The organism is Nonomuraea sp. SYSU D8015, from assembly GCF_008065375.1.
GTDB lineage: Bacteria > Actinomycetota > Actinomycetes > Streptosporangiales > Streptosporangiaceae > Nonomuraea.
Window position 1 is genome coordinate 337,565 of record NZ_VJYI01000010.1, and the last position, 55,887, is coordinate 393,451.

General features: G+C 66.4%; 56 protein-coding genes (2 of these 56 only partly in view). 28 read left to right on the forward strand and 28 right to left on the reverse strand.

The window, feature by feature from the left end:
- Window positions 1–80, forward strand: the final stretch of a protein-coding gene (locus ID574_RS35870; protein ID WP_188193422.1) for a GNAT family N-acetyltransferase. Its footprint begins 850 nt before the window's first position; the window shows 80 of its 930 coding nt (coding positions 851–930); the start codon falls outside the window, past its left edge; it ends in the stop codon at window positions 78–80.
- A 55-nt stretch (window positions 81–135) separates the two neighbouring features.
- Here ID574_RS35870 and ID574_RS35875 read toward each other — a convergent pair whose 3' ends face one another.
- The 6 genes from ID574_RS35875 to ID574_RS35900 form a co-directional block, all read right to left on the reverse strand.
- On the reverse strand, window positions 136–1,413 hold the full coding sequence (locus ID574_RS35875) for an AAA family ATPase (RefSeq protein ID WP_188193423.1): 1,278 nt from the start codon (window positions 1,411–1,413) through the stop codon (window positions 136–138).
- 43 nt (window positions 1,414–1,456) lie between these two features.
- Complete coding sequence (locus ID574_RS35880) at window positions 1,457–2,884, reverse strand: hypothetical protein (protein WP_188193424.1); 1,428 nt, start codon at window positions 2,882–2,884, stop codon at window positions 1,457–1,459.
- Window positions 2,885–2,920: 36 nt separating this feature from the next.
- Window positions 2,921–4,057 (reverse strand): hypothetical protein, encoded by a 1,137-nt coding sequence (locus ID574_RS35885; protein WP_188193425.1) that lies wholly within the window; start codon window positions 4,055–4,057, stop codon window positions 2,921–2,923.
- A complete protein-coding gene (locus ID574_RS35890) occupies window positions 4,054–4,830 on the reverse strand; it encodes a hypothetical protein (RefSeq protein WP_188193426.1) in 777 nt (258 codons plus the stop codon). The genes ID574_RS35885 and ID574_RS35890 overlap by 4 nt, the downstream gene beginning before the upstream one ends.
- A gap of 152 nt (window positions 4,831–4,982) precedes the next feature.
- Window positions 4,983–5,951 (reverse strand): PrsW family intramembrane metalloprotease, encoded by a 969-nt coding sequence (locus tag ID574_RS35895; RefSeq protein ID WP_223167413.1) that lies wholly within the window; start codon window positions 5,949–5,951, stop codon window positions 4,983–4,985.
- 111 nt (window positions 5,952–6,062) lie between these two features.
- Window positions 6,063–7,493 (reverse strand): CHASE3 domain-containing protein, encoded by a 1,431-nt coding sequence (locus ID574_RS35900; protein ID WP_223167414.1) that lies wholly within the window; start codon window positions 7,491–7,493, stop codon window positions 6,063–6,065.
- A 45-nt stretch (window positions 7,494–7,538) separates the two neighbouring features.
- Here ID574_RS35900 and ID574_RS35905 point away from each other — a divergent pair, with 45 nt between their 5' ends.
- Window positions 7,539–8,192 (forward strand): response regulator, encoded by a 654-nt coding sequence (locus ID574_RS35905; RefSeq protein WP_188193427.1) that lies wholly within the window; start codon window positions 7,539–7,541, stop codon window positions 8,190–8,192.
- Here the strand turns inward: ID574_RS35905 and ID574_RS35910 are convergent.
- Window positions 8,170–8,526 (reverse strand): response regulator, encoded by a 357-nt coding sequence (locus tag ID574_RS35910; protein WP_223167415.1) that lies wholly within the window; start codon window positions 8,524–8,526, stop codon window positions 8,170–8,172. The two genes, ID574_RS35905 and ID574_RS35910, sit on opposite strands and share 23 nt — an antisense overlap.
- A gap of 299 nt (window positions 8,527–8,825) precedes the next feature.
- Here ID574_RS35910 and ID574_RS35915 point away from each other — a divergent pair, with 299 nt between their 5' ends.
- The 4 genes from ID574_RS35915 to ID574_RS35930 all read left to right on the forward strand — a co-directional run bounded on the left by ID574_RS35915 (window position 8,826) and on the right by ID574_RS35930 (window position 12,031).
- Window positions 8,826–10,340 carry an MFS transporter gene (locus ID574_RS35915; RefSeq protein ID WP_223167416.1) on the forward strand — a complete coding sequence of 505 codons (1,515 nt, stop codon included), beginning with the start codon at window positions 8,826–8,828 and terminating at the stop codon, window positions 10,338–10,340.
- Between the two features lie 30 nt (window positions 10,341–10,370).
- Window positions 10,371–10,859 (forward strand): DUF6069 family protein, encoded by a 489-nt coding sequence (locus tag ID574_RS35920; protein WP_188193428.1) that lies wholly within the window; start codon window positions 10,371–10,373, stop codon window positions 10,857–10,859.
- A 114-nt stretch (window positions 10,860–10,973) separates the two neighbouring features.
- Window positions 10,974–11,414 carry a hypothetical protein gene (locus tag ID574_RS35925; RefSeq protein ID WP_188193429.1) on the forward strand — a complete coding sequence of 147 codons (441 nt, stop codon included), beginning with the start codon at window positions 10,974–10,976 and terminating at the stop codon, window positions 11,412–11,414.
- Window positions 11,411–12,031 carry a TetR family transcriptional regulator gene (locus tag ID574_RS35930; protein WP_188193430.1) on the forward strand — a complete coding sequence of 207 codons (621 nt, stop codon included), beginning with the start codon at window positions 11,411–11,413 and terminating at the stop codon, window positions 12,029–12,031. Before ID574_RS35925 ends, ID574_RS35930 begins: the two co-directional genes overlap by 4 nt.
- On the opposite strand, the gene ID574_RS35935 is transcribed toward ID574_RS35930, so the two are convergent.
- A complete protein-coding gene (locus ID574_RS35935) occupies window positions 11,985–12,554 on the reverse strand; it encodes an ABC transporter permease (RefSeq protein WP_188193431.1) in 570 nt (189 codons plus the stop codon). The two genes, ID574_RS35930 and ID574_RS35935, sit on opposite strands and share 47 nt — an antisense overlap.
- Before the next feature lie 63 nt (window positions 12,555–12,617).
- Window positions 12,618–12,863, reverse strand: coding sequence for a GntR family transcriptional regulator (locus ID574_RS35940; RefSeq protein WP_223167417.1), 246 nt, complete (start codon window positions 12,861–12,863; stop codon window positions 12,618–12,620).
- 84 nt (window positions 12,864–12,947) lie between these two features.
- Between ID574_RS35940 and ID574_RS35945 the strand changes: the two genes are divergently transcribed.
- A complete protein-coding gene (locus ID574_RS35945; protein WP_188193432.1) occupies window positions 12,948–13,247 on the forward strand; it encodes a hypothetical protein in 300 nt (99 codons plus the stop codon).
- A 187-nt stretch (window positions 13,248–13,434) separates the two neighbouring features.
- Here the strand turns inward: ID574_RS35945 and ID574_RS35950 are convergent, their stop codons facing one another.
- From ID574_RS35950 to ID574_RS35970, 5 genes are all read right to left on the reverse strand, one after another.
- The gene (locus tag ID574_RS35950) at window positions 13,435–13,596 is read right to left on the reverse strand and encodes a hypothetical protein (protein ID WP_188193433.1); all 162 of its coding nucleotides are present in this window, start codon (window positions 13,594–13,596) and stop codon (window positions 13,435–13,437) included.
- Entirely contained in the window at window positions 13,593–13,961 is a 369-nt protein-coding gene (locus ID574_RS35955) for a hypothetical protein (protein WP_188193434.1), read from the reverse strand. Before ID574_RS35955 ends, ID574_RS35950 begins: the two co-directional genes overlap by 4 nt.
- A gap of 347 nt (window positions 13,962–14,308) precedes the next feature.
- Window positions 14,309–15,715: a DNA primase family protein gene (locus ID574_RS35960; RefSeq protein ID WP_188193435.1), complete on the reverse strand. Its 1,407-nt coding sequence runs from the start codon at window positions 15,713–15,715 to the stop codon at window positions 14,309–14,311.
- A gap of 77 nt (window positions 15,716–15,792) precedes the next feature.
- The gene (locus ID574_RS35965; RefSeq protein ID WP_188193436.1) at window positions 15,793–16,725 is read right to left on the reverse strand and encodes a bifunctional DNA primase/polymerase; all 933 of its coding nucleotides are present in this window, start codon (window positions 16,723–16,725) and stop codon (window positions 15,793–15,795) included.
- 217 nt (window positions 16,726–16,942) lie between these two features.
- Window positions 16,943–17,158 (reverse strand): hypothetical protein, encoded by a 216-nt coding sequence (locus tag ID574_RS35970; protein WP_188193437.1) that lies wholly within the window; start codon window positions 17,156–17,158, stop codon window positions 16,943–16,945.
- A 1,488-nt stretch (window positions 17,159–18,646) separates the two neighbouring features.
- On the opposite strand from ID574_RS35970, the gene ID574_RS35975 reads away from it, so the two are divergent.
- The 14 genes from ID574_RS35975 (at window position 18,647) to ID574_RS36040 (ending at window position 31,910) form a co-directional block, all read left to right on the forward strand.
- Entirely contained in the window at window positions 18,647–19,087 is a 441-nt protein-coding gene (locus ID574_RS35975) for a hypothetical protein (RefSeq protein ID WP_188193438.1), read from the forward strand.
- Window positions 19,077–20,675 carry a terminase large subunit domain-containing protein gene (locus ID574_RS35980; RefSeq protein WP_188193439.1) on the forward strand — a complete coding sequence of 533 codons (1,599 nt, stop codon included), beginning with the start codon at window positions 19,077–19,079 and terminating at the stop codon, window positions 20,673–20,675. Before ID574_RS35975 ends, ID574_RS35980 begins: the two co-directional genes overlap by 11 nt.
- A 159-nt stretch (window positions 20,676–20,834) precedes the next feature.
- Complete coding sequence (locus ID574_RS35985) at window positions 20,835–22,019, forward strand: phage portal protein (protein WP_188193440.1); 1,185 nt, start codon at window positions 20,835–20,837, stop codon at window positions 22,017–22,019.
- Window positions 22,012–22,593, forward strand: coding sequence for an HK97 family phage prohead protease (locus ID574_RS63015; protein WP_188193441.1), 582 nt, complete (start codon window positions 22,012–22,014; stop codon window positions 22,591–22,593). The genes ID574_RS35985 and ID574_RS63015 overlap by 8 nt, the downstream gene beginning before the upstream one ends.
- Window positions 22,594–22,744: 151 nt before the next feature.
- Window positions 22,745–24,052, forward strand: coding sequence for a phage major capsid protein (locus tag ID574_RS35995; protein ID WP_188193442.1), 1,308 nt, complete (start codon window positions 22,745–22,747; stop codon window positions 24,050–24,052).
- 705 nt (window positions 24,053–24,757) lie between these two features.
- Window positions 24,758–25,174 carry a hypothetical protein gene (locus ID574_RS36000; RefSeq protein ID WP_188193443.1) on the forward strand — a complete coding sequence of 139 codons (417 nt, stop codon included), beginning with the start codon at window positions 24,758–24,760 and terminating at the stop codon, window positions 25,172–25,174.
- Window positions 25,174–25,515: a hypothetical protein gene (locus ID574_RS36005; protein ID WP_188193444.1), complete on the forward strand. Its 342-nt coding sequence runs from the start codon at window positions 25,174–25,176 to the stop codon at window positions 25,513–25,515. Before ID574_RS36000 ends, ID574_RS36005 begins: the two co-directional genes overlap by 1 nt.
- A gap of 10 nt (window positions 25,516–25,525) precedes the next feature.
- Window positions 25,526–25,810 carry a hypothetical protein gene (locus tag ID574_RS36010; RefSeq protein ID WP_188193445.1) on the forward strand — a complete coding sequence of 95 codons (285 nt, stop codon included), beginning with the start codon at window positions 25,526–25,528 and terminating at the stop codon, window positions 25,808–25,810.
- Window positions 25,811–25,963: 153 nt separating this feature from the next.
- The gene (locus tag ID574_RS36015) at window positions 25,964–26,410 is read left to right on the forward strand and encodes a hypothetical protein (protein WP_188193446.1); all 447 of its coding nucleotides are present in this window, start codon (window positions 25,964–25,966) and stop codon (window positions 26,408–26,410) included.
- On the forward strand, window positions 26,403–27,914 hold the full coding sequence (locus ID574_RS36020; protein WP_188193447.1) for a phage tail family protein: 1,512 nt from the start codon (window positions 26,403–26,405) through the stop codon (window positions 27,912–27,914). Before ID574_RS36015 ends, ID574_RS36020 begins: the two co-directional genes overlap by 8 nt.
- On the forward strand, window positions 27,914–29,314 hold the full coding sequence (locus ID574_RS36025; protein WP_188193448.1) for a hypothetical protein: 1,401 nt from the start codon (window positions 27,914–27,916) through the stop codon (window positions 29,312–29,314). Before ID574_RS36020 ends, ID574_RS36025 begins: the two co-directional genes overlap by 1 nt.
- 65 nt (window positions 29,315–29,379) lie before the next feature.
- Window positions 29,380–30,432, forward strand: coding sequence for a DUF5047 domain-containing protein (locus tag ID574_RS36030; RefSeq protein ID WP_223167418.1), 1,053 nt, complete (start codon window positions 29,380–29,382; stop codon window positions 30,430–30,432).
- On the forward strand, window positions 30,432–31,133 hold the full coding sequence (locus ID574_RS36035; RefSeq protein WP_188193450.1) for a hypothetical protein: 702 nt from the start codon (window positions 30,432–30,434) through the stop codon (window positions 31,131–31,133). Before ID574_RS36030 ends, ID574_RS36035 begins: the two co-directional genes overlap by 1 nt.
- Window positions 31,134–31,145: 12 nt before the next feature.
- Window positions 31,146–31,910, forward strand: coding sequence for a hypothetical protein (locus tag ID574_RS36040; RefSeq protein ID WP_188193451.1), 765 nt, complete (start codon window positions 31,146–31,148; stop codon window positions 31,908–31,910).
- 509 nt (window positions 31,911–32,419) lie between these two features.
- Here ID574_RS36040 and ID574_RS36045 read toward each other — a convergent pair.
- Genes ID574_RS36045 through ID574_RS36070 form a run of 6 tightly spaced genes read right to left on the reverse strand, consistent with a single transcriptional unit; the run spans window position 32,420 to window position 37,938 of the window.
- Window positions 32,420–33,919 (reverse strand): recombinase family protein, encoded by a 1,500-nt coding sequence (locus tag ID574_RS36045; protein ID WP_188193452.1) that lies wholly within the window; start codon window positions 33,917–33,919, stop codon window positions 32,420–32,422.
- A gap of 15 nt (window positions 33,920–33,934) precedes the next feature.
- Window positions 33,935–34,222 carry a hypothetical protein gene (locus ID574_RS36050; RefSeq protein ID WP_188193453.1) on the reverse strand — a complete coding sequence of 96 codons (288 nt, stop codon included), beginning with the start codon at window positions 34,220–34,222 and terminating at the stop codon, window positions 33,935–33,937.
- Entirely contained in the window at window positions 34,219–34,938 is a 720-nt protein-coding gene (locus ID574_RS36055) for an ABC transporter ATP-binding protein (RefSeq protein WP_188193454.1), read from the reverse strand. The genes ID574_RS36050 and ID574_RS36055 overlap by 4 nt, the downstream gene beginning before the upstream one ends.
- A 3-nt stretch (window positions 34,939–34,941) precedes the next feature.
- Entirely contained in the window at window positions 34,942–35,919 is a 978-nt protein-coding gene (locus ID574_RS36060; protein WP_188193455.1) for a phosphotransferase family protein, read from the reverse strand.
- The gene (locus ID574_RS36065; protein ID WP_188193456.1) at window positions 35,916–37,106 is read right to left on the reverse strand and encodes an acyl-CoA dehydrogenase family protein; all 1,191 of its coding nucleotides are present in this window, start codon (window positions 37,104–37,106) and stop codon (window positions 35,916–35,918) included. Before ID574_RS36065 ends, ID574_RS36060 begins: the two co-directional genes overlap by 4 nt.
- Window positions 37,107–37,152: 46 nt before the next feature.
- The gene (locus tag ID574_RS36070) at window positions 37,153–37,938 is read right to left on the reverse strand and encodes a CPBP family intramembrane glutamic endopeptidase (protein WP_188193457.1); all 786 of its coding nucleotides are present in this window, start codon (window positions 37,936–37,938) and stop codon (window positions 37,153–37,155) included.
- A 121-nt stretch (window positions 37,939–38,059) separates the two neighbouring features.
- On the opposite strand from ID574_RS36070, the gene ID574_RS36075 reads away from it, so the two are divergent.
- Window positions 38,060–38,416: a DUF6285 domain-containing protein gene (locus ID574_RS36075; protein ID WP_188193458.1), complete on the forward strand. Its 357-nt coding sequence runs from the start codon at window positions 38,060–38,062 to the stop codon at window positions 38,414–38,416.
- A gap of 43 nt (window positions 38,417–38,459) precedes the next feature.
- On the opposite strand, the gene mctP is transcribed toward ID574_RS36075, so the two are convergent.
- From mctP to ID574_RS36095, 4 genes are all read right to left on the reverse strand, one after another.
- Entirely contained in the window at window positions 38,460–40,073 is a 1,614-nt protein-coding gene (mctP, locus tag ID574_RS36080; protein ID WP_188193459.1) for a monocarboxylate uptake permease MctP, read from the reverse strand.
- Window positions 40,070–40,279 carry a DUF3311 domain-containing protein gene (locus ID574_RS36085; protein ID WP_188193460.1) on the reverse strand — a complete coding sequence of 70 codons (210 nt, stop codon included), beginning with the start codon at window positions 40,277–40,279 and terminating at the stop codon, window positions 40,070–40,072. The genes mctP and ID574_RS36085 overlap by 4 nt, the downstream gene beginning before the upstream one ends.
- A gap of 208 nt (window positions 40,280–40,487) precedes the next feature.
- Window positions 40,488–41,117 (reverse strand): carboxymuconolactone decarboxylase family protein, encoded by a 630-nt coding sequence (locus ID574_RS36090; protein WP_188193461.1) that lies wholly within the window; start codon window positions 41,115–41,117, stop codon window positions 40,488–40,490.
- The gene (locus ID574_RS36095; RefSeq protein WP_188193462.1) at window positions 41,117–41,665 is read right to left on the reverse strand and encodes a VOC family protein; all 549 of its coding nucleotides are present in this window, start codon (window positions 41,663–41,665) and stop codon (window positions 41,117–41,119) included. Before ID574_RS36095 ends, ID574_RS36090 begins: the two co-directional genes overlap by 1 nt.
- 78 nt (window positions 41,666–41,743) lie before the next feature.
- On the opposite strand from ID574_RS36095, the gene ID574_RS36100 reads away from it, so the two are divergent.
- The gene (locus tag ID574_RS36100) at window positions 41,744–42,637 is read left to right on the forward strand and encodes an SDR family oxidoreductase (protein WP_188193463.1); all 894 of its coding nucleotides are present in this window, start codon (window positions 41,744–41,746) and stop codon (window positions 42,635–42,637) included.
- Here the strand turns inward: ID574_RS36100 and ID574_RS36105 are convergent.
- The 4 genes from ID574_RS36105 to ID574_RS36120 form a co-directional block, all read right to left on the reverse strand.
- Window positions 42,628–43,575 carry a helix-turn-helix transcriptional regulator gene (locus tag ID574_RS36105; RefSeq protein WP_188193464.1) on the reverse strand — a complete coding sequence of 316 codons (948 nt, stop codon included), beginning with the start codon at window positions 43,573–43,575 and terminating at the stop codon, window positions 42,628–42,630. The genes ID574_RS36100 and ID574_RS36105 overlap by 10 nt on opposite strands.
- Window positions 43,557–45,131: a CocE/NonD family hydrolase gene (locus ID574_RS36110; protein WP_188193465.1), complete on the reverse strand. Its 1,575-nt coding sequence runs from the start codon at window positions 45,129–45,131 to the stop codon at window positions 43,557–43,559. Before ID574_RS36110 ends, ID574_RS36105 begins: the two co-directional genes overlap by 19 nt.
- A 233-nt stretch (window positions 45,132–45,364) precedes the next feature.
- A complete protein-coding gene (locus ID574_RS36115; protein ID WP_188193466.1) occupies window positions 45,365–46,228 on the reverse strand; it encodes a DUF4394 domain-containing protein in 864 nt (287 codons plus the stop codon).
- 103 nt (window positions 46,229–46,331) lie between these two features.
- Window positions 46,332–48,461, reverse strand: a complete 2,130-nt coding sequence (locus ID574_RS36120) for an anthranilate synthase component I (protein WP_188193467.1) — start codon at window positions 48,459–48,461, stop codon at window positions 46,332–46,334.
- Between the two features lie 252 nt (window positions 48,462–48,713).
- Here ID574_RS36120 and ID574_RS36125 point away from each other — a divergent pair, with 252 nt between their 5' ends.
- The 5 genes from ID574_RS36125 to ID574_RS36145 all read left to right on the forward strand — a co-directional run.
- A complete protein-coding gene (locus ID574_RS36125) occupies window positions 48,714–49,721 on the forward strand; it encodes a cytochrome P450 (protein ID WP_188193468.1) in 1,008 nt (335 codons plus the stop codon).
- A gap of 1 nt (window position 49,722) precedes the next feature.
- Window positions 49,723–50,544, forward strand: coding sequence for an oxidoreductase (locus ID574_RS36130; RefSeq protein ID WP_188193469.1), 822 nt, complete (start codon window positions 49,723–49,725; stop codon window positions 50,542–50,544).
- On the forward strand, window positions 50,541–51,140 hold the full coding sequence (locus tag ID574_RS36135; protein ID WP_188193470.1) for a TetR/AcrR family transcriptional regulator: 600 nt from the start codon (window positions 50,541–50,543) through the stop codon (window positions 51,138–51,140). Before ID574_RS36130 ends, ID574_RS36135 begins: the two co-directional genes overlap by 4 nt.
- A 126-nt stretch (window positions 51,141–51,266) precedes the next feature.
- On the forward strand, window positions 51,267–54,773 hold the full coding sequence (locus ID574_RS36140) for a S8 family serine peptidase (protein ID WP_188193471.1): 3,507 nt from the start codon (window positions 51,267–51,269) through the stop codon (window positions 54,771–54,773).
- 339 nt (window positions 54,774–55,112) lie between these two features.
- Window positions 55,113–55,887, forward strand: partial view of an amidohydrolase family protein gene (locus tag ID574_RS36145; protein WP_188193472.1) — the 5' portion only. The gene runs 401 nt beyond the window's last position; the window shows 775 of its 1,176 coding nt (coding positions 1–775); the start codon lies at window positions 55,113–55,115; its stop codon lies off the right edge, out of view.

Consider the following 55,887-nt stretch of genomic DNA (forward strand, 5'->3'; position numbering starts at 1 on the left):
CCACGCCCGCGCTGGGGTTGTACGAGTCGGCGGGAATGCGTCAGGTCCTGGCCATCGACGTCTGGCGCCGCCGCCTCTGACCCACCCCCGGCGGTTCCGGCACCACACGCCGGCGCCGCTGTCGTGCGGCCCGGCCTACACCCGATGGCGGGACAAATGGTCGAGGACCGACTGGTTGGCCTCCCAGCCGTCCGGGAACTTCACCGGCACCCCCAGCTGCACCGGCTCCGCCGACGGATGTGCGTCCAGCAGTTCGGCGATGCCGGCCCGGGCCACCACCACGCACGCGTGCCGGTGCCGTGAGGCGAGCACGCACAGCCGTCCCGCCTCCAGATGGAAGGCGGTCGCGTCCCGCCGTCCCGACAGCGGGTGCAGGACGATCGTCACGTCGTACTCACGCCCCTGAAGCCGGTTCGCCGTGTCCACGGTGATCTCGGCCGGGAGCCCGGCGGCGCGGATGGCGGCCACCTGATCGCGGTGGGCGGCTCCCACCGCGATCCGGTCCGCCGTCACCGGCCGCTCACCCTGTTCCGAGCTCGCCACCGCACCGCGCTGCAGCAGCCGTGAGGCCAGTAGCGCCACCGCCTGCACGGCCTCCCCGTCCGTACGCACGGTGTGCCGGTTCGGCAGCTCCAGCAGCGCCCACCCCGACCGGGCCGCCTCCTCCAGCGCCCGGTCGTGCACGGTCCCCATGCCGCCCGTCACCAGCTCCAGCCGCCGGTCCCCGGGCCCGGTCCCCGACCGGAACCCGGTGAACGGGTAGAACGCCCGCGACACCACGGGCGCGGCCGAGGCCGGCAGCCGCCACGACACCGGCAGCCGGTGCACCGGCAGGTCGGGGTTGTGCCGCAGCAGCACCGACACCGCGCTCTGCAGGGGATCCCACGACAGCCCCGACCACCGGTCGCCGTCCACGATCGAGAACGGGTCGAGCTGCCCCGGATCGCCCACGAACAACGCCCGCTCGAACAACCCCGCGATCCGCAGCAGCTTGTCCGAGCGCATCTGGTACGCCTCGTCCACGATCGCCCACGGCCACACCCGGTCGCCGATCCACGCCCACTTGTCGGCGGTGGCGATGACGATGTCCGGGTCGCCGAGGTCCTGGATCCGGGTGCCGAACCGGACGCCGGGCAGCTCCAGCAGCCGCAGCGGCGGCACGTACCCGCTCGCCGACAGCCGCCCCACGGTCAGCCGCGGGTGTTTGTCCGTGATCCTGGCGACCAGGTCGTCGACCTGCTCGTTCGTCTGGGCGACGATCATCAGCGGCTCGCCGGTGGCCGCGATGTGCGCGGCCGCGCGCACGACGAGGGTGGACTTGCCCGCCCCGGGCGGCGAGTCGACGACCACGCCCCGGTGCCGGGGCAGGTCGGCCAGCACGTTCCCGATGACCTGCTCAGGGCTGTCGGTCACCGGTCTCCTCCGGCGTGGCGGCCGGGCCTTCCGTGGGTCGACGTCACGACCACTCCTCCTGGGCGTCCTCGTCGTCGGGCACGTACTCCTGCGGCGGCCCGCCGTGCGTCCACGGTGTGGCCTCGGCGTCGGGCAGGCTGGGCGAGCCCTGGAAGTCGTCGGTGAGCGAGGTGTAGCAGACCCGCTCGCCGATCTCGGGCACGGCCCCCGGCGCGGCCGTCTTGCCCCGGCCCATGCCCTTGGTGATCTTCACGGTGACCAGCCCTCCGTCCGCGGACACCAGCTCGGCGCCCTGGCCGCGGCGCTGCGGGGTGCCGAGCGACGTGCCGGGCGTGAGACGGACCGGATCGTCGGTTTTGATCACCACGAGCGGGCGGAGCTTGCGGGAGCGGCCCTCGCCCTCGACGTTGTCCGGGACGGTCTCGATCACCTCGCCGGCGAACGCCTCCCCGGTGAGGCGGTACTCCGCCATGATCAGCGGATCGTCGTAGGCGCGCTGCACGTCGTACGCGGCCTGGGCGCGCTCCATGCGGGCCAGCTTGGCGGCCGCGGCCACCGCGCCGTCGCGGCGGGGCTGCGGCGGCCCGCCCTCGGCGATGCTCTGCGCCATGCCGCTGAACGAGCCGCGGTCCTGCTCCCACCGCTGCGCCGTGCTCGCGCCCGCCTCCAGGCCGCCCAGCAGGTCGAACGCCTGCCACGTGAGCCGCCACGTGGGCTCCAGCTGGGTGCGCAGCGCCTCGGTGACGCGCTCGGCCGACCCGCTCTCGATGGCCGGCGCGAGCACCTCCGCGTCGAACCCCGGGTCGGTCGCGGGCCCGGCGGGCGGCCAGATCAGCGGGTCCTCGGCGGCGTCGTCCGGCCCCTCGGTGATCCAGCCGAGCAGCGCGGCCAGGTTGGCGTCCTCGAGCGAGCTCTGCCCGCTGGCCCAGTGCCGCCCGAGCTCCTCGGTCGCGGCCAGCATGAGCGACGAGCCCGGGTAGGCGGCCCGCTCCGCGAAGTACGTCAGCCACCGCCCCAGCAGCGGCACCTCCTCCGGCACCGGATAGGGCCCGTCGGCGCGGCGGAAGCGGGTGGAACGGCCGAGAAGCCTGGTGAAGGCCACGCCCGCGGCGTTCGGGACGAGGAGCTGCGGAGCGTCCAGGACCCGCTCATAGGGGTCGGCGCCGCGCCGCTCGACCGTCTCGGTGTCGGCGAGGAAACTCTCGAGGTACGGCAGGAGCACCCCGGCCAGCTCGGCCGCCCAGGCGAAGCGCAGGTCGCGGTTGCGCGGCTGGGTCACCACGAGCAGGTGCGGCCGGTCGCGTTCGGTGCCGAGCATGGCGGCCAGCGGGGCGGCGGCCTCGCCGGACAGCTTCAGCGGGATGAACACCATCGGCCGCTCCGACAGATGGCAGTGCCGGACGGTCGCGATGGGCTGCGCGATGCCCTCGTCCAGGGCCCGCAGCCGGGCGAGCGAGGTCAGCAGGCTCACGTCGGGCACCCCCGTGGGGTCAGCGGGCTCACGTGTTCACACACCTTCGAGGCATTCCGCGCGGAGGCGTTCGGCGTTGCGGAGCAGCCGGGCGATCTCCTCCTGGCCCTCGGCCGGATCCCGCACGCCGTCGGCCAGGCCCAGCGCCTCGGCCACCGAGGCGACCCCGCCCAGCTCGTCGCGCACCTGCCGGCCGAGCAGGTCGGACGCGCCCTCCTGGCGGGCCTCGTCGCGGCAGAAGAAGCACAGGTCGCAGGTGGACAGGCAGTCGGGCGCGTACCGTGCGGTGGTCCTGCGCAGCGCGTCGGCCAGCTCGGCGACCGGCCTGGTGGGCCGGCCGTCGTCGTCAGGCCGCAGGTCGAAGGTGAGATCGTCGGGCAGCCCCGCCAGCAGCCGGTCGAGCGTGGTCATCCTGGTGAGCTGACGCCGCAGCACGGCCAGTTGCCTGCGCACGTCGACCAGGGTCGCGACCGGGCGGTTGGCGAAGTTCTCCGGGCAGACCAGCACCACGTCGTGGGAGACCCGCAGCGGGTCGTGGCCCAGCTCCTCCAGCAGGGTGCGCAGCGCCAGCACGTAGACCGCGGCCTGCCGGGCCGCCGCGGCCACCGCCGACGGGTCGGCCTGCCCGTCGATCACCGGGAACGACTTGATCTCCACGATGTGGAAGCGGCCGCCGAGCTGGAAGGCCACCACGTCCGGCTCCAGGTAGGCGGTGTGGCCGGCGATCTCGAGGGTGAGCAGCGGGTGGTCGTAGAGCGTGCCGGCGTCCTCGGCGCCGCGCGCCGCCCGGTCGATGAGGGTGCGGGTGTGGGCGTGGCGCAGGTGGGCGCCGACGTTCTCGACGTCGTGGTAGGCCACCTCGGCGACCGGCAGCTCCAGCAGCTCGCGCAGCATCCGCAGCAGCTCCGCGCACCCGTCGGCCTTGACCAGCGCCTCGAACACGTTGCCGCGCGTGATCGCGAACGGCGACTGCCCGAACGGCGCGGGGAACCCCAGGTGCCGGGCCGCGGCGTCCTTGTCGACGCCGGCGCCGTCCATGAGGGCGCGGCGGGCGCAGCCGGGGTTGGCGGCCAGGGCCGCTATGGCGCGGGCGTCGTGCGGCCGCGGCGGCGTCGTGCCCCGCAGCGCGTCGAGCCTGTGCACGTGGTCGCCTTCGCGCTTCAAGCCGCTCACTTGGCGTACTCCTTCTTGATCGTGCTCAGCGTAGCGGCGCCGAACAGCCGGGCTGCGTCATCCAGCTGTGCGGCGGCGCGTCGCGCCAGCTCGGCGCGGTCGCGCGTGTCGCGCTCGGCGTGCACGGCGAGCTCGGCGCGGGCGGCCTCGATCACCCGCCGCGGGTCGGGCGGGCCCAGGGAGCCGCCGGTGGCGCCGGGGATGTTCCTGGCCATCCGGACGAGTAACCGGGCCGCCCGCTCGTCCCGGGAGTCGGGCTCGTGCGAGGCCACCGCGATGGCGCAGGTCAGGAAGTCGACGCGGGGGCTGAGCGGGCCGACCACGCGCCGCTCCAGCGGCCAGGTGCTGAGCGTGAGCAGGCCGCGGGCGGGGGAGAGGCGGTCGGTCAGCGCCGCGCACAGGTAGTACGGGCGTCCGTACGGGGCGGACCGGAACGAGCGCTCCTCGTCCCTGCGCAGGCTGGTGAGCCGGCTGCTGCGGATCGTGCCGCCGTGGAACGCCTCGCTGACGGCCACGATGAGGCGGGGCTGCGCCGTCGCCCCGAGCAGGCGCAGCCCCTGATGGACCTGCTCGCGCACGGTGACCAGCGGGGGCGGCTCAGGCGCGGCCTGCGGCTGCTCGCCGCTCACCAGGGCGTCCCAGGCGCGCTCGGCGGTGCGGAGCTCGGCCCGCATCGTCCGCGCCGTGGCGGCGTCCCGGGCCCGCATGGCCGTGCGCACGCCGGCCCGCAGCTCGTCGATCCGGCGCTCGAGATCGTCCAGCCGGTCACTCATGCCGCGAGGCTACCAGCAGTCCCAGCATTTTCCAGTAATTTCGCGACATCGTCGCAAGGCTGTGATCTACAGCGTAAAGGCGCTCGGTCTCATGAAGCTCGGCGTCGCCGCGTTCGACGAGCGCGTGGGTGACCCGGCGCGGCGGGACGCCGTCACCACATGGTCCTCGGCGGCAGGACCGGCGCCGTCGCCCGGGCGCGCCGGAGGGGGATCCACCGCAGCAGGAGCAGGGTCAGCCCGATCAGCCCGTCCACGGCGAGCAGGCCCCAGCTCAGCATGGTGAACGCGTGCACCTGCGCCTGGGTGACGCCGGGCAGCTCGCCCAGCCGGGCGATCGACGCCCACTGGTCCTGCGTGCCGGTCAGGAGCAGCGTCAGCCACACCGCGATGACCTGCGAGGCGTCCCAGAGGGCGTGCAGAAGGACCACCGCGATGTACCAGCCGAGCAGCTCCGTCCGCGGCCGGGGCCGTCCGTTCGGGCTGCGTGCGGCGGTCGCGAACAGGACGCCGCCCAGCAGCGCGGTCCACAGCCCGTGCCCGACGGGGGCGAGCACCGCGCGCAGAGCCTCGGTCTCGACCAGGTTGAGCAGCGACAGGCCGCGGGAGGTGAACAGCGCGTTGAAGGCGTATCCGGCGCTCTCGAGCGCGGCGAAGCCGAAGCCCACGGCCGCGCCGAGCACCATGCCGTCGCGCGCGGTGTAGAAGGGCAGGCGCCGGGCGACCAGCCACAACGCGGCCAGCTTGACGCCCTCCTCGATCAGGCCGACGGCAGGGTAGGCCCAGCCCGACGCGTGCGTCAGGAACGCCGACTCCAGGAGCGAGGCGCCCAGGACGCCCAGCACGCCGCCGTACACGAACGCGGTGAAGACGCGCTGGGCGGTGATCACGGCGTCGCCGTGCCGGAACGCGAAGGCGACGAACGTGACCGGGACCAGGAAGCTGCCGACCAGGATGATCGTCGGGACCAGATTCGTGTTGCCGGTGACGAACGTGACGACCACGGTCGCCACCCACAGCACCGACCCGCCGAGGAAGATCCGGATCCAGCTCGGGCCGGAACGCGGCCGTCCGATCGAAGGGTGGGGCACGAGGTCGGCAGGGGGGATCGACAATGACTGCACCGCAGGCTCCTTCCGGGAGGCTTCCCGCCCAGGATGTGCGCTGCAGGCCGTCGCTGTCGTCCTGGCCAGCGGCCATTCCGGCTACCTGCTGGCTGGAATCCCGGCGTCCGGTCAGCCGCCGGCGACCGGCAGCTCGGCGCTGAGCGCGGTGCCCTCGCCGGGCGGGCTGACCAGCGTGATCGTGCCGCCGAGCGCCTCGACGCGGTCGGCGAGCCCGAGCAGCCCGGAGCCCTCGCCCGTCGAGGCGCCGCCCACGCCGTCGTCGCCCACGTGCAGCCGCAGCATGCCGTCCGCCAGGTGCGCCCGCACGGTCACGGTCGTGGCGTGGGCGTGCTTGGCCGTGTTCGTGAGCGCTTCGGAGACCACGTAGTAGGCGGCCACCTCCACCGGTTCGGGCAGCCGGCCGGGTACGTCCAGCTCCAGCTCCACCGGTACGGCGCTGCGGCGGGCCAGGGTCTTCAACGCCGGGCCCAGCCCGGCCTCGCTCAGGATCGCCGGATGGATGCCCCGGGAGATCTCGCGCAGTTCGTCGACCGCCTCGCCCAGCCCCTCGGCCAGCCGGTCGAGCGGCTCGGCGAGCTCGGGCCGGTCGGGCGGCAGCCTGGCCTGGGCGGCCCGCACGTCCAGCACGAGCGAGACCAGCCGCTGCTGGATGCCGTCGTGCAGGTCGCGTTCGATGCGGCGGCGGGCCTGGTCGGCGGAGGTGACGACGCGTGAGCGGGAGGCGGCCAGCTCCGCCCGCTGCCGGGCGAGGGTGACCGCCATCGTGTTGAAGCCGTGTTCCAGCACGCCCACCTCGCCGGCGCCGCTCTCGGGCACGCGGGCCTGGAGATCGCCGTCCGCCAGCCTCCGGGTGGCCCCGGCCACCCGCCGTACCGGAACCACCACCGCACGGGTGATGTAGCCGGAGTAGGCGCCGATCAGGGCGACCGACGCGATCAGGCCCGACACTCCCACGGCGCTCGCGCGGTGTGCCGCGGCCTCGGATTGCCGCTGCTCCGTCCGGACCATCGACAACGCGGTGGCGACCAGCGCGTCGAAGTCCGCGCGCATCGCGTCCACGCGGCGCTCGCCCTCGGCGATCTCCGCCGTGCGCGCCCTGGCCGGGTCGCGACGTATGGCCTCCACCAGGGGGACGGAGTAGTCGTCGATGTAGGAGGTGCCGGCCGCGGCGATCGTCCGGGCCCGGGCGCGCTCGGCGGGGACGCCGGCCACGAGCCGCTCCAGCGCGCTCGCCTGGCCGGGAAAGGCCGCGACGGCCTCGCGCCAGGGCCGGAGGAAATCCTCCTGGCCGGTGAGGGCGAAGCCGCGCTGGCCCGTCTCCATGTCGATGATCAGGCGTTCCAGCCGGTTGGCCATGGTCAGGACCTCCGCGGAGCGCTGCTCGCGAAGCCGGACGTCGCGCAGGTCGGCGATCGAGGCCAGCAGCACCGCGAAGGCCCCGCCCACGATCAGCGCGAGCACGGCTCCGGCCGCCACCGTGCGCACGGTCAGACCGCGGCCGACGTCGCCAGCTGGTCGGCGTGACCGGCCAAGGAACATTCCCGGAGTGTACCGACACAGTGATGAGGTCGGGATAATGCCTGCATGTCCGGTACGCAGGTGGTTCTCGCTGACGATGACGTTCTGCTGCGCGAGGGGCTCGCCAGCCTCCTGCAGCGTTCAGGTCTGGAGGTGATCGGCCAGGCCGGCGACGCCGGGCAGTTGCTGGCCCTGGTACGCGAGAAGCGGCCGGAGCTCGCCATCGTGGACATCCGGATGCCGCCGACCAACACCCTGGAGGGGCTGCAGGCGGCCGCGCAGATCCGCGAGGAGCATCCCGAGATCGGCATCCTGGTGCTGTCGGCGCACGCCGACGCCGAGCACGCCATGCAGCTGCTGGCCAGCGGCCGTGGGATCGGTTACCTGCTCAAGAGCCGGGTGACCGACGTGGAGGAGTTCGTCGACACGGCGCGGCGGATCGCCAAGGGCGGCTCGGTCGTGGATCCGGCGCTGGTCCAGGAGCTGGTGTCGGCCCGGCGCCGTGACGATCCCCTCGACGTGCTCAGCGCCAGGGAGCGCGAGGTGCTGTCGCTGATGGCCGAGGGCCGCTCCAACGCGGGCATCGCCCGGCGGCTGTGGGTGACCGAGGGCACGGTGGAGAAGCACGTGCGCAGCATTCTCACCAAGCTCGGGCTGGCCGAGACCGACGACGACCACCGCCGGGTGCTGGCCGTTCTCAGGTTCCTCGAGGCTCGCTGAGCACCTGCCGGATGGCCGGCCCGGACAGCCCCGACTTGGGCAGGAAGCCGATGGCCGGGCTCTCCTCGACCAGCTGGTCCAGGTCGGCCGCGTCCCGGGTGGAGATCATGATGACCGGGACGTCGTCCAGCCGGCCCGCCACGTCGAAGCCGCTCTCCTCGCCCAGCCCGACGTCGACCAGCGCCACGTCCGGCCGCAGTGCCGAGGCCAGGGACTCCGCCTCGGCGCCGGTCGTGGCCACGCCGACGACCCGCACGTCCTGCAGCTCCAGCAGTCGGCGCGCGGCGTCCATGAACCGCCGGCTGTCATCGACGATCAGGCAGCGCAATTCCACGACCCCAGGCTGCCAGCCGCGTCAGGCGCCGGACATTCCCGCTAGCTGGAAGCTCGTCGTCTGTGCCACCGGGAATGAGCCGCGCGCCACCGGTGCGGCGACCTCGCCGCGGCGGTGGCCGGGCCTGGGGACCGGAGCCGGAAGGCAGGCCTGGTCACGTTAGCCGCCATCGCAGGATTACCGCTGGCCGGTAGTGCGATTGGGCGCTGACGCTGACGACTGCCTCTCCTCCTGTTGCTGGGATTGATGACTGCAGGCGACCGGGAAGACGATCGCCGCGATCCGGGAGGAGCCGCAGCATGGGAGCGATGGCCGGCACTTCGTCCGGGGTGATCCGCAGCCTGATTCCGGCGCGACTGGACCGACTGGCGTGGACGCCCTTTCACACGCGGCTCGTCGTGGCGCTCGGCGTCGCATGGGTGCTCGACGGCCTGGAGATCACTATTGCCAGTTCGGTGACCGGAGTGCTGAGCCAGCCGGACACCCTCGACCTGTCGGCGACCGCCGTCGGGGCCATCGCGACCGTGTACCTCGTCGGTGAGGTGGTCGGCGCCCTGGTCTTCGGCCGGCTGTCGGACCGGCTGGGCCGCCGCAATCTGTTCACCGTGACCTTGCTGGTGTACCTGGCCGGCAGCGGTCTGACCGCGTTCACGTTGGGTCACGGCACCGGCTGGATCATCTACCTGTTCGCCACCCGCTTCATCGCGGGCATGGGCATCGGCGGCGAGTACGCCGCGATCAACTCGGCGATCGACGAGATGATCCCGGCGCGCTACCGGGGCCAGGTCGACATCGGCGTCAACGGGACGTACTGGGCCGGCGCCATCCTCGGCACGCTGGGCACGCTGGCTCTGCTGCACGCGGTGTCCCCGGAGATCGGCTGGCGGCTGGCGTTCCTGCTCGGTCCCGTCCTGGCCGTCGTCGTGGTGTACGTGCGGCGCAACCTGCCGGAGAGCCCACGCTGGCTGCTCATGCACGGCCGCGCGGCCGAGGCGGAGCGCGCCATGGCCGCCATCGAGGTGCGGCAAGGCTCCCCCGGCACCCTGGAGCCCGTGGACGACAGCCGCGCGATCGAGGTAAGGCCGGAGCGGGTCGGCTATCGCGCCCTGCTGCGGGTGCTGTTCGTCGATCACTGGCGGCGGTCGGTGCTCGGCGCCACCTTGATGATCACGCAGTCGTTCCTGTACAACGCGATCTTCTTCACGTACGCGCTGGTGCTGACCCATTTCTACGGGGTGCGCGCGACCGACGCGCCGATCTACCTGATCGGGTTCGCGGCGGGGAACCTGCTCGGCCCTCTCACCATCGGCCGGCTGTTCGACAGCGTGGGCCGCAAGCAGATGATCGCCGGCACCTACATCCTGTCCGGCGTGCTCCTCGCGATCACCGCCGTCCTCTTCGACCAAGGCGTCCTGACCGCGGCCACCCAGACCGCGGCCTGGTGCGTGATCTTCTTCTTCGCGTCGGCCGGCGCCAGCTCCGCCTACCTGTCGGTGAGCGAGATCTTCCCGCTCGAGGTGCGCGCCCAGGCGATCGCGGTGTTCTTCGCCATCGCGCAGTGCTTCGGCGCGATCGGCCCCGTGCTGTACGGCCACCTCATCGGCACCGGCGCCGACCCGTCCCGGCTGTTCGCCGGCTACCTCGTCGGCGGCGCGGTCATGGTCGTCGGCGGCGTCGTGGAGATCCTGCTCGGGGTCCGCGCCGAACGCCTGCCGCTGGAGGCGATCGCCCGCCCGCTGTCCGCGGTCCCCAGCACGGCCGTGCCCCGCGCGGCGGGTGCCACGACGACCTTCTCCCCGCGCCGCCGCTCCTAGCCCGGCTGCTGAAGGACCAAGGTGATGACCATGCCTGACTCCACCCACGCCCTCGACGACGCCCCCGCGCCCGTCCGGCCGGACGCGCGGCTGCTGTGGACCGGGGGCGCGGCCACCGCCCTGGTGGCGGCGCTCATCGTGCTCGTCGGCGTGCTGTTCACCCGCGGAGTGCTGGGCATCCCGGTGCTGGCCCCCGAACGCGCCGGGGTCTTCGGCGACTCCACCACCGTCACCTACGCGGTGTGCGCCGCCGCGACGGCCTTCGCGGCCACGGCGCTGCTGCACCTGCTGCTCATCGCGGCACCCAGCCCGTTCACGTTCTTCGCCTGGATCACCGCGCTGGGGACCCTGGCGGCGGCCATCGCCCCCTTCACCCGGGACGCCCTGCCGGCCAGCCAGATCACCGCCGCCACCGTCAACCTCGCCGTGGGGATCGCGCTGATCTCGCTGCTGTCCGGCGTGGCCCGCAGCGCACTGCGGCGCGCGGCGGCTGGCCGAGCGGATTCCCCCTGGCCCTGACCGTCGGCCGCGATCGCCTGCGGCCGATGCCCCGGCAGATCGACGAGGCCCCGCGCGGAAGTATCCCGCGTAGTCCCACGCGTAACAGGCGAGGCAGGCGGGGACGAAGCCGGTGTGACCCGTGAGAGTCGTCTTCTGATGGGGGCCGCCGCCGGCCTGGCCGCACTCCTGCCCGTCTACTACCTGACGGAGGCCGGAGCCAAGGCCCTGCGGGCGGGCGCGGCCGAGGCGGGCCCGGCCCCGGCCGGACTGGGATGCCTGGCGGCGGTGGCGATGATCGTCGCCGTCCTGGCCGCGTGGCCGGCCGCGGCCCTGGCCTGCGGGGTGCCGCTGACGTCGGCGGGCATGCTGTTCGCCCTCGACGCCGAGGCCGCGGTGAACGTGGCGGCCTCCCTCCCGTGGTCCGGCCTGCCGTGGGACGGGCTGCCGCGGGCGGAGCTGGCCGAGCCGCCCGGCACGCTGGCCGGCGTGACCGGCCTCTACACGCTCATCGGGGCCCTGCTGGTGCTCTCGGCGCTGCTGCCCGCCCGTTGGCGATCTATCCTGAGCGGGTGAGCGGACGAGACCCGGGTCGGCGCAGGGCGCTGCTGGACGCCGCGGACCGGGTCATCTCCAGCGAGGGCCCGGACGTGTCGATGGCCGCCATCGCGGCCGCGGCCGGCGTCACCAAGCCGATCCTCTACCGGCACTTCGGCGACAAGAGCGGCCTGTACGAGGCACTGGCCGACCGGCACGTGCGCACGGTGATCGCCCAGCTGCGCCCCAGGTTCGCCGAGGCCGGCGCCGATCTGCGCGGCCGGGCCAGGGCGACCATCGGCGCCTACCTCGACCTGATCGCGGCCAACCTCAACCTCTACCGGTTCCTGTTCCACCGGGCCAGCGCCGAGGACACCAGGATCCGCTCCCGCATGACCTCGCTGGTGCGCAGCCTGGGCGAGGAGCTGGGCGGCGTGCTGGCCGCCGAGCGGGTGGTGGCCGACCCGGTGCGGGCGCAGGTGCTCGGGCACGCGTTCGTCGGCATGGTGCAGACCACCGGCGACTGGTGGCTGGAGCACCCCGAGGTGGACCGGGCGGAGGTGGTGGAGGGCCTGGTCGACGTGATCGCGGCGGCGCTCGACCCCGGGCTCACTCCCCGAAGCGGGAGAGCTTCCCATGCCGCCGGGCGTACCTGAGCGCCCACGCGAACAGCCCCAGGGTCGCCGCCAGATAGGCCACGTTGAGCCCGGCCGCCCATGCGAGCCGGTCCCACGGCACCGCGCCGCCGCCCAGAACCGTGCGCATGCCCTCGAACACGTGCGAGGCCGGCAGGAACCAGGCCACGGTCTGCAGCGGCGCGGGCAGCACGGAGACCGGGTAGAAGATCCCGGCCAGCGGCTGCACCACGAACACCAGCGACCAGGCGACGACCTGGGCGTTCTCTCCGAACCTGAGCACCGCCGCGATGCCGATCAAGCCCAGTGACCAGCCGAGCACGAGCAGCACGCCCATGAACGGCACCAGCCCCACCCCGAGGCTCGTCACCCCGAACCCGTAGAGGCCGAGCGCGAGCCCGGCCATCACGGCGACGGCGAAGGCCACCTTCCCCAGAGAGAACAGCACCAGCCCGGCCAGGTATTCGACACTGGACAGCGGGCTGACCTGCACGTTGAGCAGGTTGCGCGACCAGATGTCCTCCAGGAACGCGATCGACAACACGTTGCCTAAGAGGTACCCCAGGAATCTGGCCTCTGAGCTGGGAAAACACGTCCCAGCGCCTCGTCATTCCTTGGAATCCGGACGACCCCGGACGAACGTCCCCATTCCGGCGTGAGTCTCGGTCAATCCATCCGCTCTGAGCTGGTGCAATACCTTCTGAGACGTCGCCGTGGCAATCCCGAACTCCTCCTGGAGCTGGAGGATTCCAGGAATCTTGGAGCCAGGCGGGTATGTCCCGTTTTCGATCCGTTCGAGAAGAATCTCGTACACCTGCCGCCAGCGAGGAATGTCGGGCTTCCATTCGATCACTCAAAGCACGCTAGGAATCACAAGGCTTGTTGACTATAGAGGCTCTCTAGGCATTCCAAGCTATGCAGGGTTACTATGCGATGCATGACCAAACCCCGGAACATCCTGGTAAACCTGGGTGGGATCAAGGTAGCGATCGCACCCCACGAACTGTTCTGCTACCTGGCGAAGGTCTACGCCGACCCAGGGAGCACCCTTCCCACCGAGGTATTCGGCACGCCGGAACACGAGGAAGCCTGGACATTCGTCCGAGGAGCCATCAGAGGGAAAGAACTCGCATACGGGACCGTCGAAATGTGGGACGTCGGATACCCGCAAAACCCGAAGAAGGTTAAGGACCTCGGTCGGATTGACCGACCGTCCCAAGACCCGGTGCTCTCGTGAGCTACCGGCGGTGATTCCCTCGGGAGCATTCATCCGAATGCGTCAGTAAAGGGAGCCTGAGGGAATCACCACCTCGCCAGACCTAGGAGGCTGCCCAGCGGGGCACCCAAGGAGGTGAGGACAAATGAATCCGAGAGAAGAATGGAAGCCCCTACCGCATAGGCCATAGGTAGGGGCTTCCTCTCTTTTACTCCGACGTAGGCTCAGCAAGGAATTTGTGGTTGAGGATTGCCTCCCGTGCTTCCTTGAGCGTTTCGGCCAACTTGGTAACCTCCTGGCCCAGCGCCGTGATCCTTCTAAGGTCGGCCTGCGACTTTTCCTTGGCCTGCCTCGCCTCTTCAAGGCTCATTGCTTAGTTCCTTCCTTGTACTGATCTCGCGCTACGTTCAAATCCTTCATGAGTTTGTCTGTCCCCCCGAGATCAGGGTGAAGGACCTTTGATAGCGCGCGATATACCTTGTCGTGCAGGCTCGGGGGGAGGTATAGGAATAGGCCGTGAAATGGGTTCGGTGGATTCTGGACGAATACCTTGTATCCCTCGGATTGTAGGAGGTCCACCAATCCGAGGAGATTCGCGACACCACAGATTAGCCAAGCCTTCTCAGAAGGAACCCAGTTCCTCGTATAGGTCTTGATTAGTTCTTTGGCTTCAAACGGAGCGTAGATAAAAGCGGCCTCCTCGTCGCCCACAACAACGACGCGGACAATAGGCATTTCGCGATGACCTCCTTTCCATGAAGATCAACGGGCCGCCCGGCCCAGGGGGGGAGGGAGGGAGGGCTTTAGGGAGGGTTCGGGGGAGGGTTTGAGATGCAACTCTCCCTGCCCTGACCTGGGGATATACCTTCTTAGGGAGGGTAGGGAGGGTTGTTTCCGGAAAGTAGGCCCTTAGGCCCCCTGCCGATATATCTTTTACCCTCGTACAGGGGGTAGGGGGAGATTCTCCGGCGAACCCTCCCTACCCTCCCTATCCCAGGTCAGAGGCCCTTTTGCCCTCCCTGAGACTCTCCCTAAACCCTCCCCATGACCCTCCCTGGGCCTGGGGAGGGTCCAGCGTCGAGCTACCCGAGGTGCAGCCGATCCTTGAGCTTGATGCCGGTATAAACCATGGTGCCGTTGGACTTTATTTTGGTGATGGGAATTCCATTGAGTGAACGCTTCGCCGGCTGATTGGGAGGATTGGCAATCTGCTTGCCGAAAACGGTTGGCTTTGTACCGGTGTCGCTGGTGTGCTCCACGTATGCCTTGTAGAGATCGGTCGCGTTTATGCGGAAGTCGGCACCAGCCTCACAGCATTCCTCAAGAAATGCCTGGTACTTATCCTCTGACTCGGCGTATTCCTCGGTCCGTTCCCTAATACGCTGGCATGGCGGCATCTTCCCGGCGTCGAGGTATTCCTTCGCACCCTCGGCCATCCACCAAAGGATTCGCTCGCCTTCCATGAGGAGCTTGGATTTGAGTTCGGTATCCATGTTGTCCTCGGATACCTGATTATCGAATGGGATCTCTCTGAAGCGTCGCTTAAAGCCGTAACCGCCATACGCCACATCTGGGCGATGGTTGCCCTGGAGAATCATTTGATGAGTCGGTTTGAAAGTGAATTCATCCTTGTGCTTGAAAGCCGCATTGATACTGTCGCCGCCAGTGACTTGCTTGAGTCGAGCCTCATTGAATCGGGAACCTTCCCGAGTTTCAGGGTGAATCGCCAGACGGGCACCAAACAGAGTGGAAAGCTCGAATGTGGTCGAGGTATCAACGTTGGTAAGGAATCCTTCCTTCAGGCAAACGGCATAGTTCATTCCGCTCACGGTCCCGAGGATTCCAAGCATGAGTTCAATGAGAGTTCCCTTGCCGTTGCCACCCTCCCCGTAGAAGAAAGGAAGGATGTGCTCACGTACTTCTCCGATCAGGCAAAGGCCAAAGAGGTTCTTCAGGTACTTGATAAGGTCAGGATCGTTGTTGGCGATGAATTGCATGAACTTCTGGAACTCGGGCATGCCAGCCCATTCATCCTCCTCCGGATTCCGGGGGATTACCCCAACGCTCGTAATCCGGGTGAGGAGATAGTTCCTGTCATGAGGAAGTAGCGTCAGATTCTTTAGGTCGAGCACGCCACTGGGCGTATTGAGAAGGTAGGGGTCAGGGTCGAAATCGGTCGCGGCCTTCTGCATTTCAGGATCAGACTTAGCCAGCGTGACGATTGCCAGAAGCTTCTGAATGTTCAGGTGCATCCGTTGGCGTTTCCTGTCGTGGTCGTTCTCCGAGGGCCACGAACGGACGAACTTACGGGCGAAATGGAGGGCACCCGATGGGCCATCATTCACCCACCGCTTTCCGTCCCAACGTCGCCATGAGTCGATTTCGGGAACGTAGAGAATCTGATCCTTGTATTCGGCTACAAAGCCAACGGCATTGCCGTCGTCGGTGAATCCGTACTGGCTGATTGGTTGGGAGGTGACTCCTGACATGAGGGAAAGAACCTCCTCAGCCCTGGATTCGAGGCGCTGCCCCTGGGCCTCCTCGGTGATTGGATTACTGGCCAAAATCAGACCTCCAGATCAGAGCTGTGCCAGTCATGGATTGTGATCGGGGATTGCTTCCCGATCTCGATTGATCTGCTGATTTTGTATTCGATCCAACGGAGGTCTTTTTCGTCCCTAACCCAGGTCCAGGCGGTTGCCTTCAGCATTTCTCTGGCTAGACGTTCGTCGAGCCCAGAGCCGGTAATCAGGCCACCTATCGCCCTAGCGTGCGTATAGAGAGTTACGTCGTGCTTCCCATAGGGGGCTTCCTTGATTTTCATGCAGATGTGCGTGAGTCGCTGGAAGTTCTCGAATTCCTCGTCAGAGGTGAGTTCTCTTCCCACCCAGTTGCGGCCCACGGGCGTTTCATCGTTGACGTGAATCTTCTGGTAGGTCCTAAGAAGGACATCGCTCCAGATAGTGAATTGGTCGAACTCGGTTTCGTCCGATAGTTGGTCGAGGGCATCCCAATCGATGGGCCGGCTCAGGATGTACGGCTTACGTTGGCCCGTTGTCTTGGACACCCGAATCGTCGGCGGGATATAGACGAACCCACGTCCGGCTTGAATGTCGATGCCATGCCACGGGCTGAACTTCCTGAGCCCAGATTGATTGACGTAGTAATGCTGCCCCCCGCTAGGCGTCGAGACGATTCCTCGAATTGGGGGAGCAGCCCTGGCCACGTCCCGCAGCATTCGGAAACTCTCGTCTCCTCCGTTCCTGGGGTCTACGTCGATTACGTCGAATCGAACTCCGGTCACGGCACAGACGGCATAGCCAGGTCGCCATTCGTCCAGGACGGAAAGGTCTGGCTCGATTTCAGGCCAGCCCTTCGGGAAGTAGAATTCCCGATCGGAACTCCTCGGTGCGGGCCTGGCGACGAACACGGGAACGCCGTTGGCGATGAATTCCCGAGCAAGGGCCAGCTCCCTTTCCCTCATTTCGCTGAAGCTCATTCCCACCTGAGACCTCCGGCGACGTTTACCCAGAAACGGTGTCCGCATCGGCCTTTCGCCAATACGTCCTTGCCTCGGTCGCTGGTCTTAACGGCGAGAACCGTATAGGTCCAGCATTGTGGGCATTGGGGCACGATGAGCCATCGATTCCTTCGGCCCTTATCCATGCGGAGTTCCGAGACGTAAGCCTGCTTGATTTCACCCTTGCCGATGCGAATCATTGGAGTCCTTCCAATTTCTCTCTGACCACCTGTGCCCAATCGACGTTTTCGAGGGCGTAGGCCAGGCAGTAGCGGACAACCTCTGACTTGGCCAGGCCGTAGAAGGTGCTGACATTCGTTATGTGGGTGTTCATTCGCGGAGTGACCCGATAAGCCGTGAGGGTTTCCGTGAATGGACTGCCAGAGCTGGTGAATACCTCGTTCAGATCCATGGGGTTCCCTAATGGGTAGTGGGTTTTCCGCTCGGGGATCGCTTATCAATGTCGGGCGCGCTGGGCCTGGGTTTAGGCTTTGGTTTCTGGATCTGCTGACCCATCGGGAACCACCCCCTCGAAAAGCCTGCGGAGGATGGAGATTTGCCTTGGGGAAAGAGGTGGAGCTTCGCTCAACACCTCATCAACGAGGGCTTGCATTGCGCCCATAGAAAAACGCCTCCTCTTGGAAATGGGCACTCGGGTGGAACGAAATGTGAGTGCCTTAAGAGAAGGCGTTCAAAGGTATTTCTGAATTGTTCTGTCTACGCTATAGATGCGAGTTGATCAAGTTGACTGTTATCGTTTCGTGATGTACCATGAGTGTAGTTACAAGGACATGGAAAGTCAAACTGAGCAGTCCTCCCAGGTAGCGCCACAGATGAAGCTGAGTGGCCCCAGGAGAGGCGTAGAGAGGCCCGAGGAGTCAGGCACCAGGGCAGGACTCAGAGAGGCCCAGGAAAAGCTCAGAGCCCCTGAATTGGGAGAAGGAATGACGACCCCCCGATCCTGGCAAATCTGGGCTGCGTGCCTGATTACCTGCCTCGCGGGATTTGGTGGCGGATTGGTCCTCGGAAATGCACCCCTGCCGAATGCACCCCTGCCGAAATCCGAGACCACGGTCATTCCTTCTCCCTCCGCAACGCAAGACGAATACAGGCCCAGGCGTTCCCCTTCACGTTCCGGCCCGGAATACCGGGAGGCTGAAGCTAGGGAATCCAGGGTGGAGGGGAATCCGAGGAATCTGAGTAGGACTAGGAATCCTCGACCGCAACCCACGGTGACAAAGACCAGGTTGATAGAGGAATCCCCGGACTCCTCGGAATCCCCTCGGCCAAAGGCTCAGCGTGAGCCCATTCCTGAACCCATTCCCGAACCTGAATCACCATCCCCTAATACGCCTGCTCTACCCACACCGAATCCATGCGCGGATCACAACGATAAGAATTGCGGTGGCTGGCCAAGCCCAGGATGAGTGAGGGAAAAGGGGAAGGTGCAATGCCCTACCGACCATGCCCAGTGTGCGGCGTGATTGTTGACGGGCGTTGCCCCATCCATCCCCCAGCACAATCCCGATACAGACCAGAACGCGACCGTTCAAAGTACCGAGGGAATTGGGCGAACATCAGGCTTGCTGTATTGCAACGTGACAAAGGCATCTGCCAATACTGCGGCAATGAAGGATTAACCGTTGATCACGTAGATCCCAATGACCCGAACACATATCTCGTCGCAGCATGCGGCCCCTGCAACTTCAGCAAAGGCAATAAGACCCTCGAACAGTGGATTGCAACAGGTCGAGCACCAGCAGGCGCAATCACAGTCCTTGAGGCGATGAATTCCAGTTTTTCCCAGGCGAATTGATCAGAGGGGGATCCGAGTCCCTCCCAAATTTTTTCGTCTATGGTCTTTCCCCGAATGGCCCCATGGAAGGGAGGTGGCTTTCGCATGTCGGGAATCAAGCAGGATGGTGACAGAATCGGCTACGGGAATGTACCCGCCGTTCTGGGCAGTTCTGACGCCGGATTGGATATTTCCGAGGTTCCTGAGCCACCTCCTGGGCTTTCCGAGACTCTTCAGCAGGATTGGGTGGGGGCCTGGACGTCACCTATTGCTCGTGTGATTGACCCGGTATCGGATCTGCCCGCGATGCGTAGGCTTTTCGAGTTGCGCGCACTGGCAGAGGTATATGCGCGCAGCGGGAATGCTGATCCCAAGCTGGCCAACGTTCGGATTCGGCTGAACTCTGAAATCCGAATGCAGGAAAACGCGCTGGGCCTGTCGCCGCGTGCACGTCTCGCGCTTGGTCTGGCGCTGCTTGCCGGACAAAAGCAGTCCGCTGGGCTAGACGGATTCCTCGATGATTCGGGGTACGACGATGAGGATTAACTACGGCTCCTTTATTGCGTCCAACGATCCTCTGGCCGTTGTCGAGATGCCTTGGATTAAGGACGTCCCTCTTTCATTCCTGAATGCGCTGACACGAGCTAATGGACCCATTCCCGATAAGAGACGTACCCTCGGCCCTCAGGTGTGTTCCTGGATCGAAAAGACCTGTGTCTTTGGTGAAGGTGACCGGTACGGAAAGCCGGTGGCAATCGAGCCCTGGCAACGTGCCCTGCTTTGGAAGCTCTATGAGATTCGCGATGATGGCTCACGCCGGTTTCGCTTCGCTCTAATCTCGCTGGGCAAGGGTTCTGGTAAAAGCCCTATCGGTGGCTGGGTCGGCAATGTGGACCTCGCTGGGCCAAGCGTATTCGGTGGCTGGAAGAAAGACGGCACCCCAAAGGCGGTTCGTAGGAATAGCCCTGAGGTCATCATTATGGCCAGCTCCTACGAACAGGCTGACCTGATTCTCGATGAAATGAGGGTCACCTTCAGCGTTGGGCCTTTGGCTCAATACGCCGTTGCCATGAAAGGCGTTGTCGAGCTGAAAGGGGAACGCGGGAAGGCCCGTCGAATCCCAGCCACGGTGAAGAAGGCCGACGGTACTAAGGCAAGCACTCTCATCATTGACGAGGCTCACGAGCTGACCTCTGAGAAGCAAGAAAACGCCTACGATGTAGCTGCCGGTGGTACGGCTAAGCGCGCTGATTCTCTGGTCGCGCTTTTCTCGACCGCCGGTAATGACATGAACACCATGTTTGGGCGGGAATTCGCACGCGGGCAACGCGGTGAGTTCTCCGATGATGAACTCTTCCTCTACATGTGCGCTTCCGAGGATTTGGACGCGAGCAGCGACGAGGGGATTGCCCAGGGAGTCATTCAGGCGAATCCCCTTGCAGCATCAGGCGTGGCGGACATTAAGCGCCTCGTCGCTCGGTTCAAGTCGATGCCTCTGTTTCGAGCCAAGCGGTATTTCTGGAATCTGTGGGTGCCGACTGACGAAAGCTGGCTTCCTGCGGGGGCCTGGGATGCGTGCAAGGGGGAAGTGCAATTCAATCCTTCCTGGCCTACATGGGTCGGTGCCGACATGGCCCTTAAAAGGGACAGTGCCGCCGTGGTCATTGTCCAGATAAGGCCAGACGGCAAATACCAGGCGTCCGCTCGAATCTGGTTTCCCAATGACGGGCTCATCGACCAGGAAGAGGTTGACGATTACCTTCGGCTCATTTGCTCCACATACCAAGTTCAATGGATTGCTGCCGATGAGGCTTGGTGGCCAACGCTGCCGACATTGGAGGCAGAAGGGCTCCCTATCTTCAGAATGCCGCAACAGGGCCGAAACATGATCCTGGCCTATTCGAGGACTTACCGGCTCATCGTTGACCAGATTCTGATTCATGATGGCGCGCCTGATTTCGCTGACCAAATCGCTTCCGCTGCTCCCCATTCCACCGACCGTGGTTGGACGCTGCGAAAGGGCAGGAACAAAAGGCGAATCGACGCCTGCCCAGCGTTGGCCGGTGCCGTATTCGCCAGTGGGCAGGCACCCCCAGCCAAGGAAAAGGAACTCCCGAGGAGTCAGGTGTTTTGATGGAAAGGCTTGCTAAGGCGTGGCCGGTGGGCCTTCAGCTCCTCGGTGCGTTGGGCATTGTCTACGGGGTTTATCTCCTCGCTGGGCCTGCCTGGTCTCTAATTCTCAGCGGAGCAATGACGCTCATGCTCGGCACGCTTAAGGAAGGGGGTTACCTCGATGGGTCTGGGGAGACTGATTAATCGGTCGAAGGAAATCACCATCAAGGACACCGTGACCGGTGTCAGCGACCAGTTCGTCATTGTCGATAACATCGCCCCCGATTGGCCCCATGACATCTACCGGGGAGGAATGAACCTCCCTGGGGCCTGGAGGGCAGCGAACCTGATTGCTGACCTCCTGGGCTCTGTCCCGTGGAATGCCTACCGGCAGCGTGCTGGGAATCCGGTGGAGAAGATTGAGCCGACGCCTCCCCTGCTTCAGCAACCAGCTCCCCCCGACACTCGGATGACCACCTTTTCGAGCTGGGGCCTGGACCTGCTTTGGCACGGGAACGCCATCGGCCTGATTGCCGCGCGGAATGCGGAGGGCTATCCCACGGCGGTTTTGCCGGTGCCTGCCGAAATGGTTCAGGTTCGGCGCGTACCCGAGGGGGATTTCTCCACTCTGCCGGTCGGCTCCATTGAGTATGCGGTTGGCCGGCTGAAGGGCATGACCCCCAATGATGTGCTTCACATTAAGGGTCCGTGTGCGCCTGGCTCCCTTCGGGGAATCGGGGTTCTGGAGGCACATTTGAATACCCTCTCGCTGGGCCACGAACAGAATCGGCAGGCTAGGAATCTCTCCCAGCACGGCGTTCCTACGGGCGTTCTGAAGTCGATGAATCCGGACCTGACCCAGCCTGAAGCTACAGAGCTTAAAGCTGGGTGGCTCGCGGCTCAGCGGGACCGAACCATTGCCGTTCTGAATGCCTCAACTGAATTCCAGCCGCTTGCTTGGAATCCCGAGGAACTCCAGCTCGTGGAGGCGCGTAAATTCACCCTCCACGAGCTTGGACTTATCTTCGGTGTTCCCCTTTCCTTCCTTGGCGTTGAACAGTCGAACCGTACGTATACCAATGTCGAGCAGGAAGCCGTAAACCTCATCAAGTTTACGCTCGGTGGCCACCTAGCCCGATTCGAGCAGACCCTTTCTATGGCATTCCCTCGGGGCACCTGGGTTCAGGCGAATCTGGATGCCATCCTGCGGGCCGACACGCTCACGAGATACCAAGCACACAAAATTGCCCTTGAGAACAACTTCCTAACCGTCGATGAAATCAGGGAGCTGGAAGACCGTCCGCCACTGCCAGAAAAGCCGGTGGATGTAGACCCATTCGCGGAGGAGGACAGCGAGAATGACTGACCTATACCGCTCATTCACGCCGGACCTGGAAGTCCGCTCCGGTGGGGACGGGCGAACCATTGTGGGAATCGCGGTTCCGTATGGCAAAGCCCAGCGAATCGACTCACAGCTCGTCGAGCAGTTTGCCCGAGGAGCATTCAACAATCAGATTCGTGCCGCTCACAGGATTCCCTTTGCTCGGGAACACGTGCCCCTCGGTGGAGCCCTGATTGGTCGCACGCTAATGCTCCGAGATGATGCCGCTGGGCTATACGGAGAATGGCGAGTGAGCAAGACGCCTACCGGCGATGAAACGCTTGAGCTGGTGAAGGACGGAGCTCTGCATCAGCTCAGCATTGGCTTTAGGGAGCGCCAGAATCGACGTCTAGCCGGAGGAGTGATTGAGCGGGTTACCGCAACCCTCCGGGAAGTCGCCGTAGTAATGCAGGGCGCGTATGGGGAATTGGCCGCTGTCGCTGCCGTCCGTTCCTCCCAGGAGGAATACCCGGAATGCCCTACGTGTTCGCATAGCCGAAACAACCTCGAAAGGGCACGTCAGATCCTCGCGAATCTGCCTGTGCTCCCTATGGAATAACTGAATACCCAGCACGATACCGACACCTCGGTATTCGTTCGTCGCACCCCTGCTAATCCGCCGGACGCAGGCACCCGACATTTGCGAATACGCGACCCCTCGGTCACTCGCAGGAGAAAGCCAATCCTCGTGACCACAAAAGGGGTCAGAAGTGAATCCGTACCTGAAGAGACTGCGTGAGCAGTACTCCAGCATTCAGAGCAGCATTGAAGGTCTGCAAACCCGTGCTGCTGAGGAAGGCCGTGACCTGACCGAGGATGAACTTCGGTCTGTCACCGAGCAGGGGGAGACGGCTAAGAAGCTGTATTCCCAGATTGAAGACCTCACCGAAATCGAGACCCGGAATCGGAAGGTCTCGGATCTGGCTGCCCGCGTTCCTGATAATAGGGATGCGAATGGTGGGCCGGCTGTCCAGAATCGAGCGCTGGGAATCAAGGCCCAGGAGCGCGACCCTGGGCATTACCGTTCAGAAAAGGACGGTGGTCGGCATTCGTTCTTCGGTGACCTTTACCGGTCCCGTACTCACCAAGACGAGGAAGCCACTCGGCGACTCACCGAGCACCAGCGTGCGCTCACTACGGGCTCTCATGGCCCCGGTGTTGTTCCTCCGAAATGGCTGACCGAGGAATTCGAGCTTCTGGCTCGCCAGGGTCGCCGCCTTGCTTCCGCCGTTCGTAATATCCCGCTGGGCGATGACCCTCGGCCTATTACCCTTCCGAAGCAAATCGCGGGCACCGACGCCGTTGTTGCCGAGCAGGTGGCAGAAAACAATGCCGTTGGTGGAGCGGACGCCTGGGATTCTGACGTTGACGTTGTCACGCCAAAGCCCACCGCTGGTAAGCAGACCGTTTCCCGGCAAATGATCGATATGTCGTCTCCGGCAATCGACCAGCTCATTTATGGTGACCTGCTTGACGTTTATGACGACAAGCTGGAAGCCAAGATCGGTTCCGCTCTGATTACGGCCGCTGGCGCTCCCGTTACCACGTTCGCCCTTGAGGCATCGAACTGGACCCCTGCCAGTGCCGTTCTCAATTCCGTGGTCGATGCCGCAATTGCGGTTCGGAATGCTCGGAAGCGTCCCGCTGACATTCTGGCTATGAATGTCACCCGGTACGGTAAGTTCCTGAAGCTCCGTGATGCTGACGGTCGTCCGCTTATCGTCAATCCGGGTGTCGGTCAGGCGGTTAATGTGGCCGGTGTCGGGTCGGTCGCTACTGACGGAATTATCGAAGGTCTGGCGGTTATCGCCACTGACGGTATTCCGACGGCGTACCCGGAATCGTATGTGGCGTTCCGGGCTGCCGACACGGTTCTGTTCGAGTCGAATACTCTGCGATTCCGATTCGAGGAGGTTGCCGGACCGGAATCCGTGGTTCTCGGTATCTGGGGATACACGGCGGTCATTGTCCGGCAGGCCGGTAAGTCCGCTAAGCGCGTTCAGATCACGGCGGCCTAATCATGGCATGGCCTCCTGGACTTTCAGACCTCAAAGAGGATCTGAAAATTGATGCGACCGATACCCGCGATGACGTACGTCTCACGGTAGTTCTGAATGCTTCCGTGGATTTCGTTGAGCGGGTAAGGCCGTCCTTCAATTACGACGCTGACCCGGTGTCGGAGCTTCCAGAGCCAACCAATGACCTATTCCTCGGAACCATTCGACTGGCGGGACGGTGGCATACGCGCCGCCGTTCCCCGGACGGATTGATTCAAATGGCTGAGCTGGGAGCCTCACGGGTTCCCAGCTTTGACCCAGACATTGAAAGGCTCCTGGGAATAGGTCGGTTCGCTAAGCCGGTGATCGCATGAGCCAAATCAGCGATGTCCGAGACAGTCTGAATGTGGCTCTGAAGACCGTTCAGGGTCTCAGGGTCTATTCGGACCTGGGCGAGTCAATGGACCCCCCAGCGGCAATCGTGGGGCCTCCTCGGCTCAACTGGGAGGCTCAATGCCCTGGGCCGACCAGTGCGCGATTCCTGGTCTATGTGGTCGTCGGTGCCGATGAAAGGGCTCTGGAAAACCTCTGGCGCTGGGTCGAGCTGGCGGCCGATGCCCTCGATGGGGTCCTAGACGCCACGGTCATTCGTGCCGATCCTGGGACCTTCAATTCCGGAGGTAATGACCTCCCGAGCTACGAAATCACGGTGGAGGTAAGTCTCTAATGCCGCCTCACAACAGAAAGCTCAAGACGATTAATTTCGCCCTGGGCGGTACGCAATTCGAGTGCCAGATCAGTAACTGGAATCTGGAGAACAACTCTGAGGATGGGGAGCGGTTCTACACGTTCTGCCCGGACGGTGAATTCCGTGAAGAGGCAGAGCCGGAGTATGCCCTGAACCTTACGTTCTTCTCCGACTGGCGGAACAACGGCATTTCTGACTTCCTCGTCGATAACGACGGGCTGAATGCCACGTTCACGCTCGACCACCACCCGGATATTCCGGCCGAACACGTCACCTGGAGTGGAACGGTTCGGATTAAGGCCCCCAATGTGGGTGGCGATGCTAGGACCACCGAAACCCAGGAGGTCACTCTCCAGGTCATCGGGAAGCCCGTTTACACGAGGGAGCAGCCCTAATGCCTAGAGTCAACGTTACGACCCAGAAGATTACCCGCGCTGGGCTCAATCCGTCGCTTACCGCGCCCACCGTGGATGGCGACATTATCGACACGGGAACGACATTCCTCTACGTGAAGAATGACAACGCCGGTGCTTGCACGGTGACGGTGCAAACGCCGCTCCAGGTTGATGGCCTGGACGTTTCCGAGTTGGTGGTGTCCGTTCCCGCTGCTGGTATTCGGCTCATTGGTCCATTCCCGAAGAGGACCTTTGGTCGGCCCAGCACGCCGGATAAGGACCGTGCCTATGTGGACTACTCGATTCAGGCCAGCGTCACGCGAGCCGTGATTTCCTTCTAGGAGAAATCCAATGATTGATTTCACGGTCACGCCCGACAATGGGGAGCCGTACGACGTCAAGGCAGGCAGCCGCGATGTCCTTGTGTGGGAGAAAACCAGCAAGGGCCGTTCCTTCCAAAGCCTGATGAATGACCTCCGAATGGAGGACATGTATAAGCTGGCTCACTTCGCGGCGAAACGACAGGGCCTTTTCGAGGGAACCTTGAAGGAATTCGAGGAGACCTGTGAGCTTTCCGGCTTCACAGAAACCGAGGAAATGGACCCTACCCAGTCGGTTCCCTCCACCGGACGCTAGTTGGCCTGGCGATTGCGACCGGTATTCCTCCCAGCGTTTGGGCGGATGAAGGGGAACAGGCGATTGTGACAGCGCTCGATTTGCTGGAACGCGCACAACAAAGGGCAGCCAATAACGATGGCCTGGCTGATGAGAGGATAGGAGGTTAGCCCGATGGCCAATGAAGTTCTGAAGGTTAACCTCCGCCTCTCAGGAGCGAAGGAAACCCTAAAGGCATTCCGGGACCTTCCGAAGGAAGCGAATGACTCGCTGCGAAAGCGAACCCTGGAAATCTCGGAAGCACTGGCTACGAAACTCCAGGGAGCTGCCCAGGGTGATAGCGCTCAATCGGGTCTCATCGCTCCCACCATTAAGGCACGACGTGACAGGGTGCCGGTCATTGCCGCCGGTGGCTCACGCCGTGTCGGTCGAAAGCGGAAGCCAGCACACAAGATTCTGTTCGGATCGGAATTCGGATCCAACAGGCTGAAGCAGTTCAGGCCCCACCTGGGCCAAGGTTCGTATTGGTTCTTCCGCACGGTTGAGGCGAACGAATCCGAGATTAACGAGACCTGGAATCAGGTAGTGGCGGACATTCGGAGGGAGTTCGGAAATGGCTAGCCCGTCTCGTACCATTCGAGTCCGCTTCGACGGAAACGCCGATGGCCTGGCTAAGGCTGCCCGTGATGGTGCAGACTCGATTAAGAAGTTCCAAGATGACCTCCCCGATATCGGCGTCAAGGGCGGACGTGGATTTTCTGGGTCCTTCATGGATGCCGTGAAGGCGGGATTCAAAGCATCGGTGCCAAACTTCATCAGCGAATTTGGATCGACCTTCACGTCTGGTCTCAAGGGCGTGATCAGTTCTCCGGTAATCGGGCCAATCATTATCGCTGCCCTAGCTGGTGTTGCCGTTATGGTTGCGCCTGCTGCGGCGACATTCATAGGTGGCGCGATAGTCGCAGGCGTAGGCGCTGGGCTAGTCGGTCTAGGTGTTTTGATTCTGGCTCAGAACGAGAAGGTTAAGGCGCAGTTCTCCAAGACCTTTTCTGAGATCAAGACAATTCTGATGGATGCGGCAAAGCCGCTGCTGCCTGTTCTTGCGGTTGTGCGTTCGGTCCTAAAGGGCCTCGTCCAAGAATTCGCTCCAGTTCTCAAGGCAGGCTTTAGCCTGGTGCAGGGACCGCTAAAGGGTTTCATAAAGGACCTAGGTCGGGCTTTCGCGGAACTCAAGCCAGCCATTGAGCCCTTTATGGAGGCACTGGGAAATATCCTGCGCTCCTTGGGTCCGCAGCTTCCAGGACTGTTCCAATCCATCAGTAAAAGTCTTGTCGGTCTGGCGAATTCGGTAGGCAAGAACAGCGACATTTTCGCAGCTTTTATTTCGGCACTCCTCATGATGATTCCGCCCGCGATCGATGCGATTACGTTTTTGATCAAGGCTTTCCGAAAGATCGTCGATATCACATTTAAGGTTGGCGCTGCCGCACTCGGAATGGCCGATACGGTCCTAGGTGCTCTCCAGAGCATCGTGAATGCGATAGCCAGGGTGCCCGGCCCTTGGCAGGACACGTTTAGGAAAGTCTCGGCTGCGATCGGTCAAGGCCGCGCTGCATTGCAGCATTACAAGCGGCAATTCGAGATTACGCCAAAGATCGTGCAGCTTCGCGGCGATATCCGTGATCTCGACAACAAGTTGGCCCGTGCTCGGGCACAACTGAAAGACCCGAACCTGACCAAGGAACGGCGGGCAAAGCTGAACGCCGATATCCAGGCCCTTCTCCGGAGAAAGAGCCAAGCCCAGGCAGCCATTAATGGTCTCCAAGGAAAAACCGTCTACATCAACGCCGTATACCGTGGCCCAGGTGGTGTCAGAGCTGAAGCGCGCGCAAGCGGTGGCCCTGTCATGGGTGGCCGTACCTATTTGGTCGGTGAGCGTGGCCCAGAGCTATTCACAGCGCCAACGAATGGCCATATCGTCCCGAACCATGACCTGGCCCGCTCTGGCGACATTGAGGTGAAGGTTTTCATTGGCGACCAGGAGCTAAAGGGAATCGTCCGTACGGAAATCAGCGAGCGTGACCGTTCGCTGAAGCGTCGAGCAACTTCGGGGGTGGCTAGGTAATGCCTCTCACGCTTTCATACCTGAGCGACCTATCCAGGGTCCGTATTGCCGCTAGTGGTCTCGGCGGCACTACGGCCGTATTCGAGCGCTCTACAGACGGGGTTACCTGGAAGACGATTCGAGGGGGATCGAATGTTGCCCTTTCGAGTGGCGCTGCCACGCTTGATGACTACGAATTCCCCTCTGGAATCCTCACCACCTATCGCGCTGTCTCTGGTGTCAGTACGGCGGGCCACCTCGATCTGACCAGCTCGACCAGCTCTAAAGCGTCCACGCCGGACACTGCGGCTCTGGATATCACTGGTGACATTGATTTGCGGGCCAAGGTCTCTCTCGATGACTGGACGACCACGACCGCGCAGACATTCATCGGGAAAGGCTTCAATGCCTACTCCTTTGGTAAGAACGAATCAGACTTCCTCCGCATTGAATGGCACAACGGCTCGACCCTTCTCCAGGCAGTTTCAACCGTGCCTGTAACCTATGCCAACGGAACAATCAAATGGGTTCGTGTAACTCTCGACGTCGATAACGGCGCTGCGGGTAGGGACATCAAGTTCTATACGTCCGACGATGGCTCTACCTGGACCCAATTCGGCTCGACGGTAACGCAGGCTGGGACGACGGTAATTGGCAATAGCACGACCGTGCTAGCGGTGGGAAACAGAGGCGACAACGTAAGCCCAATGGTCGGCAATTGCTACAATGCCGAAGTCCGAAATGGGATTGGTGGCACTGTCGTCGCCAATCCTGACTTCACGGTGCACGCTAGTGGGACAACGTCCTTTGTGGATGGCACCGGAAAGACCTGGACCGTAACGTCTCCTGCTTCAATCGTCGGGGGTAGTAGTGGTTCTGTCCAAAACACTATTACCGTGAGCCTCGATACCGTTTGGCTGAAGTCCATTCAATTCCCGTTCCTGAATCGGCCCGTGGTCGTGAACGACTGGAGCGCAACGGAGAGGGAATTTCGAGGAGGAGTGTTCCCGGTAGTCGGCCGTTCCTTCCCAGTCGCCGTAACGGACCTCAGAGGCTCACGCCGGTACACCCTCGATGTAATCGCCCATGACCAGGCCCAGGCTAAGGACCTGGATTACCTGCTTGCCAGTGGAGGGCCGATATTCGTCCACGTTCCCGCCGATTGCGAGATTCCCCAGATGTACGCCGTTGTAAGCGGCGGTTCTGGGGAACGTCGTGCTGCCCGTAGGTCGAGCCGGCGAGTGTTTTCGATGCCTCTTCAGGAAATCGCGACGCCTAACCCTAACCTCGTGGGAGCAACGAACATTTGGCAGGCCGTGATTGACTCCTATGGTTCATGGGCTGCATTCCAAGCTGCCCATTCCACCTGGGAGGCTGTGCTTGCAGTCGTTAGTGATCCGTTGGTGGTGCTTGTTCCATGAGGGCAGTGTCTGCAAATTTCCTTAATGCTGTTCGGGGAAGCCATCAAATGGTGGCGCGTGCCCGAGTGGTCTCGACATTCCAGACTGGCGTGAATCCCACGGGAACCGAAATCGCGATCTTTAGCGGGAATGTGGTCCTTGATGGCAATGCAGACATCAGGGGAACGCTGGATCTGACCACCGATGGCACTGATCGGTGGCCCAGGAAACCGACAGACCTACTCGCGCCATACGGAAACGAGATTTTCGTGGAGCGTGGCATTCGGGACGTGAACGAGAAAACCGAGCTGGTGAGTCTCGGCTACTACCGCATTTACGCTCCCGAGCAGAACGAGATTCCCGATGGGGAGATTCGGCTGGAATGCAAAGACCGAATGTCCGCCATCATCGAGGCTCGACTATTCGAGCCCAGGCAGTTTGCCGCTGGAACGACGATTGGGGCGGTGTTCAATGCTTTGGTGTTGGAGGTCTATCCCAGCGCCGTCATCGAATGGGACGACAACACTAATACCTCCACGCTGGCGCGGTCGGTGGTGGCCGAGGAGGATCGTTATGCATTCCTCCGCGACCTAGCTACGTCCGCCGGAAAGGTGATGTATTTCGACCACAGGGGAATCCTGGTCATCAAGGACCCACCGAACGCCTCGGTTCCCGTGGTTGAGGTAAACAGCGGGAACAATGGCGTCCTTGTGTCCATGAGGCGTCACCTTTCCCGTGAAGGCGTCTTCAATGCCGTTGTGGCAATGGGGGAGGCAACGGATACCGAGGAGCCGGTGAGAGCCGTCCAGGTCGATAACAACCCGAATAGCCCGACGTACTTTAACGGGAAGTTCGGGAAGGTGCCGAGGTTCTTTTCCAGCCCGTTCATTACCACCTTGGAACAGGCCGAGTCGGCAGCGGCATCAATCCTGACACGCTCGCTGGGCCTCCCCTATAACGTCGATTTCTCGGCTGTGCCAAACCCAGCGTTGGAACCTCTCGACCCCGTGAAGGTGAAATACCCGCGAACGGCGGCCGAGGTTCACGTCATTGATTCCCTGACCATTCCTCTCACCTCGGATGGCCTCCTAACGGCAGCAACGAGGGAGAGCACCCATACCAGCATTGGAGCGCCGTAATGGGTTACCAGAGCGATGACCTGACTCCTCTGCTCTTTCCCCCAGCCCAGGGCGATTTCGGCTTTCACCAAGGGAAGGTCCTGACCTGGAATCAGAAGACTGGGCAGAACACAATCAGCATGGCCGGTGCCACCCTCGTTGACGTTCCCATCATGAACGGCACCGAGGTTCCTCTTCTTCAACCTGGGCACGTTGTGGGAATGCTCCGATGGAAGTCCTCCTATTTCGTGCTGGGCAGGATCATTGTTCCCAATGCTCCGGACATTGGCGCGCTGCCGGGAGCTTTGGCCGGTGTCGGTGCCACGAACCTGAACTTCGAGATCACGACCGTTCGGGAAAAGGTTGCTACCGCAGTATTCGATGTGCCCCCCTGGGCTAATCAGGCACTGGTGCTTTGTGTTGCGAATGCGAGCATGCATAATCTCCTGGGAACTTCTCAGTTCTTTTATCTCACGTCGCCAATCAGCGACGGGTTTGGCGGAGAAATGTATGCGAATATTCCCGCAGGGCAGACCATGCACGTTAGTGCTGCCACACAGTTCCTCATGGGTGAGGGAGCTTTTGACCCTGTAACAGGTGACCCCATCGGACTAGGAACAAAAATCACTGTGGCAGCCCAGGTGAGGGCTAGCGCCAACGTACCGTCATCTACATCAAATATCGCAAGCGTCCACGCTATCGCGATGTTCAGAAAGGCATGAGAGGAGGAATCAATGCCAAGCACGCCGGTATTTCTTCTGCCGTACCCCAGCTCGACCGACGCACCGAACGGGCCTGCCCAATTCCAGGCTTTGGCGGAAGCCGTCGAGACTGCCCTTTCCGACATTCATAACGGGCTTACCTTCGGTGGAGCGGTAACCGTGAATGGGAACCTCTCGACTACGGGAACCCTTTCGGTAAGTAGCACATCGACGCTGACCGGGAACACAACCGTTGGAGGCACCCTAGGCGTTACTGGTGCCGCTACCGTTGCTTCTTTGGCCTCTACCGGCAATGTCACGGCCCGAGGGCTTCAGACCGTTGCATTCGTTGCCGGTAAGAAATGGACCGGTGTCCAGACGGACACCACCAGGACCCAGGGTGCGGCCGAAATTGCTGTCAGCTCTGCGAACATTCAGAACGTGCCCGTTGTGTCGGGTCGAATGTATCGGGTGAAGTGGCATATTGAGGGCCATGTATCCGGTGCGACCGATGGGCGCATTGAATACAAGGCTTGGAATGGTTCGGTAGGCACGGGTACCCAGCTAGGGGAAACAATCCTCTTCAAGTTCCCAACGAACAACACGAGGATGACTGACCTGTTCCCGGAATTCATCTGGAAAGCAGCATCCACCGAGACCATCGCCAATATCAACCTCGGCATGCGGTATTTCGATACCGACGTTGGAGCTAGCTGTGTTACTCGCGTTCATCCGAGTTTCTTTAGCTGCTATGTCGAGGACATCGGACTTCCTACAGCTTGGACAGGTGTGCCGTGACAATTCCAAATCCGCCGAGCCGGCCAAATGCTGCGTACAAGGGAAGGCCGGTTACTAACTTCACTCCGGACCATTGGCAGCTTGAATTCAAGGTGGAGCTGGGGGAAGGCGCTGAGCTGTCTTCCCCGGTAATTGGCTGGGCGGTCGTCGAGGGAGCCGTTGAGCCGGTAATCCTGGTGAATGGCCAGGTCATTACCACCGTGGCCGATTACGTCGAGGAGCTGAATACGCAGCTCCCTGAGGGTTCGCCGGTCAAGGTCAGATTCGAGTCTGCCCAGTTCGGGAGTCCTGTGCCGAATCCGGCAGGGCCACGTCCACCCAGGTCAGAGGGTACGAACGGCTGAGAGCAAATCTGAGGGCCTGAAATGCCCCCAGGTCCCTCAGCCCAGCACGGTTGAGATAGAGCCTCCTGGGCTATCCTGGAGGCCCTGTTTGGGGCAAAGAAAAGCCACCTTCCGCAGTCCGGAGGGTGGCTTTTCGTTCGTGGGATTCCTGGCCTGGGGCGGACGTCATTCCTTCCGCCATTTCACCCTTACGCGGTACTTCAGCATGGCGGCAATGTCCTCCTCTTTGGACACTCGACCGATGGCGTTGGTTTTCCGGATGCGGATTGACTCAAATAGTGTCCGCACCACGTCTTTCCTTGCCGGAACGTCGAGCTGGAGCCAGCGCGTGAGAATCAGGACCTTGTTCCCGAGGGCGTCCTTTCGGAGATCCGTGATTACCTGGGGAAGGGGAGCTGGCTGAAGCTTCCTTTCGATTTCGTGAATCTGGGGAAGCAATCGCTCCTCCTCCTGGCTGAGTGCGAGGAGAGAAAGCTTCCCCTTCTTCCTGAGTTCTAGCGCCTCGTTGTGCTCGGCGTTGAGTCTGGCTAGCTCCGCTTCCAGATTCGCGGTTTCCTCTTTGGGCTTGGCGATTGCATCGAATGCGTCGGGACGGGCGAGCCTTTCGCATACAAGATGGGCAATGAAGTCATCCACCCAATCCATGCGGATGGTGACACAGGATTTGTCGTGGCAGCGATAGCGCATGGGATCGGCTTTGCCGCTCATTCGACTGATGGGGCTTTCGCACACGTCGCACTTTGCGAAGAACGCGAGGAGGTATTTCCCCTTGCCTGGTCTCGTGGTTATGCGCTTGGGATCCTTGAGAAGGTTGTAAGTGGTATAGAACGTCTCCTCGTCGATGATGGCTGGCCACGTGGCATCCACCACGATTTCCCTGCCGTCATTGTCGATGTAGGCGCGTTTCCCGATGTACGCCTTATTAAGGCAAATCTTCCGGAGCATCTGCGTGGACCACTGCGGTTCTTTCCCGTTCGACCTCGGATCTATGAGACCCTCGGCCGCGTTGTAAGTAGGGACTCTGCGCCGGATGAGGTCCTTTTTGATGGACGTTAGGCTTTCGGATTTCGCAACCCTGGTGATGACCTCGGCCGCGATGGCTGCTTTCTCGGGCACAGGCACGCGGATTGTCCGGCGAGGATTCTCAGGATCGATCTGGATTTCGTAGCCGTAGGGCGGCCGAGAATGTGGCTTCCCTTGCTCGCGGTTGGCGTCGAATGCTCGCTTCACTCGCTCGGCCAGCTTTTCCGTCTCGTCTTCCGCGTCAACGCCTTCCTCGATGAGGGTTTTCCGGTCACGCCGGATTCGAGGGTCGTATGTGCGATGGTGGGAGATAACGTGAATCAGGACGTCATTGTCTCGGCAGGCGTCCACGAGGCGCAGCCACCCAATGAGCTTCCGCCACGCGCGGCCGGTATCCCAGAGAATGAGGATGTTGAGATTTCCCTCATAGATAACCCGCTCGGCGTCCTCCCATCCAGGGCGGGCTTTCTTGGCGTTTCGGGAAGCGGAAATGTCGTTGTCCCGGAACATGCGGGAAGCCGGGAGATCCCAGCCGTTTTGCTTTGCCGCGCGAATTGCTAGTTCGTCTTGCTCGGAAACCGAGCGGTCATCGCGCCTTTTGCCTTTTGAATCGGACCGTCTGGAGTAAGAAGCAGCTCTCATGCATCCAAGGTACCTCTAGCGAAACGAGACAGAGATCTCGTTCGACGCCTTCTGCAGCACCTGCCACAGCAGCACCGCGCCGAGCAGGAACGACACCACGAACGGCACCTTCTGCGCCTGCAGGAACAGCGTGACGAAGCCCCACAGCACCAGCTCGACGGTCGGCCAGAACAGGATCTCGAACATGCGGACCGGGCTGCGCCGCAGCGCCGCGAAGTCGCGCCGGACGACGCCGAGGACGCGGGTGCGCCGGGCGGCGAAGCTCAACGGGGGCAGCGTCAAAGAGGGCCTCGGGGTCGTCATCCGCGCGCCACCTTCAGGAACACCTCTTCCAGATCCTCGGCTCCGTAGTGCCCGGCCAGCTCGGCCGCGCTGCCCGCGGCCACCACGACGCCGTCCGACATGAAGTGGATGCGGTCGCACATGCGCTCGACCTCCCGCATGTTGTGCGACGTGATGAGCATGGCGCTGCCGTTCTCCCTGGCCAGGCTCGACAGCAGGCCGCGGATGCGGTCGCCGGCGTCGGGGTCGAGGTTGGCCGTGGGCTCGTCGAGCACCAGCAGCCGGGGCGCGTTGAGCAGCGCCTTGGCGAGCTGGACGCGGGTGCGCTGCCCCGACGACAGCGCCATGAGCTGCCGCTTGGCGAGCGGGCCCAGCTCGAACAGCTCGATCACCTCGTCCACGCGCTGCCGCGGGCTGCGTACGGCGTAGAGGCGGGCGAACGCGTCGAGCACCTCCCGCACCCGCAGCACCCCGGGGAGGTCGACGTAGCTGGCGGCGAAGTTGACCTGGCTGAGCACCTCGGTCCGGTGCTGGGCCAGCTCCAGGCCGAACAGCTTGATGCTGCCCGCGTCGGGGGTGATGAGGCCGAGCAGCATGTGGAGGGTGGTCGACTTGCCGGCGCCGTTGGGGCCGAGCAGGCCCACGACCTCGCCTTCGCCGACGGTGAGGCTCAGGTCGCGGACGGCCGTGACCGATCCGAACCGCTTGAGCAGGTGGGACGCTTGCAGGATGGCCACTGCTCAAGCCTGCGTTCTGCGGCTCCCTCGAGGCAACGGGTTTTCCCGCAGCATCCGCAGCAGGTCCCACTCGTTCTCGCACACGCGGCGGCCGATCGCGGCCAGCTCGACCGAGCGGGCGCCGCCGCGCAGGTGACGCATGGTCTGCATGACGCAGATGACGCCCCATTTGAGCACGCCGAAGGTCTCCCACCAGCGCAGCGCGTCCCGATCCACCGGGTCGCCGCCGGCCCGCTCGTACGCGTCGATGAGGTCGTCGTACGTGCCGAACCCGCCGACCGGCAGCGGCGAGCCGAACCGCCACGCCTTGACGCACAGCCAGCCGAGGTCCTCCAGGGGGTCGCCGGCGTGGGCGAGCTCCCAGTCGAGCACCGCCCTGACGCCCTCGGGCCCGACGATGAGGTTGCCGTTGCGGAAGTCGCCGTGCACCACCGCCGGCCGCCCGGGCCGCGGCCGGGTGGCCGCCAGCCGGCGCAGTGCCAGCTCGAACACCGGGTGCGGCTCGCCGAGCAGATCGAGCACGTCGCGCCAGCGCCGCAGCGGATCCTCCTCCCCGGCGCCGGAGGGTAGGCACGACAGCGGCATCCGGTGGATGGCCGCGAGGGCCCGCCCGCACTGCGCGGCCAGGCGCGGCCGGGCGGAGGCGTAGGCGTCGTCACGCAGGATCTTGCGGGGGATCGTCTCGCCGGGCACGCGGGTCATGAGGATGTACGACTCGCCGCTGGCGACGATGCGCGGCACCGGCACGCCGGCCTCGAACGCGGCCCTCATGAGCGCCGTCTCGGCCGCGAGCGTGGCGCCGGCCTCGGGGGCGCCGCCGGGGGAGTCCAGTCGCAGCACCAGCTCGTGCCGCGTCCCGTCGGCGGCGGCGACGTCGAGGGCCCAGGTCTCCCGCGAGGCCCCGCCGGGCAGCCTGGCGCGGTGCGGGATCGCCGCCCCGGCCCCGAACACGGCGCCGACGATCTCCTCCACAGCGCTCATCGCAAGCCGAACTCCCAGGTGCCGCCCGCCGCGTACGCGCCCAGGACGCGCCGCCCCACCGAGTCGATGTGCACCTCGTCGGGCCCGTCGTAGATCCGCCCGGCGCGTGCGTGCCGGTACATCCGCTCCAGCGGCGTGTCCGGGGTGAGCCCCGCCGCCCCGTACACCTGGATGGCGCGGTCGATCACGTTGTGCAGCATGCGCGCGCCCACCACCTTGATCGCCCCGATCTCCACCCGCGCCTCCGAGCCGGCGTCGACGGCCTCGGCGGCGTGGAGCGTGAGCAGCCTGGCGGACTGGATCTCGGCGTAGGAGTCGAAGACGTGCTGCCGCATGAGCTGCTTCTTGGCGAGGGGCTCGCCGAAGGCGGTCCGCTCGTGCAGCCGGCGGCACATCAGGTCGAAGGCCCGCTGCGCCTGCCCCAGCCAGCGCATGCAGTGGAAGATCCGGCCGGGCCCCAGGCGCTTCTGCGCGATGACGAAGCCCTGGCCGCGCGGCCCGAGCAGGTTCGCGGCGGGCACGCGCACGTCGTCGTAGCGGACCTCGCAGTGCGCCCCGTCCAGCCCCAGCACCGGCGTCTCGCGGACGATCGTGTAGCCGGGCGTGTCGGTCGGCACGAGGATCATGGAGAAGGCCAGGTGGGGCGGCGCGTCCGGCTCGGTCCGGCACATCACGGTCGTGTACGCCGCCCGCGACGCCCCGGTCGTGAACCACTTGCGCCCGTTGATCACCCATTCGCCGCCGTCGAGCACGGCCGAGGTCTGTATCTGGGTGGGGTCGGAGCTGGAGACGGACGGCTCGGTCATGGCGAAGCTGGGCCAGATGTCGCCCCGCACGAGCGGCTCCAGGTAGCGTTCGCGCTGCTCGGGGGAGGCGTGCTCGTGCAGCATGAGCGAGTCCTGCAGCGTGAACGTGCCGAGCGCCAGCTGCCCGTACTCGCTGCGCCCCTGCACCTCGTTGACGTAGACGTAGTCGAGGAACGGCAGCCCGCCGCCGCCCAGCTCGCGCGGGTGGCCGAGCGCCCACAGGCCCTCCTTCTTGGCCTCGGCGCGCAGCTCGTCCAGTGCGGCCGCCGCCGCGGGGCCGCCCGCGTGCAGCACCGGCTCGGCGGGCTCCACCCGCTCGGTCATGAACGCGTGGACGGCGTCGCGTATCGGCCGGACGCCGGCGGGCACGGCGAAGCTCATGGGAAGATCTCAACCGACAATCGTTGCCGAGTCAACCTTCAGGTCTTCAGGGCAGCCAGCTGACCCGGCCGCGCAGGAAGGCGTAGCCCACGAAGGCCACGGAGTCGATGAGCGTGTGCGCCACCACGAGCGGCATCGCGCGCCCCCATCGCTGGTAGAGCCGCCCGAACACCACCCCCATCACCACGTTCCCGACGAACCCGCCAAACCCCTGATAGAGGTGGTACGACCCGCGCAGCAGCGACGAGACCGCGACGGCCTTCCACGGCGCCCATCCGGCCTGCCCGAGGCGGTGCAGCAGATACCCGGCGACCAGCACCTCCTCCAGCACGCCGTTCTGCGCCGCCGCCAGCAGCAGCACCGGCACCTGCCACCACACCTCGGGCAGCGCGCCGGGCACGACCGTCAGGTTCACGCCGGATGCCCAGACCGCGAGGTAGAACGCCAGCCCGCTGCCGCCGATGGCGGCCGCCAGCAGCGCCCCGCGCAGCAGGTCGCGGCGCGGCTCGCGCAGGTCGGTGCCGATCGTCCGCAGCGACTCGCCGGAGCGCACCAGCAGGTACGCCACCAGAGCCACCGGCGCGACCGCGATCGCGATCTGCACCAGCTGCAGCGTCAGATCCAGCCACGGCCGCCCGGGGGCCATCGACCCGACGAGCACGGCCTGCTGGCTCTTCAGCTCCTTCGGCGCGGTGAGCGCCCCGATCAGCCGCACGAACGCCACCAGGGCGCTGGCGCCGAGCGAGACGGACATCACGACGAAGATCTCGGCCCGGATGAGCCGGGGCCCGAGCACCGGGGCAGGCGCGGGAGGGGACTGAGTGCTGCTCATGGGGCGCAGGGTAGCCCTTCCACGATCGCAACGGGATAAAGACCCCGTCCGTCCTCCGGGCGCGTCGCGGGCGGCGGCGACTCACCCAGCGGCGGATCGTGCGGTCTGCTAGGGAGGATTCATGACGCGAACAGATCACTCCCCGCACGACGTGCCCACGGCGGCACAGCTCGTGGCCGCCGTACGCGACTTCCTCCAGACCGACGTGCTGCCGGCGGTCGAGGGCCGGGTGCGCTTCCACACCCGGGTCGCGATCAACGTGCTCGGCATGGTCGAGCGCGAGCTCGAGCTGGGCCCCGCCCAGGCGGAGGAGCACGCCGCGCGGCTGGCGGCCCTGGGCGTGGCCGACGACGCCGAGCTCGCCGCCGCCGTCCGCGAGGGCCGCCTCGCCGACGACCACGCGCTGGTCGCCGCTCTGGAGCAGGCGGTACGCGCGAAGCTGGAGGTCGCCAACCCCGGCTACCTCACGGCGGAATGACCGGCGGCCCGCCCCCCGGGGGACAGGGGCGGGCCGCCGGCGGTCAGTGCGAGCCGGCCAGGTCCAGGTCCTCCTTGACCCGGGGGTCGCCCTCGTCGACGAAGTAGTCGTCGCGCGAGGTCGCGTCCGGCCCGTCGGCCACCTTGAGGGCCCGGAACAGCAGCGTGCCGAGCGCCGCCACCACCAGGTTGACGATCACCGCCACGAATCCGACGTAGATCGTCATCTTGGTGTCGAACCCGAAGTTGGCCAGCGGGAACGCCGAGCCGCCGAAGTGCGCCTTGCCGGTGGCCGGGTTCGGGATGAGGTAGAGCATCCACATGCCCACCACCAGGCCGGCCGCCCAGCCCGCCATCAGCCCGCCCTTGTGGAACCAGCGCGTGTAGAGGCCGAGCGCGACCGACGGCAGCGTCTGCAGGATGATCACGCCGCCGATGAGCTGCAGGTCGATGGAGAACTGCGGGTCGAGCACCAGGATGCACAGCACCGCGCCGACCTTGACCACGAGCGAGACCAGCTTGGACACCTTGGCCTCCTGGGCGTCGGTGGCCTGCTTGTTGATGTACTCGCGGTAGATGTTGCGGGTGAACAGGTTGGCCGCCGCGATCGACATGATCGCCGCGGGCACCAGCGCGCCGATGCCGACCGCGGCGTAGGCGACGCCGGTGAACCAGTCGGGGAACATCTGGTCGAACAGCGCCGGCACGATCGTGTTGGAGTCGGGCCTGCCGTTCGGGCCGACGATCGGCTTGGTGCCCGCGGCGATCGCCATGTAGCCGAGCAGCGCGATCAGGCCGAGCAGGAGGCTGTAGGCCGGCAGCGCGGACATGTTGCGCTTGATCACGTTGCGGTTCTTGGAGGCCAGCACGCCGGTGAGGCTGTGCGGGTAGAGGAACAGCGCCAGCGCCGAGCCGAAGGCCAGGGTGATGTACTGCAGCTGGTTGGCGGCGTTGAGGGTGAGCCCGTCGCCCGGCGCGGGGGAGGCGTCGAACTTGGCCTTCGCCGCGTCGAAGATCGACCCCCAGCCGCCCAGCTTGGCCGGGATGTAGATGACCGCCGCCAGGATCACGATGTAGATCAGCGTGTCCTTGACGAAGGCGATCAGCGCGGGCGCGCGCAGGCCGGACTGGTAGGTGTAGGCCGCCAGGATCGCGAACGCGATGATGATCGGCAGGTGCCCGGTGATGCCCATGGCCTTCAGCACGGCCTCGATGCCGACCAGCTGCAGCGCGATGTACGGCATGGTCGCCACCAGCCCGGTGATCGCCACCAGCAGCGCCAGCGTGGGCGAGCCGAAGCGGGCCCGGACGAAGTCGGCGGGCGTGACGAACCCGTGCACGTGCGAGACCGACCACATCCTGATCAGGACCAGGAACACCAGCGGGTAGATGATCACGGTGTACGGCACGGCGAAGAAGCCCATGGCCCCGGCGCCGAACACCAGCGCGGGCACCGCGACGAACGTGTAGGCGGTGTAGAGGTCGCCGCCCACGAGGAACCACGTGATCCAGGAGCCGAAGTTCCGGCCGCCCAGGCCCCACTCGTTGAGGCTCTCGATGCTCTCGGGCCGCCGCCAGCGGGAGGCCACGAAGCCCATACCGCTGACGATCAGGAACAGCAGGACGAAGACGACCAACTCGGTCGTGTGCCCGCTCATTTGGTCATCCTGTAGACGATGGTCGTGGACACGACGCCGACGCCGATGAAGGCGAGCTGCAGCCAGTAGAACAGCGGGAAGCCCAGCAGGCGGGGCTCGTCGGCGTTGAACAGGAACGTCAGCAGCGGCAGCACGATCGGCACGAGCAGCAGCCAGTTCCAGGGACTGCGGTCGGTGCGCGGGTGTCCGGGTTCCCCGGTAGTCATCGACCCTCCGTTGACGTGGGCGGTAAGCAACGGAGGGAGCGTAACTTTGCGGTGGTATTAAACCCAATGACCGTAATGTTACGGTTTGGCCTAAATGCCGGAATGCTGTCTCGATATGTGAGACATGCAGGCATGGCGGCGCAGGTCCTGCCTCCGCACATTAGTTACCGGCAGGTCTCCCGCCGTTCATCGATCGCCGAATGGTCGATTACTCGCGCCGAACGGTCAACTCGTCGGCGATGTCGCGGGTGCCGTAACCCTCGGGCGCCGGCACCTCGACGACCGGATCCGGCCGGTCGTCGAACTCCAGCCGCAGCGCCCGCGCCATCGTCGCGTGCATCTCGTACATGCAGGTGATGTACGTCAGCTCCAGGATCTGCTCGTCCGGCAGGTGTCTCTTGAGCACGGCGAACACCTCGTCGTGCACCCGCCCGCCGTCCAGCACCAGCGCGTCGGCGTAGGCCAGCACGGCCCGCTCCAGCTCGTCGAAGAGGTCGCTGACCTGCCAGTGGGCGATCGCCCGCACCTTCTCGTCCGGCACGCCGAGCGCCCGCAGCTGCTTGCAGTGCTGGGAGAAGACGAACCGGCTCTGCCGCGCCCACCCCGCCCTGGTCTGGCCCAGCTCGCGCAGCACCGGGTCGAGCGCGGACTCGCGGTAGAGCTGGAAGCCCTTGACGCAGTGCCGGAAGATCTTCGGCTCCAGTGCGAACACCGTCCACCAGTCGCCCGGCGATCCGGTCGCCGTGCCCTCCCGGCCGGGGGAGAACAGCCGGTCGTGAAAGAACTGCACGACCGGGTCGGTCATCTCCTCGCGCGGCACCTGCCGCAGGCGCGGCATCACACGGTCCTGTCGGCCGCCGTCTTCGGCTCGTGCCGCACGTCGCCGGGCCGCCCCACCTGGCGCGTCCAGGCGGCGAACTCGACCAGGATGCCGTCGGGGTCCTTGAAGTAGATCGACCGGACGAACACCCCGTCGTGCATCTCGGGCGCCACGCCGAACTCGCTGTCGTCGTGGTTGAGCAGCACGCCCACGTCGACGCCCTTGGCGACGAGCCGGTCGCGGTACTCCTCGATCTTCTCCGGCGGCACGTCGAAGGCGATGTGGTTCATGGAGCCGACGGCCGACAGCAGCTCGCCCCGATCGGGCAGGTTGCGCGGCGCCGACACGCCGGGGACGGCGTCGGGCGCGTCGGGGAACCAGAAGAACGCCAGCGCGTTGCCGCCGCCGCAGTCGAAGAAGAAGTGCTGGCCCCAGCCCATGGGCAGCTCGATCGTCTTGATCAGCGGCATGCCCAGCACGCCGGAGTAGAAGTCGACCGTCTGCTTCATGTCCGAGCAGACCAGCGCGACGTGGTTGACCCCGCGGAGCTCGAATTCGCTGTTCATAGTAACTACCTGCTTACCACAGGGGCTCTCTGAAAAACATGACACGAGGTGTCCTCTTTCCGGGGGACGATCGGTCGCATGATTGCTTTGGTGGCGGGGTCGACCCGCGGCACGGGACGGGGAATAGCGGTCGCGCTGGGCGCGGCCGGCGCGACGGTCTACTGCACGGGACGGAGCACGCGTGAGCGGCGCTCGGAGATGAACCGGCCGGAGACCATCGAGGAGACGGCCGAACTGGTCACCGCGGCCGGCGGCAAGGGCATCGCGGTCCAGGTCGACCACTTGGACCCCGCCCAGGTCGAGGCGCTGGCCGGGCGGGTGGACGAGGAGCAGGGCCGGCTCGACGTGCTGGTCAACGACGTGTGGGGGGCCGACCACCTGTGGCAGTGGTCCACCCCGGTGTGGAAGCACGACCTGGACAAGGGGCTGCGGCTGCTCAGGCTGGCCGTCGACACCCACATCATAAGCAGCAGGTTCCTGCTGCCGCTGCTCATCAGGAACGAGGGCGGCCTGGTCGTGGAGGTCACCGACGGCACGTGGGCGTTCAACGAGACCCGCTACCGGGAGAACGTCTACTACGACCTGGCCAAGATGTCGGTGAACCGGCTGGCGTTCGCCTGGTCCAACGACCTGCGCCCGCACGGCGGGACGGCGGTGGCCGTCACGCCCGGATTCCTGCGGTCGGAGGCGATGCTGGAGAACTTCGGCGTCACCGAGGACAACTGGCGGGAGGCGAAGGGCGTGGACAGCGCCTGGCAGGTCTCCGAGACGCCGGCCTACGTCGGCCGGTGCGTCGCCGCCATCGCCGCCGACCCGGACAAGCAGCGCTGGTCCGGCATGTCGGTGGACAGCGGCCAGGTGGCCGAGGCGTACGGGATCACCGATGTGGACGGCAGCCGCCCGCAGGTGTGGCGCTACATCACCGAGGTCGTCGAGACCGGCGGGGAAGCCGACCCGGCCGGCTACCGCTGATCATAGAGCCCGGCCATGCGGGCGGCGGCATCGGCGACCATCGCCCGCAGCTCGGGCGGGTCCAGCACCTCCGCCTCCGGCCCCAACCGCAGGACCTGCGAGTACGCCACGGGCACCGACTCCACGGCCAGCCGCACGGTCCCGTCAGGCTGGAGCGAGGCGAGCGCGTCCGGCAGCGCGGCGGGGTCGGCGATGTGCCGCAGCAGTCGCACCCCCGCCTCGCTGAGCCTCAAGGTGATCACCTCGCGCAGCAGCGAACGGGCGAACTCGGCCGACCGCTCCCCCCAGAAGGCCGCCAAGTCGAAGGCAGGGTCCCGGTCGAAGGACTCGGGAAGCACGGTGACCTCGCCGAACCGGTCCACCCGGAAGGTCAGGAACCGCGTCCCGAGCCGGGCGGCGAGATACCAGACACCCGCCTTCAGCACCAGCCCGTACGGCTCCAGCGTCCGCTGGTTGCCCTTGTACGCGGTCAGCACGCGGCGGTCGCTCCACACCGCCCTGGCCAGCGGCGCCAGCGCGGCCGGGGGCGGGTCGCCGGCGGCGAACCAGCCGGGCGCGTCCAGGTGGAAGCGCTGCGCCGCGGTGGCGGGCGCGTCGCGCAGGGCGGGGGACAGGGCGGCGGCCGCCTTCAGCCGGGCGGTCGCCGCCACGTCCTGCAGCCCCATCTCGCGCATCGCGGCCGGCACGCCCGACAGGAACAGCGCCTCGGCCTCGGCCCGGTCCAGCCCGGTCAGCCGGGTGCGGTAGCCGTCGAGCAGCCGGTAGCCGCCGCGCCGGCCCCGGTCGGCGTACACCGGCACGCCGGCCGCCGACAGCGCGACCACGTCGCGGTGCACGGTGCGCTCGGAGACCTCCAGCTCCTTGGCCAGCTCGGCCGCCGTCATCCCGCCCCGGCCCTGCAGCAGCAGGACCAGGGACATCAGCCGCGAGGCGCGCACAGCGGCAACACCACGGCGGAGGGACGGCCGGGGGAGTGGTAGACCTCGACGTCGTTGGGCACCATCGGGCCGCCCGCGCCGAGCGGATCGCCGGTGCCGGGATTGCGGGCGATCGTCGGGTACGCCCCGGCCGCCACGTGCACCCGGATCCGGTGGTCGCGCCGGAACCGGTGCGCGATCGGCCACAGGTCCACCTCCACCCGTCGGACGTCATCGGAGGTGGGTCCGAGGCGGCGCACGCCCTCGCACACGTTGAACGAGCGCCCGTCCGGCCACACGTCGCACACCCGCACCACGACGTCGACGTACGGGGTGCTCGACCGCACGAACATCTCGGCCCGCACCGGGCCGATCGCCTCCACGTCCGACTCCAGCGCGGGCGAGCTGTAGACCAGCACGTCGCGCCGCTGCTCCAGCCGCCGCTGGTCACGCGGCCGGGAGTCGCTCAGCAGCGTCGGCCCGCCGATGACCGGCGTCGGGTGTTCGGGGTGGTAGCGGAACCGGTCGGGCCCGGCCTCGAGCGGGCCGTCCACGCCGAGCCCGAACCCGTGCTGCAGGTGCCAGCGCTGCTCGCGCATGCCCGGCACCGGCCAGTCGGGGTAGTCGCGCCACTCCCCGGCCCCGGTCACGTAGATCCGCACGGGGTCGGGCCGCAGCCGCGACGGGTCGCCCAGCAGGTGCGCGCGGAACCACGCCGACGCCTCCGCCATCGTGGGCCACACGTGACGTGTGTCGACGTGGTACCACGGGCCGATCGTCAGGTACGGCCGCCGGCCCGCCGTCCGCATGGCGGCGTAGTCCTTGAGCTGCCACGGCAGGAAGACGTCGTACCAGCCGCCCAGCATGGTGACGGCCGCGTCCACCTCGCCCACCCGCGGGGAGAAGTCGCGCTGGCTCCAGTACGGCCCGGCCGGGTCCGCGTGGTGGGCCACCAGGTCCTGAAAGAAGCGCAGCGGCCGGCCCGCCGAGGCCAGGTCAAGCTCGGCCACCGGACGGCCGGTCAGCACGGCCTTGCGGGTGTGCCGGGGCGCGGTCCACATGGCCGCGCCGCCGAAGCGGCGCATCATGCCGTCGGTGAGCGTGGTCCAGCTGAGCGCCGACTCCAGCGCGAACGCGCCGCCCACGTAGGCGGCGTCCCTGAACTGGGAGGCGGTGATCTGCATGGCCATGGCCCTGAGGTCGGGGCCGGCGTAGGGCGCGATCGCCCACTGCGTGTAGCCCAGGTAGGAGGGGCCGAACATCGCGAACGAGCCGCCGTACCAGGGCTGCCGGCGCAGCCACTCGACGGTGGACAGCCCGTCGTCGTGCTCGTCGCGGAGCGGATCGAGCAGGCCGCCCGAGCCGAAGCCGCCTCGGCAGCTCTGGATCACGACGTGCAGGCCCTGCCGGGCGAAGCCGCGGCCGAACAGCCCGAACAGGCCGCGCCTGCCGTAGGGGGAGCGCATCAGGACGACGGGTGCCGGCCTTCCACCGGGCGGGGCGTAGTGGTCGGCCAGCAGCGTCACGCCGTCGAGCATCGGCACTGGAAGATCACGCTCGAGCCGCACGCGTCTCATGTACTCATGAGTAACAGATGCCGCCCGGTGTGCGGTAGCCCGGGCGCATCCCCGAGGGCCGCGCCGACCAGCCCGTCTCCGAGAGAAACCCCCGAGCCGCACGCCCCTCCGCCGGAATTCCGTCCCTCTTCAAGGGATGTCCGCACTTCCCTCCCTCCTCAAGGGACCTCCGCCGAAGTGCGGTGGGGCAGGGGGAACCGGTGGTCAGGCGCAGTGAAGGGCGGAAAACGGGGTTAGCGGTCCAGCTGGACGGCGATGTCGCTCACCTGACGGTTGGCCGGGAACGTTCCGAGCAGGGCCGCCCTGCCGGTCAGCACGTCGACCGAGAACAAGCGGTAGGCACCCCTCACCTTGATCGCGGCGTAGGCGGTGTTGGACACCGTCACGCCGTTCCGCAGCCGGCTGTAGATGTCGAAGCCGGCGTCGGTGGCGGCCTCCACGCCCAGCTTGCCGGTGGGCGCCAGGTTGCCCGCGTTGGCGGGGGACTGCGCGGACACCTGGTCGCCCATGGTGTCCAGGTCGAACAGGGTCGTCGCGGTGGCCGCGTTCAGATCGTTGTTGGTGTATCCGGCGGCGGTCACGCCGGTCGCGGTCGCCCCGGCCGTGGCGGGCGGCGCTGGCGGGTTGGTGAGCGTGCCGTCGTTCGCGGTGGTGTCCCTGGCCGGGGCGCCGTTCGGGTCGTCCAGGTTGTGGCGCAGGTTCTGGCCGGTGTCGCTGATGACGCGCAGCCGGTTGGCGGCCGGGTTGAAGTCGACGCCGAACGTCCTGCCCTTGAGCGCGACGGTCAGCTGCGACACCTTGGTCGCCCGCGCCCGGCCGTCCAGCGTGTAGATCCCGCCCCGGTCGCCGACCGCGTACAGCTTGCGGTCCTGCACCCGGTAGTCGATGCCGACGACCTTCCTGTCGCCCCTGAGGCCGCTGATCCGGCCGGCCCGGTCCACGTCGCCCGGCCGGTCGGCGGGGAAGACCACCAGGTCGCCGGCGGTCGTGAGGCCGGCCACGATCGGGCCGGCGCTGCGGGCCTGCGCCTGGGCGGGCGAGGCCAGAACCGCGCCCGCCCCGAGCACGGCGAGGGCGAGCGCAACATGCTTTCGCATCGGAACTCCTTATGTGAGTGCTGCCTTGCCCCTTTCTTCGTTGATGCGGGCGTTGCGGATGATCCCGCCCCGGGATTTCGCCCGGGGCGGGCTCGGGCACGGGTCAAGAACGGCGGCAGAGCCGCAGCACGTTCGCGATGATCTTGGCGCCCGCGCCGCCCTCCTGGGTCAGGATCGACTCCGGGTGGAACTGCACGGCGAAGCGGCGCCGCTCGACGTCCTCGATGGCCATGACGTTGCCGTCCGGGGTGAGCGCGGTCGGGGTGAAGCCGACGACGCCCGGCCGCTTGGCGTGCAGCGAGTGGTAGCGGGCCGCGGTGAACTGTTCGGGCAGCCCCTCCAGCAGCGCGCTGTCGCCCAGGCGCGTGACCTGGCCGCGCTTGCCGTGCTCGGGGTAGTCGAGCAGCTCGAGCGTGCCGCCGGCCTGCTCGACCATGGCCTGCAGGCCCAGGCAGACGCCGAAGACCGGCAGGTCGCGGGCGTAGATCTCGTCGATCAGCGCGGCCATGCCGAAGTCGGTCGGCCAGCCGGGCCCTGGCGAGAGCACCACGAGGTCGGGCCCGATCTCGTCGATCATGTGGGTTGGGAAGCCGTGGCGCAGCGTCACGACGTCGGCGCCCTCCTGGCGGAAGTAGTCGGCCAGGGTGTTGACGAAGGAGTCCTCGTGGTCGACGAGCAGCACCTTCATGCCCTGGCCCGGCTGCGGCCTGGGCTCGGCGACCGGGACGGCGCCGGGCTGGTTGACCGCGGCCAGGGCGCCGAGCAGGGCGCTGGCCTTGAGCTCGGTCTCGCGCTCCTCGGACTCGGGGTCGGAGTCGAACAGCAGCGTGGCGCCGGCCCGGACGGTCGCCACGCCGTTCTTGATCTGGGCGGTGCGCAGCGTGAGGCCGGTGTTCATGGAGCCGTCGAAGCCGATGAAGCCGATGGCGCCGCCGTACCAGCGGCGGGTGGTGGCCTCGTGGTCCTCGATGAACTGCATGGCCCACGTCTTGGGGGCGCCGGTGACGGTGACGGCCCACATGTGGGTGAGGAAGGCGTCGAGGGCGTCGAACTCGGGGCGCAGGCGGCCCTCGATGTGGTCGACGGTGTGGATGAGGCGGGAGTAGAGCTCGATCTGGCGGCGGCCGATGACCTTGACCGTGCCTGGGACGCAGATGCGCGACTTGTCGTTGCGGTCGACGTCGGTGCACATGGTCAGCTCCGACTCCTCCTTGACGCTGGAGAGGAGCGTGCGGATGGCCTCGGCGTCCTCGACCGGGTTGCTGCCGCGGGCGATCGTGCCGGAGATGGGGCAGGTCTCGACGCGGTCGCCGGTGACCCGGACGTACATCTCGGGCGAGGCGCCGACCAGGTGCTCGCCCTGGCCGAGGCTGATGATGAACTCGTACGGCGCCGGGTTGCTCTGGCGCAGGCCGCGGTAGAAGGCGGCCGGGTCGGTGCAGGCGGCGTGGAAGACCTGGCCGGGCACGACCTCGAACAGGTCGCCGCGCTTGAACTTCTCCTTGGCGGCGGCGACGACCTTGGCGTAGTCGCCCTTTTTGGGGTTGGGCGGCAGCTCGCCGGGGGCCTGGATGGGGGTGGCGGCGCCGGTGCGCTCGAGGCCGCGGGTGGTGGACCCGTCGACGGTGAACTCGTAGCGGTATTCGACGCACGTCTCGCGCTGCCGGTCGATCACGACGAGCCGGTCGGGCAGGTGGAGCACGAGGTCGCGCTGGTCGTCGGGGCGTACGAGCTCCTGCCTGATGGGCTCGAACTGGAAGGCCAGGTCGTAGCCGAAGGCGCCGTAGAGGCCGAGGTGCGGGTCGTCGCCGCGGAAGGCGGCGATGACCTCGCGGATCGCGGTGAAGACGGTGGGCCGGCGGCTGCGCATCTCCTCGGGCAGCAGGTCTTCCGACTCGGGGACGTACACCTCGACATGGTCGGCCGTGGGCTCGGCGACCGGCTTGCCCGCGGCCAGCAGGCAGGAGGCCACGGCGGGCAGCACGACCCGGCCGCGCTCGTTGAGCGCGGTGGCCGCGATGGTGCGCCCCTTGGCGACCAGCTCCAGGCACGGATCGACGTAGCCGAAGGCCCATCGGCTGTAGCGGCCCGGGTAGTCCATGCCCGAGGAGAAGGCGCCGCCGCGCCGTTCGCCGAGGGCCGTCACGATCTCTTCGAGGGCGGCCTCGTCGACCTCACGCGCCTCGCGCTCGACGCCGATGCCCCCGGCGGTGGTATATCCGCTGGTCTCCACTTGCTGCCCCTTATCACGTCACATGATCGAGCCCCGGGGGCGGACACGAGAAAGGCCGCCATCCGGGGCGGCCGTCCGTTGAGGAATGCGAAACTCGCGCCGCCTAGGAGCGGCGCCACCACTGGAGCTGAGCGTGATTTCGCATGCCGACAGGTTAACCGGCCATTCAAGATCGCGCAACGCGACCCGCCGTACGCGCATTTGAATACAGACCTGTACTGTATTCTTATCGCTGTACGAAGGAGAACCGAGATGACCGAGACCGAGGCGGTCGTGCTGCCTGTCGAGCGCCCTGGGGAGCCGGCCCGGCCACCGGCGCGACCCGGGATGTTCCACGAGATGGACCCGCCGGAGCACGGCCGCTACCGCCGCCTGCTCACCGGCGAGTTCACCGTGCGCAGGATGCGGCTGCTGACCGGGCACATCCAGAAGGTCACCGAGGTGTTCCTGGACGAGACGGAGCGGCAGGGGCCGCCCGCGGACCTTGTGGAGGCGTTCGCCGCGCCCATCCCGGCGGTGGTGATCTGCGAGCTGCTCGGCGTGCCGGAGGAGGATCGGCGACGGTTCCGGGAGCAGGCCGCCAGGCTGATCCGCACCGACGTTCCTCGGGACGAGACCGTCGACGCCTACCTGGCGATGACGGCCCACATGGCCGAGCTGGTCCAGGCCAAGCGGAGCGCACCCACAGACGACCTGCTCAGCGGGCTCACCAAGAGCGACCTGACCGACGACGAGCTGACCACCATCGGGTTCCTGCTGCTGGGCGCCGGGCTCGACACCACCTCCAACATGCTGGCCCTGGGCACGTTCGCGCTGCTGCGCCATCCCGGGCAGATCGCCGTGCTGCGTGCCCGGCCCGAGCAGGGGGTCGAGGAGCTGCTGCGCTACCTGAGCATCACCCCCTACCTGGTGCGGACCGCGCTGGAGGACGTCGAGCTGGGCGGTGAGACGGTGCGGGCCGGAGAGACCGTCACCGTCGCGATCGCGGCCGCCAACCGCGACCCGGGGCGCTTCCCCGACCCCGGCGCCCTGGACCTGACCCGGTCCACGACCGGCCACCTCGGCTTCGGCCACGGCGTCCACCAGTGCCTCGGCCAGCACCTCGCCCGGGTGGAGATGCGCGCGGCCTTCCCCGCGTTGTTCGTCAGGTTCCCCTCGCTGCGGCTGGCCGTCCCGCCCGAGGACGTGCCGGTGCGGAGCATGGACATGCTGATCCACGGCGTGCACAGCCTGCCGGTGACGTGGGACGAGGAGCGCTGACGTGGCGGGAAAGGTCTGCCTGGTCACCGGAGCCTCTGCGGGCATCGGCCTGGCCACCGCGCTGGAGCTGCTGCGGGCCGGCCATACCGTGTACGGCCTGGCGCGGCGCGTGGAGCAGATGGCCGCGATCGAGTCCGCGGGCGGGCACGCGATCGGGACGGACGTCAGCGACGAGGCCGAACTCGAACGCGCGGTGCACAGCGTCCTGGCGAAGGAGCATCGGATCGACGTGCTGGTCAACAACGCCGGCACCGCCGTGCACGGCTCCGTCGAGGAGGTGCCGGTCGCGGAGGCCAGGCGGGTGTTCGAGGTCAACCTCTTCGGCCTGGCCCGGCTGACCCAGCTCGTCCTGCCGCACATGCGCGAGCAGGGGCAGGGCACGATCGTGAACGTCTCCTCGATCGGCGGCGAGATCGCCCTGCCGCTGGGCGCATGGTACTACGCCTCCAAGCACGCGCTGGAGGCGTTCTCGGACACGCTCCGGCAGGAGGTCACGCCGTTCGGGGTGCGGGTCGTGGTGGTCCAGCCTGGGATCATCAAGACGGGGTTCGAGGACGACACGCCTCGCCAGCTGCGCGAATACTCGGGCGGCGGGCCGTACGCGAAGGTCGCGGAGTGGATGGCGCGGCGCGCGGAACAGGCCTTCCAGCGGGACCGAACGGGCTCCGACCCGGTCGTGGTGGCCAGGGCTGTCAGGGAGATCGTCACCGCGCCCGATCCAAGGCCGCGCTACGCGGTCGGCCAGTACGCCAAGCTGCTGCTGCGGCTCAATAGAATCCTGCCCGACCGGCTCTTCGACAAGATGGTGACCCGACAGAGATGACGACGAGCGCACCTCGATCAGCGGGGAGGCCGCGCAGCCAGGAGGCCGACACGGCCATCCTGACCGCCGCGCTCGACCTCCTGATCGAGGTGGGCGCCGAGCAGACCAGCATCGAGCAGGTCGCCCGCCGGGCGGGGGTGACGCGTGCGACGGTCTACCGGCGCTACCCCGACAAGACGGCGCTGCTCCTGCGGACCCTGCAGTGGGCGCTGCACGACAACGACCCGGCCTTCACCGGCTGGCGCGACCTGGACCACATGTTCGAGGACTGGGGGGCCTATCTGGCCGTGCCGCGCCTGCGCCGCCTGCTGCGCCGCATCTTCTCCTCCGTGGACGACTATCCGGAGCTGCTGACGACCTACCACAAGGTCAACAGCGGGCGGCGCAGGGCGGTGGTGCGCGAGATGCTCCTCCGCGCGCGCGACCTCGGTGAGCTGCCCGCGGAGCTGGACGCCGACGTGGTGGCGGAGATGCTGAACGCCGCGGTGATCAACCATCTCGTGAGCCGTCCGGACGACGAGTCCCCCGCCGAGATCAAGGCGTACTTCATGGCGATCATGAAGCAGGTGGGCCACCGCGACCGGCACGGCGGCTGACCAGATTACATTTCAGCCAGTCACGTTACATTTCACGACGGCCCTTGCTTTCCCGACAAGATCGCTTCACCCTTCTCGACAGAGGCGTAAAGATCACCTCTCCCCCAATGTCGTGAAGGAGAGCGCGTGCCCCCCACCCTCCGCCGGCGTGCGATCCTGGCCGGGATCATCACCGTCGCCGGTTTATTCGTCCCGCAGGCCGCGGTCCACGCGGCGCCGGACCCAGGCAAGATCGACAAGACCGTCCAGGCCGAGCTGGACCAGGACGGCAAGGCCACCTTCTGGGTCCGGATGAAGGGGGCCGCCGACCTGAGCGGCGCCCGCCGGGCCGCCACCAAGCAGGCCAGGGCCGAGCTGGTCTTCGAGGCCAAGACCGAGCGGGCCGAGACCTCCCAGCAGGGCCTGCGCAAGCTGCTCGACGCCCGTGACGCCGACTACACCTCCTACTGGATCGTCAACGCCGTACGCGTGACCGCCGACGAGAAGCTGGCCGGCGAGATCGCCAAGCTCGCCGAGGTGGAGCGCCTCGAGCCGGTCCGCACGCTCTCGTTACCGGAGCCCGTGCCGGGGAAGGCCGAGGCGAAGGCGAACGCGGTCGAATGGAACATCGACCGCGTCGGCGCCCCGCGCGTGTGGTCGGAGACGGGCAACCGGGGCGAGGGCATCGTCGTGGCCACCATCGACTCCGGCGCCCAGTTCGACCATCCGGAGCTGGCCGCGAGCTACCGGGGCAGGAACCCGGACGGCTCGGTGACCCACGACTACAACTGGTTCGACCCGGCACGCGTCTGCCCGACCTCCGCGCCGTGCGACAACAACGGCCACGGCACGCACGTCACGGGCACCATGGCCGGCGCCAACGGCATCGGCGTCGCGCCGGGCGCGAAGTGGATCGCCGCCAAGGGCTGTGAGCTCAACACCTGCACCGACGCCTCCCTGCTGGCGGCCGGCCAGTGGATCCTGGCGCCCACCGACCTGTCCGGCCGCAACCCGCGCCCGGACCTGGCGCCGGACATCGTCAACAACTCCTGGGGCGGCGACGGGTTCGACCCCTGGTACAAGGAGACGGTCGAGGCGTGGATCGCGGCGGGGATCTTCCCGGCGTTCGCCAACGGCAACGAGGGCCCGGCCTGCGACACCTCCGGCTCGCCCGGCCAGTACGCGATCAGCTACAGCGCGGGCGGCTTCGACGTCAACAACGCGCTGTACAACCGGTCGAGCAAGGGCGAGGGCGAGGGCGGCGAGATCAAGCCGAACATCGCCGCGCCCGCCGTCAACGTGCGCTCCTCCACGCCCGGCGGTTCCTACGACAGCTACACGGGCACGTCCATGGCCTCGCCCCACGTGGCGGCCACGGTGGCGCTGATCTGGTCGGCCTCGCCCGGGCTGCAGGGCGACGTGGCGGCCACCCGCCCGCTGCTCGACACCACGGCCATCGACGTCGACGACACCGCCTGCGGCGGCACCGCGGCCGACAACAACATCTGGGGCGAGGGCAGGCTCGACGCGTACGCCGCCGTCCGCGCCGCCCCCGCCGGGGACGTGGGCGACCTGAGCGGCACGGTCACCGCGGAGGGCGCGCCGGTCGCCGGGGTCACCGTCACGGTGTCCGGCCCGATGAGCCGCACGGTCACCACCGGTGCGGACGGCAGGTACGCCATCCCACGCCTGCTGGCCGGCGAGTATGAAATCACGGCGGCCAAGTTCGGCTACGGCGCGGCCACCGCGACCGCGGCGATCACCGCCGGGCAGGCCACGACCGCGGACGTGACGATGACGCGGAAGCCGACGGGCGTGGTGTCCGGCACGGTCACCACGGCCGGCACGCCGGAGCCCGGCGCGACGGTGCTGGCCGCCGGCACGCCGGTCAGCGCGGTCACCGACGCGGGCGGCCGCTACAGCCTGACGCTGCCGCACGGGACCTACGACCTGACGATCACGCCGGCGTCCCGCTGCTCCAGCGGCGCGACCTCGGCGGTGACGGTGGCCGGCGACCCCGGGGATGTCGTCGTCAAGGACGTGGAGCTGCCGCTGCGCGGCGACGGCTTCGGCTACACGTGCCGCGGCGGCGCGCAGGCGTACGTGGCGGGCACCGAGAAGCTGGCGCTGACCGGCGACGACGAGGCCGTTCAGGTGACGCTGCCGTTCCCGGTCCCGTTCTACGGCACGGGGCAGAACAAGGCGTGGATCGGCACCAACGGGTTCGTCACGTTCGCCCCGGACAAGATCGTCACCGCGAGCAACGGCCGGCTGCCCACCACCAGCACCCCGAACAACGCCATCTACCCGTACTGGGATGACCTGACCGTGGACGCCCAGGCCGGGATCTACACGGCGGTGACGGGCACGGCGCCGCACCGGGTGTTCGTCGTGGAGTGGCGCAACGTCACCTTCTACAACGACACCGCGCAGCGGATCTCCTTCGCGGCGCTGCTGGGCGAGGACGGCTCGATCGGGTTCCGGTACAAGGACGTCGAGAGCGAGCGCGAGCAGGGAACCAGCGCCACGGTCGGCATCGAGAACGCCACCGGGACGGACGCGCTGCTGTACTCCTATGAGGAGGCGGCGCTGTCGGCCGGGCAGGGCATCGCTTTCACGGCCAGCAGGCACGGCCTGGTCACCGGCGCGGTCACCGACGCCAACGACGGCGACCCCCTGGCGGGCGCGACGGTCCGGCTCGGGGACGTGGCGACGTTCACGACAGGCGCGGACGGCGCCTTCTACGGCCAGGTGCCGGCCGGCGACTACGAGGTCGTGGTGTCCAAGGAGCACTACGGCACCTTCACGAAGACCGTCACGGTGGCGCCCGGCACGGTGACGCGGATCGACACGGCCCTGATCACCGGCCGGGTGAGCGCGTCGGCCGCGGAGCTGACCGTGGTCATGCCGGGCGAGGCCACCCGCACGCGGACGCTGGAGCTGACGAACCTGGGCTCGCCGACCGCGTACACGGTCACCGGGGAGACCTGGGCGAGCGTGACGCCGGCGGCGGGCGAGCTGGCCAAGGGGCAGGCGGTGACGCTGCGGGTCACCGTGTCCAGCGCCGGGGTCGCGCCCGGCACGTTCCGGGCGGGCAAGCTGCTCGTCAAGTCGGCCAGCGGCCGCCAGCCGACCCTCGAGATCACGGTGCGGGTCGTGGTGCCCAAGCACCAGGTGGCGATCGACGTGGGCGCAGGCAAGGGCCTGACCGACGCCGCCGGCGACGCGTGGACGGCCGACCGCAAGTACGTCCAGGGCTCCCACGGCTACGTCGCCACCCAGAACAGGACGCAGAGCACGTCCAGGACCATCGCGGGGACCGACGACCAGGCCCTGTTCAGGACCGCCCGCGAGGGCATGCTGGAGTACCGCTTCGACGGCGTGCCCGCCGGGACGTACACCGTCGAGCTGGACTTCGCCGAGATCCGGAACACGCAGATGGGCAAGCGCGTGTTCGACGTGCTGGTCGAGGGGCAGCTGGCGATCCCGGCGCTCGACCTGGCCCTGGAGGCGGGCACGTACACGGCCGTCACCCGGCAGTACACGGTGAAGGTCACCGACGGCCAGCTCAACGTGCGTTTCGCCACCCGCCAGGGCTCGACGATCGTCAACGCCGTGCGCATCTCGGAGCGGCCCGACAAAGCGGCTCCTTGACCTGTTCCTCGCCCTGAAGGACGAGGATTCCCGTGCTGCCTTCGGCAGGAGCTCGGGGCGCGTCCGCGCCCCGAGCTGTGGAAGGGGACGCTTGACGCTTCAGCCGACCCGGTGTGACGTGTGCGCCGGGTGGATCGTGACGACGACACCGCCGGTGTAGCGGGCTTTGCCGAATAGCAGCGCCGCCCGACCTGAGGTCCTTGGTCTGGGCTCCGGACTTCCTGCTGCCAGGCACCCCTATCGGGGGCCGCGTTCATTCCCGGCCTGAAGGCCCAAGGCTCCCCGTGGACCTTCGGTAAAACTGCGGCGCGGCATGCGGAGCTCCCTTAGAGTCTCCGCATGCTGCTCTCCGTCGATCTACCCGACACGGTGCGTGACGCGCTGCTCGCCCCGCTCGTCGACCACCACTGTCACGGAGTACGGCGAGACGACCTGACCAGGGCGCAGTTCGAGCTGCTCATCAACGAGGGCGGCGGCGCGTCGCCGCCGGGCACCACCCATTTCGACACGCCGTTCGGGCTGGCGCTGCGCCGCTGGTGCGCGCCCCTGCTCGACCTGGAGCCGCACGCCCCGCCCGCCGTCTACCTCGCCCGCCGGGCCGAGCTCGGCGCCGCCGAGGTCAACAGACGGCTGCTGGCCGCGGCCGGAGTGGTGGCGTTCCTGGTCGACACGGCGCCAATGGACGTCAACGCGGGGGACGCCGAGCTGCTGTCGGCCGCCGAGATGGGCCGCCACGGCGGTGCGGCGGCCGACGAGCTGGTCAGGGTCGAGCAGATCGAGCGCGACGTGGCCGAGGTCGCCCAGGTCGCCGTCGACTACCTCGACAGCCTGGGCGAGGAGCTGACCGCCAGGGCCGCCCGTGCGGTCGGGCTCAAGACCGTCATCGCCGCCCTGTGCGGCCTCGACTTCGACCCGGCCCGGCCCAGCAGGGGGTCGGTGATCGCGGCGGCCAACCGGCGGCTGGCCGCGCCCAAGGAGCCCCTCACCGACCCGATCCTGCTGCGCCACCTGCTGTGGAGCGCGATCGACGTGGCCAGGGAACGCGCGCTGCCCGTCCAGTTCCACACCGGCTTCGGCTGCGAACAGGGCACCGCCGGGCCCGACCTGCACCGCA

What these genes read in the sequence shown, in the direction of transcription:
- ID574_RS63015 (WP_188193441.1), top strand. Translation starts at nt 22,012, where the DNA reads ATGACTGACCTATACCGCTCATTCACGCCGGACCTGGAAGTCCGCTCC.
- ID574_RS35965 (WP_188193436.1), bottom strand. Translation starts at nt 16,725, where the DNA reads ATGAGCTTCAGCGAAATGAGGGAAAGGGAGCTGGCCCTTGCTCGGGAA.
- ID574_RS36095 (WP_188193462.1), bottom strand. Translation starts at nt 41,665, where the DNA reads ATGAACAGCGAATTCGAGCTCCGCGGGGTCAACCACGTCGCGCTGGTC.
- ID574_RS35975 (WP_188193438.1), top strand. Translation starts at nt 18,647, where the DNA reads ATGTCGGGAATCAAGCAGGATGGTGACAGAATCGGCTACGGGAATGTA.
- ID574_RS36035 (WP_188193450.1), top strand. Translation starts at nt 30,432, where the DNA reads ATGGGTTACCAGAGCGATGACCTGACTCCTCTGCTCTTTCCCCCAGCC.
- ID574_RS36100 (WP_188193463.1), top strand. Translation starts at nt 41,744, where the DNA reads ATGATTGCTTTGGTGGCGGGGTCGACCCGCGGCACGGGACGGGGAATA.
- ID574_RS36135 (WP_188193470.1), top strand. Translation starts at nt 50,541, where the DNA reads ATGACGACGAGCGCACCTCGATCAGCGGGGAGGCCGCGCAGCCAGGAG.
- ID574_RS35985 (WP_188193440.1), top strand. Translation starts at nt 20,835, where the DNA reads ATGGGTCTGGGGAGACTGATTAATCGGTCGAAGGAAATCACCATCAAG.
- ID574_RS36060 (WP_188193455.1), bottom strand. Translation starts at nt 35,919, where the DNA reads ATGAGCGCTGTGGAGGAGATCGTCGGCGCCGTGTTCGGGGCCGGGGCG.
- ID574_RS36065 (WP_188193456.1), bottom strand. Translation starts at nt 37,106, where the DNA reads ATGAGCTTCGCCGTGCCCGCCGGCGTCCGGCCGATACGCGACGCCGTC.
- ID574_RS36000 (WP_188193443.1), top strand. Translation starts at nt 24,758, where the DNA reads ATGCCGCCTCACAACAGAAAGCTCAAGACGATTAATTTCGCCCTGGGC.
- ID574_RS36125 (WP_188193468.1), top strand. Translation starts at nt 48,714, where the DNA reads ATGACCGAGACCGAGGCGGTCGTGCTGCCTGTCGAGCGCCCTGGGGAG.
- ID574_RS35900 (WP_223167414.1), bottom strand. Translation starts at nt 7,493, where the DNA reads ATGTTCCTTGGCCGGTCACGCCGACCAGCTGGCGACGTCGGCCGCGGT.
- ID574_RS35915 (WP_223167416.1), top strand. Translation starts at nt 8,826, where the DNA reads ATGGGAGCGATGGCCGGCACTTCGTCCGGGGTGATCCGCAGCCTGATT.
- ID574_RS36090 (WP_188193461.1), bottom strand. Translation starts at nt 41,117, where the DNA reads ATGCCGCGCCTGCGGCAGGTGCCGCGCGAGGAGATGACCGACCCGGTC.
- ID574_RS35950 (WP_188193433.1), bottom strand. Translation starts at nt 13,596, where the DNA reads ATGAGCCTTGAAGAGGCGAGGCAGGCCAAGGAAAAGTCGCAGGCCGAC.
- ID574_RS36085 (WP_188193460.1), bottom strand. Translation starts at nt 40,279, where the DNA reads ATGACTACCGGGGAACCCGGACACCCGCGCACCGACCGCAGTCCCTGG.
- ID574_RS35960 (WP_188193435.1), bottom strand. Translation starts at nt 15,715, where the DNA reads ATGTCAGGAGTCACCTCCCAACCAATCAGCCAGTACGGATTCACCGAC.
- ID574_RS35945 (WP_188193432.1), top strand. Translation starts at nt 12,948, where the DNA reads ATGACCAAACCCCGGAACATCCTGGTAAACCTGGGTGGGATCAAGGTA.
- ID574_RS36075 (WP_188193458.1), top strand. Translation starts at nt 38,060, where the DNA reads ATGACGCGAACAGATCACTCCCCGCACGACGTGCCCACGGCGGCACAG.
- ID574_RS36015 (WP_188193446.1), top strand. Translation starts at nt 25,964, where the DNA reads ATGGCCAATGAAGTTCTGAAGGTTAACCTCCGCCTCTCAGGAGCGAAG.
- ID574_RS35955 (WP_188193434.1), bottom strand. Translation starts at nt 13,961, where the DNA reads ATGCCTATTGTCCGCGTCGTTGTTGTGGGCGACGAGGAGGCCGCTTTT.
- ID574_RS35980 (WP_188193439.1), top strand. Translation starts at nt 19,077, where the DNA reads ATGAGGATTAACTACGGCTCCTTTATTGCGTCCAACGATCCTCTGGCC.
- ID574_RS36045 (WP_188193452.1), bottom strand. Translation starts at nt 33,919, where the DNA reads ATGAGAGCTGCTTCTTACTCCAGACGGTCCGATTCAAAAGGCAAAAGG.
- ID574_RS35890 (WP_188193426.1), bottom strand. Translation starts at nt 4,830, where the DNA reads ATGAGTGACCGGCTGGACGATCTCGAGCGCCGGATCGACGAGCTGCGG.
- ID574_RS36020 (WP_188193447.1), top strand. Translation starts at nt 26,403, where the DNA reads ATGGCTAGCCCGTCTCGTACCATTCGAGTCCGCTTCGACGGAAACGCC.
- ID574_RS36005 (WP_188193444.1), top strand. Translation starts at nt 25,174, where the DNA reads ATGCCTAGAGTCAACGTTACGACCCAGAAGATTACCCGCGCTGGGCTC.
- ID574_RS36025 (WP_188193448.1), top strand. Translation starts at nt 27,914, where the DNA reads ATGCCTCTCACGCTTTCATACCTGAGCGACCTATCCAGGGTCCGTATT.
- ID574_RS36010 (WP_188193445.1), top strand. Translation starts at nt 25,526, where the DNA reads ATGATTGATTTCACGGTCACGCCCGACAATGGGGAGCCGTACGACGTC.
- ID574_RS35970 (WP_188193437.1), bottom strand. Translation starts at nt 17,158, where the DNA reads ATGGATCTGAACGAGGTATTCACCAGCTCTGGCAGTCCATTCACGGAA.
- ID574_RS36040 (WP_188193451.1), top strand. Translation starts at nt 31,146, where the DNA reads ATGCCAAGCACGCCGGTATTTCTTCTGCCGTACCCCAGCTCGACCGAC.
- ID574_RS36070 (WP_188193457.1), bottom strand. Translation starts at nt 37,938, where the DNA reads ATGAGCAGCACTCAGTCCCCTCCCGCGCCTGCCCCGGTGCTCGGGCCC.
- ID574_RS35905 (WP_188193427.1), top strand. Translation starts at nt 7,539, where the DNA reads ATGTCCGGTACGCAGGTGGTTCTCGCTGACGATGACGTTCTGCTGCGC.
- ID574_RS36050 (WP_188193453.1), bottom strand. Translation starts at nt 34,222, where the DNA reads ATGACGACCCCGAGGCCCTCTTTGACGCTGCCCCCGTTGAGCTTCGCC.
- mctP (WP_188193459.1), bottom strand. Translation starts at nt 40,073, where the DNA reads ATGAGCGGGCACACGACCGAGTTGGTCGTCTTCGTCCTGCTGTTCCTG.
- ID574_RS36110 (WP_188193465.1), bottom strand. Translation starts at nt 45,131, where the DNA reads ATGAGACGCGTGCGGCTCGAGCGTGATCTTCCAGTGCCGATGCTCGAC.
- ID574_RS36115 (WP_188193466.1), bottom strand. Translation starts at nt 46,228, where the DNA reads ATGCGAAAGCATGTTGCGCTCGCCCTCGCCGTGCTCGGGGCGGGCGCG.
- ID574_RS35920 (WP_188193428.1), top strand. Translation starts at nt 10,371, where the DNA reads ATGCCTGACTCCACCCACGCCCTCGACGACGCCCCCGCGCCCGTCCGG.